The sequence below is a fragment of the Streptomyces cyslabdanicus genome (assembly GCF_052663305.1).
On the sequence record NZ_JBQRUW010000053.1, the window covers coordinates 1 to 57,671 of the forward strand.

The 57,671-nt window shown below is 73.7% G+C and carries 10 protein-coding genes and 1 pseudogene (1 of these 11 running past the window's edge); 5 read left to right on the forward strand and 6 right to left on the reverse strand.

Going from position 1 to position 57,671, the window contains the following annotated elements; translation table 11 throughout:
* The 3 genes and pseudogenes from ACTYVM_RS29280 to ACTYVM_RS29290 form a co-directional block, all read right to left on the reverse strand.
* Positions 1 to 19,818 (reverse strand): SDR family NAD(P)-dependent oxidoreductase (locus tag ACTYVM_RS29280; protein ID WP_445528846.1); only part of this gene is annotated, 19,818 nt, incomplete at its 3' end.
* Between the two features lie 17 nt (positions 19,819 to 19,835).
* Entirely contained in the window at positions 19,836 to 29,615 is a 9,780-nt protein-coding gene (locus ACTYVM_RS29285; protein WP_445528847.1) for a type I polyketide synthase, read from the reverse strand.
* Between the two features lie 46 nt (positions 29,616 to 29,661).
* Positions 29,662 to 33,885: pseudogene (locus tag ACTYVM_RS29290) on the reverse strand (type I polyketide synthase); the annotation flags it as partial.
* A 372-nt stretch (positions 33,886 to 34,257) separates the two neighbouring features.
* On the opposite strand from ACTYVM_RS29290, the gene ACTYVM_RS29295 reads away from it, so the two are divergent.
* From ACTYVM_RS29295 to ACTYVM_RS29315, 5 genes are all read left to right on the forward strand, one after another.
* Positions 34,258 to 35,649, forward strand: a complete 1,392-nt coding sequence (locus ACTYVM_RS29295; RefSeq protein ID WP_445528848.1) for a glycosyltransferase — start codon at positions 34,258 to 34,260, stop codon at positions 35,647 to 35,649.
* 24 nt (positions 35,650 to 35,673) lie between these two features.
* A complete protein-coding gene (locus ACTYVM_RS29300) occupies positions 35,674 to 36,735 on the forward strand; it encodes a DegT/DnrJ/EryC1/StrS family aminotransferase (RefSeq protein WP_445528849.1) in 1,062 nt (353 codons plus the stop codon).
* The gene (locus ACTYVM_RS29305; RefSeq protein ID WP_445528850.1) at positions 36,732 to 37,931 is read left to right on the forward strand and encodes a cytochrome P450; all 1,200 of its coding nucleotides are present in this window, start codon (positions 36,732 to 36,734) and stop codon (positions 37,929 to 37,931) included. Before ACTYVM_RS29300 ends, ACTYVM_RS29305 begins: the two co-directional genes overlap by 4 nt.
* 51 nt (positions 37,932 to 37,982) lie before the next feature.
* A complete protein-coding gene (locus ACTYVM_RS29310; RefSeq protein WP_445528851.1) occupies positions 37,983 to 38,183 on the forward strand; it encodes a ferredoxin in 201 nt (66 codons plus the stop codon).
* Between the two features lie 181 nt (positions 38,184 to 38,364).
* Positions 38,365 to 39,660: an outer membrane protein assembly factor BamB family protein gene (locus ACTYVM_RS29315; RefSeq protein WP_445528852.1), complete on the forward strand. Its 1,296-nt coding sequence runs from the start codon at positions 38,365 to 38,367 to the stop codon at positions 39,658 to 39,660.
* Between the two features lie 85 nt (positions 39,661 to 39,745).
* Here ACTYVM_RS29315 and ACTYVM_RS29320 read toward each other — a convergent pair whose 3' ends face one another.
* From ACTYVM_RS29320 to ACTYVM_RS29330, 3 genes are all read right to left on the reverse strand, one after another.
* A complete protein-coding gene (locus ACTYVM_RS29320) occupies positions 39,746 to 40,936 on the reverse strand; it encodes a cytochrome P450 (protein WP_445528853.1) in 1,191 nt (396 codons plus the stop codon).
* 161 nt (positions 40,937 to 41,097) lie between these two features.
* The gene (locus ACTYVM_RS29325) at positions 41,098 to 47,202 is read right to left on the reverse strand and encodes a type I polyketide synthase (protein ID WP_445528854.1); all 6,105 of its coding nucleotides are present in this window, start codon (positions 47,200 to 47,202) and stop codon (positions 41,098 to 41,100) included.
* 52 nt (positions 47,203 to 47,254) lie between these two features.
* Positions 47,255 to 57,671, reverse strand: partial view of an SDR family NAD(P)-dependent oxidoreductase gene (locus ACTYVM_RS29330; protein WP_445528855.1) — the 3' portion only. 6,506 nt of this gene lie beyond the right edge of the window; only the last 10,417 of its 16,923 coding nucleotides appear in the window; its start codon lies beyond the right edge, outside the window; its stop codon occupies positions 47,255 to 47,257.

Below are 57,671 nucleotides of genomic sequence, written 5' to 3' on the forward strand. Positions count from 1 at the left end.
GGTGGGAACGGCCTCGGCGGTGGAAGCGGGACGGCGGACCAGACGGGCGGCACGGAGTTCGTCGTCCTGGAGGCGGAGTTGGGGTTCGTCGCCCAGGAGAGCGGCGAGCGGGAGCGGGAGCGGACGGGTGGTCTCGGGGTCGAGGTCGATCAGGCCGAAGCAGCCCGGGTTCTCGGACTGCGCGGAGCGCACCAGGCCCCAGACCGCGGCGGCCGCCAGGTCATGGCCGGTGGTCGCGCCCCGGGTCACGAAGACGAACCTGGTGGCGGCGTGACGTTCGTCCTCCAGCCGGGTCCGCACCAGCTCCAGCACCTGCCGGGTGAGGGCATGGGTGACGGCCGGGGTGTCGGCCGCGTCCTCGTGCTCCTGGACGGAGACGGGCAGCAGCACCAGGTCGGGCAGCTCGCCGTCGTCCGTCAGGGAGGCGCGCCGGCCGATCTCGGTGCCGGCCGCCCTCAGGCTCTCGACGAGCCCGAAGGGGTCCGCACCGACGATCTCCGCCGTCGGCTCCGCGGGCTCGGCCGGGGTGACCGCCGTCCCCGTGACCGGGGTCCAGTCGAGGCGGAACAGGGAGTCGCGGACGAGTGCCGCGGCGGAGCTGAGCGCCTCCGCGGACACGGCGCGCATGGTGAGCGCCCGGACGGCGGCCACGGGGACGCCGGTGGTGTCGGCGACGGCCAGGGTCAGCGTGCCGTCGGTGTCGCGGCCGAGCCGGACACGGACGGACGAGGCGCCGGAGGCGAGCAGCGAGACGCCGTTCCAGGAGAACGGGACGCTGCCGGTGGTGCCGTCACCGGCCGGGGCGGCGAGCCAGGCGGCATGCAGACCGGCGTCGAGCAGGGCCGGGTGGAGGCCGAAGCGCTCGGCTTCCTTCTGTGTGCCGTCCGGCAGAGCGATCTCCGCGAACACCTCGTCGCCGCGGCGCCAGGCGGTCCGCAGGCCCTGGAAGGCGGGACCGTAGGCGAAGCCCTCGGCCTCGCGTGCCTCGTAGAAGCCGGTCAGGTCAACGGGCTCGGCGTCCGCCGGCGGCCACACCGTGGCGTCGAACGGCGCGGCGGCCGTCGGGAGCCCGGCGGCGAGGACGCCGGTGGCGTGCTGGGTCCAGGGGGCGTCGGTGGACTGCTCCGGGCGCGAGTGGACCGTGACGGTCCGGCGTCCGGCGGCGTCCGCGGCGCCCACCCGTACCCGGGTGCGGACCGCGCCCTGCTCGGAGAGGACCAGCGGGGCGGCCAGGGTCAGTTCCTCGACGTGGTCGCAACCGACCTCGTCGCCCGCGCGGAGGGCCAGTTCCAGCAGGGCCGTGCCCGGGAGCAGGACGGTGCCGTGGACGGCGTGGTCGGCCAGCCACGGGTGCGAGTGCATCGACAGGCGCCCGGTGAAGACCATGCCTTCGTCCTCGGCGAGTTCGACGACCGCGTGGAGCAGCGGGTGGGCTGCCTCGCTGATGCCGATGGAGTTGACGTCCGTGGCACCGCGCTTACCGGCGGGCCAGAAGGGCCGGTGCTGGAAGGCGTAGGTCGGCAGTTCGAGGGGGCGGGCGCCGATGGGGGCCAGGAGCCCGGCCCAGTCGACGCGGGTACCGGTGGTGTGCAGCCGGCCGAGGGCGGCCAGGGCCGCGCGCTCCTCGGCCATGTTCTTGCGCAGGACGGGGATGGTAATGGCCTCGTCGGTCAGCGACTCCTGGGCCATCGCGGAGAGAACTCCGTCCGGACCCAACTCCAGGAACGTGGCCACCCCCTGCTCCACGAGCGTGGCCACCCCGTCCGCGAAACGAACTGCCTCACGGACGTGACGCACCCAGTACTCGGGCGAGCACAACTCCCCAGCCGTGGCCGGGGAACCCGTCAGGTTCGACACCACCGGGATCTCCGGGGCGGCGTACGACAGCCCCTCCGCCACCGCCCGGAACTCGTCCAACATCGGGTCCATCAGCGGTGAGTGGAAGGCATGGCTCACCTTGAGTCGGGTGGTCTTGCGGCCCTCCGCCTCGCATCGCGCGGCCAGTTCCAGCACGGCGTCTTCGACGCCCGAGACGACCACGGACGTGGGCCCGTTGAGCGCGGCGATCGACACCTCATCGCTGAGATGCGGAGTTACCTCGTCCTCGGTGGCCTGGACGGCCACCATCGCACCACCGGCCGGCAGCGCCTGCATCAGACGGCCACGAGCGGCCACCAGGCGGGCGGCGTCCTCCAGCGAGAACACCCCGGCGACGTGTGCGGCCGCGATCTCACCGATGGAGTGACCGGCCACGAAGTCCGGCGTCACACCCCACGACTCCACCAACCGGTAGAGAGCGACCTCGACAGCGAACAACGCGGGCTGGGTCCACCCGGTCTCGTTCAGCAGACCGGCGTCCTCACCCCACATCACCTCCCGCAGCGAACCACCCAACTCACCGTCCAGAACGGCGAGAACGACATCCAGGGCTTCCGCGAACACCGGGAACCGGCCGTACAGCTCACGCCCCATCCCCAACCGCTGCGAACCCTGACCCGAGAACAAAGCGGCACGACGGCCCGATGTCTGGTTACCGGTGACGACGGAGGGGTGGGCCTCGCCGGACGCGAGGGCGGCCAGGGCATGCACCGTCTCCTCGTGCTCGGTGGCCAGCACCACGCCGCGGTGGGTGAACAGGGAACGCTGGGTGGCGAGGGAGAACGCCACATCGGCGGGGCGCAGTTCGGGCGTCAGCTGGATGTGCGTGAGCAGGCGGGCGGCCTGGTCGCGCAGTGCCTCCGGCGACTTGCCGGAGAGCACCCACGGGACCACCTCGGGCTCCACCGCATCAGCCCCCGGCACCGAAGCGGCGACCGCAGTGCCCTGGATCACCTTCGCGGGCTGCTCCAGGATCACGTGGGCGTTGGTGCCGCTGATGCCGAAGGAGGAGACACCGGCGCGGCGCACCCGGTCCGTCTCGGGCCACTCGGTCTGCTCGGTGAGCAGCTCGACGGCACCGGCGTTCCAGTCGACGTGCGGGGACGGCTCAGTGATGTTGAGGGTGCGGGGCAGCACGCCGTGGCGCATCGCCATGACCATCTTGATGACACCCGCGGCACCGGCCGCGGCCTGCGTGTGGCCCAGGTTGGACTTCACGGAGCCGAGCAGCAGGGGACGGTCCTCCGGGCGGTCCTGACCGTAGGTGGCGATCAGGGCCTGGGCCTCGATCGGGTCACCCAGCGTCGTACCGGTGCCATGCGCCTCGACGACGTCCACGTCGCCGGTCGAGAGTCCGCCGCCGGCGAGCGCCTGCCGGATGACGCGCTGCTGGGAGGGGCCGTTGGGGGCCGTCAGACCGTTGGAGGCGCCGTCCTGGTTGACGGCGGAACCACGGACCACGGCGAGGATCCGGTGGCCGTTGCGGATCGCGTCGGACTGCCGCTCCAGCAGGAGCATGCCGACACCCTCCGCCCAGCCGACACCGTCCGCCGAGTCCGAGAACGCCTTGCACCGGCCGTCGGGCGACAGACCCCGCTGGCGGGAGAACTCGACGAACGCGGTGGGCGTCGACATCACGGTCACGCCGCCGGCCAGGGCGAGCGAGCACTCACCCGACCGCAGTGCCTGCGCCGCGAGGTGCATCGCCACCAGGGAGGACGAGCAGGCCGTGTCGACCGTGACCGCCGGCCCCTCGAAGCCGAAGGTGTACGAGACCCGGCCGGAGGCCACGCTGCCCGCGCTGCTGCCCTGGAAGCCCTCGAATTCCTCGCCGCCCAGCAGGCCGCCGTAGTCGTGATACATGACACCGGCGAACACACCGGTCGTGCTGCCGCGCAGGCTCTGCGGGTCGATACCGGCCCGCTCGATGGCCTCCCACGAGGTCTCGAGCAACAGGCGCTGCTGGGAGTCGGTGGCCAGCGCCTCGCGCGGGCTCATGCCGAAGAAGTCGGCGTCGAAGTCCGCGGCGTCGAGCAGGAATCCGCCGGAGCGGGTGTACGACGTGCCGGTGTGGTCCGGGTCCGGGTCGTACAGGGAGTCGACATCCCAGCCGCGGTTGGCCGGGAAGTCGGAGACGGCGTCCGTGCCCTCGCTGACCAGGCGCCACAGATCCTCGGGCGAGGCCACCCCGCCCGGGAAGCGGCAGGCCATACCCACGATCACGATCGGATCGTCCTGCGTCGTCGGCAGGAGCCGGACGGGGGCGAGCGTCTCGGCTTCAGCTCCGAAGAGTTCGGTGAGCAGGTGGTCGGCGAGCGCGGACAGCGTGGGATGGTCGAAGATCGCCGTCGCCGACAGACGCAGACCGGTCGCGGTCCGCAGCCGGTTGCGGAGTTCGACCGCGGTGAGCGAGTCGAAGCCGAGGTCACGGAAGGCACGGTCGGCGTCGATGTCGGATCCGGCGGCGTGGCCGAGGATCAGGGCAGCGCTCGCGCGGACCAGGTCGAGCAGGACCTCGTGGCGCTGCTCCCGGTCGAGACGGGCGAGCCTCTGGACCAGTCCGGCGTCCGCGCCCTCGGCGGCCCCGGTCGCGGCGGTGCGGCGCACGGGGGTGCGGATCAGTCCGCGCAGCAGGGCCGGGATCTCCGGCCGGCCCCGGAAGGCGGCAAGGTCGAGGCGGCCGGTGACGAGAGCGGCCTCGCCGGAGGTGAGGGCGGCGTCGAAGAGGGCGAGACCCTGCTCGACCGTGATCAGCGGCATCCCGGACTCGGCGGCCCGGCGGATGTCGCGCTCGTCGAGCCCGGCCGTCATGCCCGCGCCCTGCTGCCAGGGGCCCCAGGCGAGGGAGGTGGCGGGAAGACCGAGGGCCTGTCGGTGGGCGGCGAGGGCGTCGAGGAAGGCGTTGCCCGCCGCGTAGTTGGCCTGACCCGCGCCGCCGAAGACACCGGCGACGGACGAGAACACCACGAACGCGTCCAGATCCAGGTGCCGCGTCGCCTCATGGAGGTTCCAGGCGCCGTCCACCTTGGGCCGCAACACGTTGACGAGCCGTTCGCCGGTGAGCGAGTTCAGAACGCCGTCGTCGAGGACACCGGCCGTGTGGACGACCGCGGTGAGCGGGTGCTCCGCCGGGATCTCCGCGACCAGCGCGGCCACCTCGTCCCGGTCGGCGACATCACACGCCACCACCGAGACCTCGGCGCCCAGGCCCTCCAGCTCCGCCACCAGCTCACGGGCGCCCGCAGCGTCCGGGCCGGAGCGGCTGGTCAGCAGCAGACGCCGCACCCCACGCTCCGCGACGAGATGACGGGCCACCAGGCCGCCGAGGCCACCGGTACCGCCCGTCACCAGCACCGTCCCCTCCGACGACCAGGCGACCTGGACGGCGGAATCGGCGGTGGCACGGGCCAGACGGGCGGCAAGAGCGCGACCAGCGCGCAGCGCGAGCTGCGGCTCGTCCAGGGCCAGGGCGTGCGCGAGGACGGAGTCGGAGGCCCCGTCAATGTCGACGAATCCGAAGGCGCCGGGGTTCTCGGTCTGCGCGGAACGGACGAGGCCCAGCAGGGCAGCGGCGGCAAGGTCGGTCGCCGGGGCGTCGTCCGTGGCGACGGCACCGCGGGTGACGAGGACGAGACGAGAACCAGTCAGTCGGTCCTCCGCCAGCCACTCCTGAAGAAGGGTGAGGGCGGCGGCGGTCCGGGTGTGCACGGCACCCGGCGTGTCATCGCCGTCGGAACGAGGCGTCAACGGAACCAACACAGCACCGGGAACCGGCGCAGCGGCCGCGAGCAGATCGGCAAGCGTCGCATACCGCACAGCACCCTCGCCCACGGCATCGGCGAGCGCCTCCGTGTCCGGGCCCAGCAGGGCAACCCCTGCGGAACCGGTGCCTTCCGGCAGCGGGACCGGGGTCCACTCCAGCCGGAAGAGCGCGTCCCGCAGCTGTCCGGCGTCACCGGCCGGCTGGTCCGCGTCGACCGGGCGGGCGAGCAGCCGGGCGATGGAGACCACGGGCCGGCCGGCCGGGTCGACAGCGGTCACGGATACCGCGTTCGCACTCGCCGGAGCGAGCCGGACGCGCAGCGCGGTGGCGCCGGAGGCGTGCAGGCTGACGCCCTCCCAGGAGAACGGCAGACCACCGTCGTCGTCGGTGAGCAGCGCCGGATGCAGGGCCGCGTCGAGCAGCGCCGGGTGCACGGCGAAACCGGCCGCGTCATCGATGCCCTCCTCGGGCAGCGCGACCTCGGCATACAGCGTCTCACCCGTGCTCCAAGCGGCGGTGAGCCCCTGGAAGAGCGGACCATAGGCGAAGCCGCGAGCAACGAAGCGCTCGTAGGAGCCGTCGGTGTCAAGGGCCTCCGCACCGACAGGCGGCCACGCACTGACGTCGAAGTCGGCCTCGACGGCACTGCCGCCGGTCACCAACGTGCCGGTGGCGTGCAACGTCCAGGCACCGTCCGTGGCGCCCTCGGGGCGCGAGTGCACGGTGACTGTGCGTCGTCCACCATCGTCGGCGCCACCCACACGGGCCTGGAGCAGCACGGCGCCGTCCTGCGGCAGGGTCAACGGGGCAGCGAGGGTGAGTTCCTCGACCCGGTCGCAGCCGACCTCGTCACCCGCACGGATCGCGAGATCCAGGAAAGCGGTGCCCGGCAGCAGGATGGTGCCCATGACGGCGTGGTCGGCGAGCCAGGGGTGCGACTGGAGGGAGAGACGACCGGTGAAGAGCACGCCTTCGCCCTCGGCCAGCTCCACCGAACCGTTGAGCAGCGGGTGTCCGGCGGCGGTGAGGCCGACGACCGTGGCGGCGGAGTGCGTGGCGCTGGGCCAGTAGGTGGCGTGCTGGAAGGCGTAGGTCGGCAGGTCGACGCGGGTGGCGCCGGTGCCGGCGAAGAAGGCGTTCCAGTCGAGCCGCAGGCCCGCCGTGTGCAGGGCGGCGAGGGCGGTCAGGGCAGCGGTCTCTTCGTCACGGTCCTTGCGCAGGACCGGGATGGTGAGGGCGTCGTCGCCGGTCAGCGACTCCTGGGCCATCGCGGAGAGAACTCCGTCAGGACCCAGCTCCAGGAACGTGGTCACACCCTGTTCCTCGAGCGTGGTGACGCCGTTGGAGAAGCGGACCGCCTCGCGGACGTGGCGTACCCAGTACTCGGGCGAGCACAACTCCTCAGCCGTGGCCAGGGAACCCGTCAGGTTCGACACCACCGGGATCTCCGGGGCGGCGTAGGACAACCCATCGACCACCGCCCGGAACTCGTCCAACATCGGATCCATCAGCGGGGAGTGGAACGCGTGCGACACCCGCAGCGCCGTCGCCTTGCGGCCCTCCGCCTCGAACCGTGCCGCAACCTCCAGCACGGCTCCTTCCTCACCCGAAACGACCACCGAGGTAGGCCCGTTGACGGCGGCGACCGACACCACGTCGGTGAGGTACGGGATGACCTCGTCCTCCGTGGCCTGCACGGCCACCATCGCGCCGCCCGCCGGCAGCGCCTGCATCAGACGGCCACGAGCCGCCACCAGACGGGCCGCGTCCTCCAACGAGAACACCCCGGCCACATGAGCGGCCGCGATCTCACCGATGGAGTGACCGGCCACGAAGTCCGGCCTCACACCCCACGACTCCACCAACCGGTAGAGAGCGACCTCAACGGCGAACAACGCAGGCTGAGTCCACCCGGTCTCGTTCAGCAGACCGGCATCGTCACCCCACATCACCTCCCGCAGCGAACCACCCAACTCGCCGTCCAGAACGGCCAGCACGGCATCCAAGGCGTCCGCGAACACCGGGAACCGGCCATACAGCTCACGACCCATCCCGAGTCGCTGCGAACCCTGACCCGAGAACAACGCGGCACGACGGCCCGTCCGGGTGCGGCCGATGAAAGCGCTGGAGTCCGCCTCGCCGTCGGCGAGGGCGGTCAGGGCGCGGAGGGCGTCCTCCCGGCCGGTGGCCAGGACGACGGCGCGGTGGTCGAACGCGGAACGGCTGGTCGCCAGCGAGTGGCCGAGGTCGAGGGGGCGCAGCGCCGTGCGCTCGCGGACGGTGTCGAGCAGGCGGGCGGCCTGGTCGCGCAGTGCCTCGGGGGACTTGCCGGAGAGGACCAGCGGGACGACGACGGCTTCGGCATCGTCCGCTCCAGCCGCCTCCAGCTCCGCGACGGCGACCGGCTGCTCCAGGATGACGTGGGCGTTGGTGCCGCTGATGCCGAAGGAGGAGACACCGGCGCGGCGCACCCGGTCCGTCTCGGGCCACTCGGTCTGCTCGGTGAGCAGTTCGACCGCGCCCTCGGTCCAGTCGACGTGGGACGACGGGGTGTCCACGTGCAGCGTGCGCGGCAGCACACCGTGGCGCATGGCCATGACCATCTTGATGACACCGGCGACACCGGCCGCGGCCTGGGTGTGACCGATGTTCGACTTCAGCGAGCCGAGCCACAGGGGCTGCTCGTCGGTGCGGTTCCGGCCGTAGGTGGCGATGAGCGCCTGGGCCTCGATCGGGTCACCCAGGGTCGTACCCGTGCCGTGCGCCTCGACCGCGTCCACGTCACCGGTCGAGAGTCCGCCGCTGGCGAGGGCCTGGCGGATGACGCGCTGCTGGGACGGGCCGTTGGGAGCGGTGAGCCCATTGGAGGCGCCATCCTGGTTGACGGCCGAACCACGCACAACCGCGAGGATCTGGTGACCGTTGCGGATCGCGTCCGACTGCCGCTCCAGCAGGAGCATGCCGACGCCCTCGGACCAGCCGACGCCGTCCGCCGACTCGGCGAACGCCTTGGAGCGGCCGTCGGGAGCGAGACCCCGCTGGCGCGAGAACTCGATGAAGGTGCTGGGCCTCGACATGACGGTCACGCCGCCGGCCAGGGCGAGCGAGCACTCGCCCGACCGCAGTGCCTGGGCGGCCCAGTGCAGGGCGACCAGGGAGGACGAGCAGGCGGTGTCGACGGTGACGGCCGGACCCTCGAAGCCGAAGGTGTACGAGACGCGGCCGGAAGCGACGCTGCCCGCGCTGCCCTGGCCCTGGAAGCCCTCGAACTCCTTGCCGCCCAGCAGGCTGCCGTAGTCGTGGTACATGACGCCGGCGAAGACGCCGGTGCGGCTGTCGCGGAGGCTGTGTGGGTCGATGCCGGCCCGCTCGATGGCCTCCCACGAGGTCTCGAGGAGCAGACGCTGTTGGGAGTCCGTCGCCAGCGCCTCGCGGGGGCTCATCCCGAAGAAGTCGGGGTCGAAGTCGCCCGCGTCGTGCAGGAATCCGCCGGAGCGGGTGTACGAGGTGCCGGAGTGCTCGGGGTCCGGGTGGTAGAGGCCGTCCACGTCCCAGCCGCGGTTGGCCGGGAAGTCGGAGACGGCGTCCGTGCCTTCGCTGACCAGGCGCCACAGGTCCTCGGGCGAGGTGACGTCGCCCGGGAAGCGGCAGGCCATGCCGACGATCACGATCGGATCGTCCTCCGTCGTCGGCAGGAGCCGGACGGGGGCGAGCGTCTCGGCTTCAGCTCCGAAGAGTTCGGTGAGCAGGTGGTCGGCGAGCGCGGACAGCGTGGGATGGTCGAAGATCGCCGTCGCCGACAGACGCAGACCGGTGGCGGTGCGCAGGCGGTTGCGGAGTTCGACGGCGGTGAGGGAGTCGAAGCCGAGGTCGCGGAAGGCGCGTTCGGCGTCGATGTCGGAGCCGGCGGCGTGGCCGAGGACCAGGGCGGCGCTCGTACGGACGAGGTCGAGCAGGACCTCGTGGCGCTGCTCGCGGTCGAGCCCGGCGAGCCGCTGGACGAGTCCGGCGTCGGCACCGTCGGCGGCCCCGGTCGCGGCGGTGCGGCGCACGGGGGTGCGGATCAGTCCGCGCAGCAGGGCCGGGATCTCCGGCCGGCCGCGGAAGGCGGCGAGGTCGAGGCGGCCGGTGACGAGAGCGGCCTCGCCGGTGGTGAGGGCGGCGTCGAAGAGGGCGAGGCCCTGCTCGACCGTGATCAGCGGCATCCCGGACTCGGCGGCCCGGCGGATGTCGCGCTCGTCGAGCCCGGCCGTCATGCCCGCGCCCTGCTGCCAGGGGCCCCAGGCGAGGGAGATGGCGGGCAGTCCGAGGGCGTGGCGGTGGGCGGTCAGGGCGTCCAGGAAGGCGTTTCCGGCCGCGTAGTTGGCCTGACCCGCGCCGCCGAAGACACCGGCGACGGACGAGAACACCACGAACGCGTCCAGGTCCAGACAGCGCGTCGCCTCATGAAGGTTCCAGGCGCCGTCCACCTTGGGCCGCAGCACCGTGGCAAGGCGCTCCTCGGTGAGCGAGCCGAGCACACCGTCGTCGAGTACACCGGCCGTGTGGACGACCGCGACCAGCGGGTGCCCCGCCGGAACCGCCGCGACCAGCGCGGTCACCGCGTCCCGGTCGGCGACATCACAGGCCGCCACCGAGACCTCGGCACCCAGGTTCTCCAGTTCCGCCACCAGCTCACGGGCGCCCGCGGCGTCCAGACCGGAGCGGCTGGTCAGCAGCAGACGCCGCACCCCACGCTCCATGACGAGATGACGGGCCACCAGACCACCCAGACCACCGGTACCACCCGTCACCAGCACCGTCCCCTCGGACGACCAGGCGACGCGGGCGGCGGAGTCGGCGGTGGCGCGGGTCAGACGGGCGGCGAGGGCACGGCCTCCGCGCAGCGCGAGCTGCGGCTCGTCAAGGCCGAGGGCACGGGCAAGGGCGGAGTCGGAGGCGCCGTCGGCGTCCAGATCCACGAACCCGAAGACACCGGGATTCTCGGTCTGCGCAGAGCGCACCAGGCCCACCAGCGCGGCAGCGGCGAGGTCGGTCACCGGCGCGTCGTCGGTGGCGACGGCACCACGGGTGACGAGGACCAGACGAGAACCGCTGACCCGGTCCTCCGCCAGCCACTCCTGAAGGAGGGTCAGGGCGGCAGCGGTGCGGGTGTGCACGGCGCCCGGCGTGTCATCGGTGTCGGAGCCGGCCGTGAGCGGAACCAGTACGGCACCGGGGACCGGCGCGTCGGCCGCGAGCAGGTCGGCAAGGGTGGCATACCGGACGGCGCCCTCGCCGAGGGCCTCGGCCAGGTCTTCCGTGTCCGGGCCGAGCAGGGCGAGGCTCTCGGCGGCCGTGCCGTCGGGCAGCGGGACCGGGGTCCACTCCAGCCGGAAGAGCGCGTCCCGCAGGTGTCCGGCGTCGCCGGTCAGCTGGTCGGCCCCGACCGGGCGGGCGAGCAGCCGGGCGATGGAGACCACGGGCCGGCCGGCCGGGTCGGCGGCGGTCACGGACAGCGCGTTCGCGCCCGCCGGAGCGAGCCGGACGCGCAGCGCGGTGGCGCCGGAGGCGTGCAGGCTGACGTTCTCCCAGGAGAACGGCAGGCCACCGTCGTCGTCGGTGAGCAGTGCGGGGTGCAGAGCGGCGTCGAGCAGTGCGGGGTGCACGGAGAAGCCGGCCGCGTCGTCGTGGCCCTCCTCGGGCAGCGCGATCTCGGCGTACAGCACCTCGCCGGCCTTCCAGGCGGCGGTGAGGCCCTGGAAGAGCGGACCGTAGGCGAAGCCGTGGGCGGCGAAGCGCTCGTAGCAGCCCTCGGTGTCGAGGGCCTCTGCGCCGGCCGGCGGCCAGACGGTGGTGTCGAGGGCCGTGCCGGTGACGGCGGTGTCGGACAGGGTGCCGGTGGCGTGCAGGGTCCAGACGCCGTCGGTGGCGTCCTCGGGGCGGGCGTGCACGGTGACGGTGCGCCGGCCGGCCTCGTCGGCGGCGCCCACCCGGACCTGGAGCAGCACGGCGCCGTCCTGCGGCAGGGTCAGCGGCGCGGCGAGGGTGAGATCCTCGAGGTGACCGCAGCCGGCCTCGTCGCCCGCGCGGATCGCGAGGTCGAGGAGGGCGGTGCCGGGCAGCAGGACGGTGCCGTGCACGGCGTGGTCGGCGAGCCAGGGGTGGGTCTGGAGGGAGAGGCGGCCGGTGAGCAGCACGCCTTCCCCGCCGGGGAGTTCCACGGCGGCGCCGAGCAGGGGGTGGGACGCGGAGCCGAGTCCGGCGGCGCGCATGTCGTGCGGATGTGCCGCTCGGGCGGCGGGCCAGAACCAGCGGTGCTGGAAGGCGTAGGTGGGCAGGTCGACGCGGGCGGCCCCGCCGACGGTGAGCGCGGAGGTCCAGTCGGCGTCGATGCCGAGGACGTACAGCCGGCACAGGGCGGTGACGAGGGCCTGCTCCTCGCTCCGGTCCTTGCGGAGCACGGGCACGGTGACGGCGCCCTCGGTGACGGACTGCTGCGCCATGGCGGACAGCACACCGTCGGGGCCGAGTTCGACGAAGGTGGTGACGCCGTGTTCGCCGAGGGTGCCGACGCAGTCGGCGAACCGGACGGCGTCACGGACATGACGCACCCAGTAGTCGGCGGAGCACAGGTCGGCGGGGTCGGCGAGGGTGCCGGTGAGGTTGGAGACGACCGGGATCGCCAGGGCTGCGTAGGTGAGCCCCTCGGCCACCGACCGGAACTCGTCCAGCATCGGGTCCATCAGCGGCGAGTGGAAGGCATGGCTGACGCGCAGCCGGCTGGTGCGCCGTCCCTGCTCGGTGAAGTGCCCGGCGACCGCGAGGGCGGCGTCCTCGGCGCCGGAGACGACCACGGACGACGGTCCGTTGACGGCGGCGATGGAGACGTCGTCGGTGAGGAGCGGGAGGACCTCGTCCTCGGTGGCCTCGACGGCGATCATGGCGCCGCCCTGGGGCAGCGCCTGCATGAGGGCGGCGCGGGCGGCGACGAGACGGCAGGCGTCCGCCAGGGTGAGCACCCCGGCGATGTGCGCGGCGGCGATCTCACCGATGGAGTGACCGGCCACGAAGTCCGGCGTCACACCCCACGACTCCACCAGCCGGTAGAGGGCGACCTCGACGGCGAACAGTGCGGGCTGGGTCCATCCGGTCTCGTTCAGCAGACCGGCGTCCTCACCCCACATCACCTCTCGCAGCGAACCGTGCAACTCGCCGTCCAGGACGGTGAGTACGGCGTCCAGGGCCTCGGCGAACACGGGGACCCTGCCGTACAGCTCCCGGCCCATGCCGAGGCGCTGGGAGCCCTGTCCGGAGAACAGGAACGCGGTGCGGCCGCCGCGGGCGGTGCCGGTCAGCAGCGCGCTGTCGTCGGTCCCGGCGGCGAGGGCCGCGAGGGCGCGGAGCGCCTCGGTGCGGTCGGCGCCGAGGACGGCGGCTCGGTGGTCGAAGACGGAGCGGCTGGTGAGCAGCGAGTACGCGATGTCGGCGGGGCGGGTCTCGGGGTGGGCCTCGACATGGGCGAGCAGTCGGGCGGCCTGGTCGCGCAGGGCCTCGGGGGTCTTCGCGGACAGCGGCCAGGGGGCGGCCGGGAGTTCCTCGGCGGGGCCGCTCGGGGCGGCCGGGGCCGGGCCGGCGGCCGGCTGCTCGATGATGACGTGGGCGTTGGTGCCGCTGATGCCGAAGGAGGAGACGGCGGCGCGGCGCACCCGGTCCGTCTCGGGCCACTCGGTCTGCTCGGTGAGCAGTTCGACGGCGCCGGCGTCCCAGTCGACGTGCGAGGACGGGGCGTCCACATGCAGGGTCTGCGGGAGCACCCCGTGCCGCATCGACATGATCATCTTGATGATGCCGGCGACGCCCGCGGCGGCCTGGGTGTGGCCGATGTTGGACTTCACGGAGCCGAGCCACAGGGGCCGCTCCGGGTCACGGTCGCGGCCGTAGGTGGCGATCAGCGCCTGGGCCTCGATGGGGTCGCCCAGGGTGGTGCCGGTGCCGTGCGCCTCGACGACGTCGACGTCCTCGGGGGACAGTCCGCCGCTGGCGAGGGCCTGGCGGATGACCCGCTGCTGGGACGGACCGTTGGGGGCGGTGAGTCCGTTGGAGGCGCCGTCCTGGTTGACGGCGGAGCCGCGCAGCACGGCGAGGATCTCATGGCCGTTGCGGATCGCGTCGGACCGGCGCTCCAGGACGAGCATGCCGACGCCCTCGGACCAGGCGACACCGTCGGCGGCCTCGGCGAACGCCTTGGAGCGGCCGTCGGCGGCCAGGCCGCGCTGGCGGGAGAAGTCGACGAAGGTGCTGGGGGTCGACATCACGGTGACACCGCCGGCCAGGGCGAGCGTGCACTCCCCCGTGCGCAGCGCCTGGGCGGCGAGGTGCATGCCGACGAGGGAGGAGGAGCAGGCGGTGTCGACGGTGACGGCCGGGCCCTCCAGGCCCAGGGTGTAGGAGACGCGGCCGGAGGCGACGCTGGGGGCGCTGCCGTTGCCGCGGAAGGCCTCGTACTCCTCGCCGGTGAGGATGGTGCCGTAGTCGTTGTACATGACGCCGGCGAAGACGCCGGTGCGGCTGCCGCGCAGGCTGTGCGGGTCGATGCCGGCCCGCTCGACGGCCTCCCAGGACAGTTCGAGCAGCAGGCGCTGCTGGGAGTCGGTGGAGAGCGCCTCGCGCGGGCTCATGCCGAAGAAGTCGGCGTCGAAGGAGCCGGCGTCGTGCAGGAACCCGCCGGCGCGCACATAGGTGTGCCCGGGGCGGTCGGGGCCCGGGTCGTAGAGGTTGTCGACGTCCCAGCCGCGGTTGACGGGGAACGGTCCGGTGGCGTCGGCGCCCTCGCTGACCAGGCGCCACAGGTCCTCGGGCGAGGTGACGCCACCCGGGTAGCGGCAGGCCATGCCGACGATGACGATCGGGTCGTCGGTGGTGGCCGGCAGGGCGCCAGCGGGGGTGGGCAGGGGTATGTCGTCGCCGGTGCCGAGGAGTTCGTCGCTCAGGTGGTCGGCGAGCGCGTTCGGGGTCGGGTAGTCGAACACCATGGTCGCGGGCAGCCGCAGACCGGTGGCGGAGTTGAGGCCGTTGCGCAGTTCGACCGCGGTGAGCGAGTCGAAGCCGAGGTCCTGGAACTGGCGGGCCGCTTCCACCTGGCCGGCGTCGGCGTGGCCGAGGACCTGGGCGATCTGGGTGCGGACCAGGCCGAGGAGGGCCTCGCGGCGGGCGGCGGCGTCCAGTCCGGCCAGTTGCTGGGCGAGGCCGTCGGCGGTCACCGACACCTGGGCGGCGGCGCGGCGCACGGTGGTCCGGATCAGCCCGCGCAGCAGCGGCGCGATCTCGCCCTGGGTGCGCAGCACGGCCAGGTCGAGGCGGACCGGCAGCAGGACGGGGCCGCCGGTGGCGAGGGCCGCGTCGAAGAGGGCGACACCCTGCTCGACGGTGAGCGGGGGCATGCCGGAGCGGGCGATGCGCTCGACGTCGATGTCGGAGAGGGTGCCGGTCATGCCGACGCTCTGGGTCCAGGGGCCCCAGGCGAGGGAGGTGGCGGGCAGACCGAGGGCGTGGCGGTGGGCGGCGAGGGCGTCCAGGAAGGCGTTGCCGGCCGCGTAGTTGCCCTGTCCGGGGCTGCCGAGGGTGGCGGCGACGGACGAGAAGAGCACGAACGCGTCCAGGTCCAGGTCCCGGGTGAGTTCGTGCAGATGCCAGGCGGCGTCGGCCTTGGGCCGCAGCACGGTGTCGAGGCGCTCGGCGGTGAGGGAACCGATGACGCCGTCGTCGACCACACCGGCGGTGTGCACGACCGCGCTCAGCGGGTGCGCGGCGGGCACCCGGGCGAGGAGGGCGGCGAGCGCCTCCCGGTCGGTGACGTCGCAGGCGGCGACGTCGACCGAGGCGCCGAGTGCGGTGAGTTCGTCGACGAGGGCGGGGGCGCCGTCGGCGGCCGGGCCGCGGCGGCTGGCGAGCAGCAGTCGGCGGACGCCGCGTTCGGTGACGAGGTGGCGGGCGAGGACGCCGCCGAGTCCGCCGGTGCCGCCGGTGATCAGGACCGTGCCGTCCGGGTTCCAGTCGGCGCCGGCCTCGGGTGCGGGCACCCGGGCGAGCCGGGCGGTCAGTACGTCGGAGCCGCGTACGGCGAGGTCGGGTTCGTCGTACGCGGCGGCCAGGGCCGCCACCAGGGCCGCGGGGGCGGCGGGGGTGCCGGTGGCGAGGTCGAGGAGGGCGAAGCGGCCGGGGTTCTCGGTGCGGGCGGTGCGGATCAGACCGCCGGCCGCGGCGGCCGCCAGGTCACCACCCGCGGTGGCGTCGCGGGTGACAAGGACGAGCCGGGCGTCGGCGAACCGGTCCTCGGTCAGCCAGTGCTGTGCCAGGGCGAGCACGGCGGCTGCGGTGGTGTGGGCGGCGTCGGCGGCCGGGGTGTCCTGGTCGCCGGGCAGGGCGGTGAGCACGGTCCCGGGCACCGGGGCGGGGTCCGCGGCCAGTGCGGCCAGGTCGGGGTGGGCGGTGACCTGGACGCCGCCGGCGCGCAGCGCCTCGGCGAGGCCTGACGGGTCGGCGCCGACGAGGGCGACGGCCTCCGGGAGCTGCCCGGACGGGCTGCGCAGCGGGGTCCAGTCGACCTGGAAGAGGGAGTCGCGGTGGACGGCCCGGGCGGTGCCGGGGATGTCCTTGGGGACGGCGCGGGAGACCAGGGAGTCCACGGAGAGGACGGTGCCGCCCGCGGTGTCGTACACGGCGATGGAGACGGTGTCCTCGCCCACGGAGGTGATCCGGGCGCGGACGGTGGTGGCGCCGGACGCGGCGAGGTGCACGCCCTCCCAGGCGAACGGCAGGCCGCCCCGGCTGATGGCGCCGAGGTCGGTGTAGGCGGCGGCGTGCTGGGCGGCGTCCAGGAGCGCGGGGTGCAGGCCGAAGTCGGCGGGGTCGGTGCCGGCGTTCTCGGAGAGCGCGACCTCGGCGAACACCTCGGTGCCGCGGCGCCAGGCGGCGCGCAGGGCGCGGAAGGCGGGCCCGTAGTCGAAGCCGAGGCCGGCCAGGCGCTCGTAGCAGCCGTCGAGGTCGACCTGTTCGGCGCCGGCGGGCGGCCACACGGTGGCGTCGAAGGCGGCGTCCGGGGCGCCCGCCCCGGCGGTGAGGACACCGGTGGCGTGCTGCGACCAGGGCAGGTCGAAGCCGTCCTCGACGCGGGAGAAGATGCCGAGCGTGCGGCGGCCCGCGAGGTCGGGGGCGCCGACCCGGACCTGGAGCTGGACGGCGCCCCGCTCGGGGAGCACCAGCGGGGCGGCGAGAGTGAGTTCCTCGACGCGGTCGCAGCCGGCCTCGTCGCCCGCGCGGATGGCGAGTTCGACGAAGGCGGTGCCGGGCAGCAGGGCACGGCCCTGGACGCCGTGGTCGGCGAGCCAGGGGTGGGAGTGGACGGAGAGCCTGCTGGTGAACAGGAACCCTTCGTCGTCGGCGAGTTCGACGGCCGCACCGAGCAGCGGGTGGTCGGCGGAGCCGAGTCCGGCGGCGGTGACGTCCTGGGTGGAGCGGCCCGCGGCCGGCCAGAACCGCTGGTTCTGGAAGGGGTAGGTGGGCAGGTCGGCGCGCCCGGCGCCGGCGCTGTCGAAGAGGCGGGCCCAGCGGACGGTGAGTCCGCGGACATGCACCCGGGCGAGTCCGGTGAGGGCGGACTCCTCCTCGGCGCGGTCCTTGCGCAGCAGCGGGACGGCGGTGGTGCCCTCGGGCAGCGACTCCTGCGCCATCGCGGACAGCACGCCGTCGGGGCCGACTTCGAGGATGGTGGTGACGCCGCGGCCGGCGAGGGTGGTGACGCCGTCGGCGAAGCGGACGGCCTCGCGGACGTGGCGGACCCAGTAGTCGGCGGTGCACAGGTCGGCGGGGTCGGCGACGGCGCCGGTCAGGTGGGAGACGACCGGGATGCGCGGCTCGTGGTAGGTGAGGCCCCGGGCGACGCTCCGGAACTCCTCCAGCATCGGGTCCATGAGCGGCGAGTGGAAGGCATGGCTCACCCGCAGCCGGGTGGTCTTGTGGTCCTGCGCCTCGAAGTGCGCGGCGATCGCGGCGACTTCGTCCTCGTCACCGGCGACGACCACGGAGGACGGGCCGTTGACCGCGGCGATGGAGACCCGCTCCGTCAGATGCGGGACGACCTCCTCCTCGGTGGCGCGCACCGCGAGCATCGCACCGCCCCGCGGCAGCTCCTGCATCAGGCGGGCGCGGGCGGCGACCAGCGTGCACGCGTCCTCCAGCGACAGCACCCCGGCGACATGCGCGGCGGCGATCTCACCGATGGAGTGGCCGCCGACGTAGTCGGGGGTGACGCCCAGGGAGGAGACGAGGCGGTAGAGGGCGACCTCGACGGCGAACAGCGCGGGCTGGGTCCAGCCGGTCTCGTTGAGGAGTGCGGCGTCGGAGCCCCAGACGACCTCGCGCAGCGGGCGGTCGGTGTGGCGGTCGAGGAGGGCGGCGATCTCGTCGAAGGCCTCGGCGAACACGGGGAAGCGGGCGTGCAGTTCGCGGCCCATGCCGAGGCGCTGGGAGCCCTGTCCGGAGAACAGGACGGCCGAGGCGCCGTCGTCGACGGAGCCGTGGGCGATCTCGGTGGCGGCCGAGGCGTCGGTGCCAGCGCACAGCAGGACGGCCCGGTGCTCGAAGGTGGCGCGGCCGTCGGCGAGCGCGAAGCCGATGTCCAGCGGGTCGGCGCCGGGGTGGCTCTCGAGGTGGGCGGCGAGGCGCTCGCGCTGGGTGTCGAGCGCGGCGGCGGTGCGGCCGGAGAGGGTCCAGGGGACGAGCGCGGGCCGGGCCGCGGGGTCCGGGGCGGGCCGCTCGGGGGCGGTGGGGGCCTGCTCGAGGATGAGGTGGGCGTTGGTGCCGCTGATGCCGAAGGAGGAGACACCGGCCCGGCGGGCGCGGCCGGTCTCGGGCCAGTCGACGGCCCGGTCGAGGAGTTCGACGGCGCCTGCGGTCCAGTCGACATTGCTGGTCGGCCGGTCGGCGTGCAGGCTGCGGGGCAGCACGCCGTGCTGGATCGCCATGATCATCTTGATCACGCCGGCGGCGCCGGAGGCGGCCTGGGCGTGGCCGATGTTCGACTTGACGGAGCCGAGCAGCAGCGGCCGCTCACGGTTCTGGCCGTAGGTGGCCAGCAGGGCCTGCGCCTCGATCGGGTCGCCGAGGGTGGTGCCGGTGCCGTGCGCCTCGACCGCGTCGACGTCCGCGCCGGCCAGGTGCGCGTTCTCCAGGGCGGCGCGGATGACGCGCTGCTGGGACGGGCCGTTGGGGGCGGTGAGGCCGTTGGAGGCGCCGTCCTGGTTGAGGGCGGAGCCGCGCAGCACCGCGAGGACCTTGCGGCCCTCGCGCTGGGCGTCGGACAGCCGCATCAGGACGAAGAGGCCGGCGCCCTCGGCCCAGCCGGTGCCGTCGGCGTCGTCGGAGAACGGCTTGCAGCGGCCGTCGGCGGCCAGTCCGCTCTGCGAGGTGAACGCGATGAACGGGTGCGGCGTCGCCATCACGGACGCGCCGCCCGCCAGGGCCAGGGAGCACTCGCCGCCGCGCAGCGCCTGCGCGGCCAGGTGCAGGGAGACCAGCGAGGAGGAGCAGCCGGTGTCGACGGTGACGGCCGGGCCCTCTGCGCCCAGGAAGTAGGAGAGCCGGCCGGAGATCACGCTGGCGGCGTGACCGGTGGTGGAGTACACCTCGGCGTCCTCGTCGGACGCCTTGATGACCTCTCCGTAGTCCTGTCCCGTGGTGCCCATGAACACGCCCGTGCGGCTGCCCCGCAGCGCGGAGGGGTCGATGCCGGCCCGCTCCAGGGCCTCCCAGGCGATCTCCAGGAGGATGCGCTGCTGCGGGTCCATGGCGACGGCCTCGCGGGGCGAGATGCCGAAGAACCCGGGGTCGAAGCCGGCGGCGTCGTCGAGGAAGCCGCCGACCTGGGCGAGGCTGCTGCCCTCGCCGCCGCCCGCCAGCCGGTCCAGGTCCCAGCCGCGGTCGGTCGGGAACGGACCGATGACGTCGCGGCCCTCGGCGACGAGCTCCCAGAGGTCCTCGGGGGAGACGACGCCGCCGGGGAAGCGGCAGCCGATGCCGACGACCGCGATCGGCTCCGCCGCCGACGCGACCAGCTGCTCGTTCTGCTTGCGCAGCCGCTCGATCTCCTTCAGGGACGACCGCAGCGCCTCGACGTACTTGTTGGTGGACGTGCTCATCGTGTTCCAGCTCTCTTTCAGTTCGCCGAGTTCTCGGCGGCCAGCCGCAGCAGGGCTTCGGCGTCCATGTCGTCGAGGTCGAGGGAGTCCGCCGCGTCGTCCGTCGCGGTGGCGCTGTCCTCGGTGTCGTCGGACTCGGCGAGTTTCAGAACCATGTCGAGGAGGCCCGCCTTGCGCAGTCGTCCGATCGGGACGGTGGCGAGGGCCTCGCGGATACGGGCATCGGGGTCGTCGGCGCGGCCGGTGTCCGCCTCATCGGGTGCCGTGCCGTAGAGCAGCGAACCGATGTGCTGGGCGAGGGCCGCGGGGGTCGGGTAGTCGAAGACCAGGGCGGCCGGCAGGGGCAGCCCGAGGGCGGCGCGGAGCCGGTTGCGCAGTTCGACGGCGGTGACGGAGTCGAAGCCGACGTCGCGGAAGGCGCGCGAGGCGGGCACCGCGTCGGGGCTGTCGTGACCTAGGGTCGCGGACGCCTCGGCGCGGACGGCCTCGACGAGGGCACGGGCGCGTTCGGCGGTGGGCAGCCCGTCCAGGCGGGCGCGCAGCGGCGGCACGGCCGTGTCGGCGCCGCCGTCGGCCGGGCCCTCGTCGCTGAGGGCCGAGACGGCCTCCGGGACGGTGCTCAGCAGGGCGCTGGGCCGGTTCGCGGTGAAGGCGGGCGCGAACATCTCCCAGTCCATCAGGGTGATGGCGGTCGCGGTGTCGTCGTTCTCGAGCATCTGGTCGAGGGCGCCCAGCGCGTGTTCCGGTTCCATGGCCAGGACGCCCTGGCGGACCAGCCGGTCGTGGACCTCCGGGTCGGTCGCCATGCCGACCTCGCCCCAGGTGCCCCAGGCCACCGACGAGGCGGTCAGGCCGAGGGACCTGCGGTGCTCGGCGAGGGCGTCGAGGTAGGCGTTGGCGGCGGCGTAGCCGGGCTGGCCGCCGCTGCCCCAGACCGCGGCGCCGGACGAGAACAGCACGAACGCGTCCAGGTCCAGGTCGGCGGTCAGCTCGTGCAGATGCCATGCGGCGGTCAGCTTGGCGCGCATCAGCGCATCCAGCTGGTCGAGCGTCAGGTCGGCGACCGGGGCGTCGTCGTGGGCCACACCGGCGGAGTGGAAGACCGCGGTGAGCGGCGCGTCCTCGGGCAGCTCGGCCAGGAGCGCGGCGAGCGCGTCCCGGTCGGCGGCGTCGCAGGCGGCGATGGTCACCCGGACGCCAAGCTGCTCCAGTTCGGCGCGGAGTTCGGCGGCGCCCGGGGCGTCGGCGCCGCGCCGGCTGGTCAGCACCAGGTGTGCGGCGCCCTGTTCGGCGAGGCGGAGGGCGACCCGGCCGCCGATGCCGCCGGTGCCGCCGGTGACGAGGACGGAGCCGTGGACCGGCGGGCGCTTCCCGGAGCCGGGTACGGCCGGGGCGGCGTGGGCGAGGCGGCGGGCGAGCACGCCCGAGCCGCGGATCGCGAGCTGGTCCTCGCCGCCCGCGTCGGCGAGCAGTCCGGTGAGCCTGGCGGCGGCCCGGGCGTCGACCGTCTCCGGCAGGTCGATCAGACCGCCCCACCGGTCGGGGTGTTCGAGGCCGATGACCCGGCCGAGGCCCCACAGCGCACCCTGCACGGGGCTGCTGAGGACATCGCCGCGGCCGGCGGCGACCCCGCCCCGGGTCAGGCACCACAGGGGCGCGGTGAGTCCCGCGTCGCCGAGGGCCTGGGCGAGGAGGAGGGTCTGGGCGAGGCCGAGAGGCACCGAACCGTGGTCGGTGTGGAGCGTCTCGGCGGCGGCGAGCAGCGAGACCACGGCGTGGAACTCCCCCTCGTCCTCGCGGAGCTGGGCGAGCTGGGCGGCCCAGGCGGCCCGGTCGGTGCCCTTGGCCTCGAAGCGGACGGTGTCCGGGCCGAGCGCGTCGAGGACGGCGCCGACCCAGGGGGCGCCCGCGTGGTCCGGAGAGATCACCGCGAGCAGCCGGCCGGCGGGCCGGGCGGTGCCGGGTTCGGCGACCCGGTTCCACTCGATGTGGTAGCGCAGGGCGTCCGCGCGGGAGCGGGTGAGGGAGCGGGTGCGCCAGGCGGACAGCGCGGGCAGTACGTCGCCGAGCCGGGCGGCGCCGTCGTCGGCGGGCATGCCGAGTTCACCGGCGAGCGCGTCGAGGTCCTGGTTCTCGACCAGTTCCCAGAAGGCGGCGTCGGAGGCGTCGGCGGTGCCCGCGGGGGCGGCGGCCTTCGGCTCGGGCCAGAAGTCCTGCCGCTGGAAGGGGTAGGTCGGCAGGTCGACGGCCGCGTACGCGGGGCGGTCGAAGACGGTGGTCCACTCGACGGCGATGCCGTGGGTGTGCGCCTCGGCTAGCGAGGTGAGGAACCGGCGGCGGTCGCCGTCGTCGCGGCGCAGCGTGCCGAGGACGGCGCCGGTCTCGGCCGGCTCGACCGCGTTCTCGGCGAGGCTCTCCTGGGTCTCCTGGATCGGGGCGGCCAGCACCGGGTGCGGGCTGATCTCCACGAACACCCGGTGTCCGGCGGCGATGAGGGCGCGGGTGGCGTCCTCCATCAGCACCGTCTGCCGCAGGTTGGTGTACCAGTAGGTGCCGTCGAAGGCCGCCTCGTCGAGTCGGGCGCCGGTGACGGTCGAGTAGAACGGCACCTCGGGGGTGCGGGGGTTGACGGGGGCGAGGACGCGGGCGAGTTCGTCGCGCACGGCCTCGACGTGCCGGCCGTGCGAGGCGTAGTCCACGGACACCTTGCGGGCCCGTACGTTCTGCTCGCGGCAGGTCTCCAGGAGCTCGTCGAGGGCGTCGGCGTCGCCGGAGACGATCACCGAGGAGGGGCCGTTGACGGCGGCGATGGACAGCGCCTCGCCCCAGTGCTGAAGGAGTTCGGTGACGCGTGCGGCGGGCGCGGCGACGGACATCATGCCGCCGAGCCCGGACAGCTGGGGCAGGGCCTGGCTGCGCAGCGCCACGACGAGGGCGGCGTCCTCCAGGCTGAGCGCCCCGGCGACATGGGCGGCGGCGATCTCGCCCTGCGAGTGGCCGACGACGGCGGCCGGTTCGACGCCGTGTGCCCGCCACAGCGCGGTGAGCGCGACCATCATCGAGAACAGGGCGGGCTGTACGACGTCCACGCGCTCCAGGAGCTCCGGGTCGCCCTCGCCGGCCAGCACCTCGTGCAGGGACCAGTCGGTGTACGGGGCGAGCGCCGCGGCGCAGTCGTCGACGGCGGTGCGGAACACCTCGGAGCCGGCGAGGAGTTCGCGGCCCATCCCCCACCACTGGGAGCCCTGGCCCGGGTAGACGAAGACGGGTCCCGTGGCGTCCGGTCCCGCGGTGCCGGTGACGACGCCGGGGGCGGACGTGGAGGACACCACGGCTTCCAGGCCGCGGGTGAAGTCCTCGGGCCGGCTGCCGAGGACGACGGCGCGGTGGTCGAAGGCGGTCCTGGTGGTGGCCAGCGCGTGTCCGACGCGGGCGGGCTCGACGGTGACGTCGGTGCCGGTGGTCGCGGTCAGCAGCCGGGACGCCTGCTCGCGCAGCGCCTGCGCGGACTTGGCGGACAGCAGCCAGGGGACGAGCGGGGCGTCCTCGATGTCCCCGGCGGGTTCTTCGGAGGGCTCCTCGACGGGCTTCTCGGCGGGCGGGGCCTGCTCCAGGAGGAGGTGGGCGTTGGTGCCGCTGATGCCGAAGGAGGAGACGCCGGCCCGGCGGGGGCGGTCCCCCACGGCGGGCCACTCGGTGCGCTCGCGCAGCAGGGTGACGGCGCCGGAGGTCCAGTCGACATGGCTGGAGGGCTCGTCGATGTGCAGGGTGCCGGGCAGTTCGCCGGCCTGCATGGCCATCACCATCTTGATGACGCCCGCGACGCCCGCGGCGGCCTGGGTGTGGCCGATGTTGGACTTCACCGAGCCCAGCAGCAGCGGCTGTCCGCCGTCGCGGCCCTGGCCGTAGGTGGCGAGCAGGGCGCCGGCCTCGATCGGGTCACCGAGCTTGGTGCCGGTGCCGTGCGCCTCGACCACGTCGACGTCGGCGGTGCCGAGTCCGGCGTTGGCGAGGGCCTGGCGGATGACACGCTGCTGGGAGAGGCCATTGGGGGCGGTCAGTCCGTTGGAGGCACCGTCCTGGTTGAGGGCGGAGCCGCGGACGACGGCGAGGACGCGGTGGCCGTTGCGGCGGGCGTCGGAGAGCTTCTCCAGCAGGACGACGCCGACGCCCTCGGCGAGGGTCATGCCGTCGGCGCCCTCGGCGAACGGCTTGCAGCGGCCGTTCTCGGCCAGTGCGCGCTGCCGGCTGAAGCCGATGTACGCGTGCGGGGTGGCCATGACGGCGGCGCCGCCGGCCAGCGCGAGGCTGCTCTCGCCGCTGCGCAGCGACTGGCAGGCCAGGTGCATCGCGACCAGGGAGGAGGAGCAGGCGGTGTCGACGGTGACCGCGGGGCCCTCGAGGCCCAGCAGATAGGAGATCCGGCCGGACAGCACGCTGGCCGCGGTGCCGGTCATCATGTGCACCTCGGCGCCCTCGGTGCCGTTCTGCACGCTGCTGGAGTAGTCCTGGTAGCTGGCGCCGAAGAAGGCGCCGGTGGCGGTGGAGTGCAGCGACTCGGGGTCGATGCCGGCCCGCTCCAGGACCTCCCAGGAGGTCTCCAGGAGCAGCCGCTGCTGCGGGTCCATGGCGAGCGCCTCGCGGGGCGAGATGCCGAAGAACCCGGCGTCGAAGCCGGCCGCCTCGTGCAGGAAGCCGCCGTGCACGGAGTAGGTGCGGCCCTGTCGGTCGGGGTCCGGGTCGTAGAGGCCGTGGGCGTCCCAGCCGCGGTCGGCGGGGAACTCGGAGATGACGTCGGCGCCGTCGAGGGCGAGCCGCAGCATCTCCTCCGGGGTGTTCGCGCCGCCGGGGAAGCGGCAGCTCATGCCGACGATGACGATCGGGTCGTCGTCGGCGCCCGCGGCGTGCGCGGCGGTGGGCCGGTCGCCGGCCGTGCCGGTGGTGCCGAGCGCGGTGGTCTTCAGGAACGTGGCGAGCGCGACCGCGTTGGGGTGGTCGAAGACCATGGTGGACGGCAGGGTGAGCCCGGTCGCGGCGACCAGGCGGTTGCGCAGGTCGACGGCGGTCACCGAGTCGAAGCCGATGTCGCGGAAGGCGCGGCGCTCCGGGACGGTATCGGCGGAGGCGTGGCCGAGGACGGCGGCGGTCTCCTCGCGGACCACGGAGAGCACGATCCGGTCCTGCTCGGCGGCAGACACGCCCTGGAGGCGGGCGGCCAGACCGCTGGTGGCGGCGGCCGTCGCGGCGGGCGCGGCCCGGTCGGCCAGCAGCCGCGCCACCTCGGGGATCCGGTCGAACAGGTGCGAGGGCCGTCCGGCCGTGAAGACGTCGTGGTACGTGCCCCAGTCGATGTCCATCAGCCCGATGACGGTCTCGTCGTCCTCCATGACCCGGGTCAGGGCGGTCATCGCCAGCTCCGGGTCGAGGTACTCAAGGCCGCTGCGGCGGATCTGGTGCGGGTCGGCCAGCTCGCGCTCGAGGTCGTCGGGCCACTTGCCCCAGTGGATGGAGGTGGCGCGGGCCCCGCGGGCGCGGCGCTGTTCGGCGAGCGCGGACAGATAGGCGTTCCCCGCGACATACGCGGCGTGCACACCGCTGCCCCACATGCCGGCGGTGGAGGAGTACAGGACGAAGTCGTCCAGCTCCTCGTCGTCGAGGAGTTCGTCGAGGATCCGGGCGCCGGTGACCTTGGCGTGCACCACATCGGCGAACGCGTCGACGGTGGTGTCGGCGAGCGCGGCCAGTTTGATGACGGCGGCGGTGTGCACGACCGTGCGGACGGTGCGGCCCTCGGCCTTCAGGTCGGCGAGCAGGGCGGCGACCGCGTCGGGGTCGGTGATGTCGCAGGCCGCGAACCGCACCTCGGTGCCCGCCGCCTGGAGTTCGGCGGCGAGTTCGGCCGCGCCGGGGGCGTCGGCGCCGCGGCGGCTGAGCAGCACCAGGTGCTCGGCGCCCTGGGCGGCCAGATGGCGGGCGAGTCCGGGGGCGAGGGTGCCGGAGCCGCCGGTGACCAGGGTGGTGCCGCGCGGCTTCCAGGAGCGGGCCCTGCGGCGGGTGTCGCCGCTCGCGCGGACGATGCGGCGGGCGAGGACACCGGCGGGCCGCACGGCGAGCTGGTCCTCGTCGCCGAGCGCGCCGGCGAGGGCGGCGACGAGTCGCTGGGCGGCGCGGGTGTCCAGTGCCGCGGCAGGTGACGTTTGCCCGTGAAGGAGCGGCGTCCGGTGCGTGCTCTCGGTGTGCCGGCCGGAAGTCCTCGTACTGGACGTACTCGGGCTTTCGGCCGGTGCGGCGAGTGGGGGTCCCCCCTGCTCGAAGAGCTCGGGGGAGCGTGCCGGGCGTCGCGACGGGGCAGACGTCGCCAGTTGCGGCGCTGGCGCCTCGGGCAGGTCGACGACGCCGCCCCAGCGGTGGGGGTGTTCGACGGCGACGGTCCAGCCGAGTCCGGCGACCTGGCTCTGCAGCGGCCGAGTGACGGTGTCGGACGGGCCGGTGGAGAAGGCGCCGCGGGTCAGGAACCACAGCGGGGCGGTGACGCCGGCCTCGCCGAGTGCCTGTGCCAGCGACACCGACAGGGCGAGTCCGAGGGTGAGTCCGGGGTGGCGGACGCAGTCCTCCTCGGCGTCGGCGAGGACGGAGACGATGCCGGTGAGGCCGTCCGTGTCCGTGAGGTGCTCGCGCAGGACGGCGGGGTCGGTGCAAGTCTCGTCGAGGACGAGGTGCCGCACCTCGGCACCGCCCGCCTCCAGCGCCTCGGCGACGTCGTCGCCGCCGGCGCCGGCGGACACCAGCAGCCAGGTGCCGTCCAGGGTGGCGCGCGGGATCTGGGCCAGCGGCTCCCAGATGACCCGGTAGCGCCAGGAGTCGACGGTGGAGCGCTCGCCGCGGGTGCGGCGCCAGGAGGCGAGGCCGGGCAGGATCGCGGCGACGGACTCCTCGTCGGTGCCGAGCGCCTCGGTGAGGGCGGAGACGTCCGCCTGCTCGACGGCCGCCCAGAACTCGGCGTCCATCGGCGCGGAGGCCGAACGGTCCACGACGGCACGGTCGTTCCAGTACCGCTCGTGCTGGAAGGCGTAGGTGGGCAGGTCGACACGGGACGCACCGGTCCCCTCGAACACGGCGGCCCAGTCGACCTGGACACCGCGCACGAACACCTCGGCGGCGGACAGCAGGAAGCGGTCCAAGCCACCGTTGTCGCGGCGCAGGGTGCCGGAGGCCACGCCCACCACTCCGGCGTCGTCGATCATGTCCTGGACGGACATGGCGAGCACCGGGTGGGAGCTGACCTCGATGAAGGCACGGTGCTCGGTGTCGAGCAGACCACGGATGGCGTCCGCGAACAGCACCCGGCCGCGCAGGCTGCGGAACCAGTAGCCGGCGTCCATGACGGTGGTGTCCAGCCAGTCACCGGTGACCGTGGAGAACAGCGGAACCTCGGACGCCCTGGGCGCGACCTCGGCCAGCAGCTGGAGGATCTCGTCGTGCAGGTCCTCGACATGGTGGGAGTGCGAGGCGTAGTCCACGGGGACGCGGCGCACCCGCACGCCCCCGGCGGCGAGCAGTTCGGACAGCTCGTCCAGGGCGCCGGGTTCGCCGGAGACCACACAGGAGCGGGGGCCGTTCTCGGCGGCGACGGACACCCGTCCGCCGAACGCCGCCAGACGGGCCTCCACCTCGGCGACGGGCAGCGCCACCGACATCATCCCGCCCCGCCCGGCCAGCGTCCGGCCGATGGCCTGGCTGCGCAGCGTCACGACCCGGGCGCCGTCGCGCAGCGACAGGGCGCCGGAGACCACCGCGGCGGCGATCTCACCCTGCGAGTGACCCACCACAGCGTCCGGCTCCACACCCTGCGCCCGCCACACGGCGGCCAGGGACACCATCACCGCGAACGACGCCGGCTGGACGACGTCCACGCGCTCCAGCGTCGGAGCACCCTCGACGCCCCGCAGGACGTCGACCAGGTCCCAGTCGGTGAACTCGGCCAGCGCGGCGGCGCATTCGGCGATCCGCTCCGCGAACACCGGCGACTCGTCGAGGAGTCGGGCACCCATGCCCACCCACTGGGAGCCCTGGCCCGGGAAGACGAAGACGGTGCGGCCGTCGACGTCGGCGACGCCCTCGGCGAGTCCGTTCCAGGACCGGCCCTCGGCCAGCGCGAGGCTACCGGCGAGCAGTTCGTCGCGGCCGGCCGCGACGACGACAGCCCGGCGCTCCAGCAGGGCCCGGGAGGTCAGCAGGCTGTGGCCGACGTCCTGGGGGCGTGGCTCGGTGTCGGCGTCGAAGCGGGTGACGAGGGCGGCGGCCTGGTCGCGGAGCGCCTGCTCGGAGCGGGCGGAGAGCAGCCACGGCAGGGCGCCCGGCACGGCGGCCGGCTGCTGCGGGGCGTCCTCGGTCTCGGCGTCCTCGGCGGGCACGGGGGCCTGCTCGAGCACGGCGTGGGCGTTGGTGCCGCTGATGCCGAAGGAGGACACGGCGGCGCGGCGCGGGCGGCCGGTCTCCGGCCAGACGACGGGCTCGTTCAGCAGGCGGACATGGCCCGACTCCCAGTCGACGTGGGCGGAGGGCGAGTCGGCGTGCAGGGTCGGGGGCAGCACGCCCTGACGGAGCGCCATGACCATCTTGATGACGCCCGCGACACCGGCGGCGGCCTGGGTGTGGCCGATGTTGGACTTCAGGGAGCCCAGCCACAGGGGCTGTTCGGGGCCGTGCTCCTGGCCGTAGGTGGCGAGCAGGGCCTGTGCCTCGATGGGGTCACCGAGCCGGGTGCCGGTGCCGTGTGCCTCGACGGCGTCGACATCGGCCGCGGTGAGGCCGCAGTTGTCCAGGGCCTGGCGGATGACCTGTTCCTGGGCGCGGCCGTTGGGGGCGCTCAGGCCGTTGGAGGCGCCGTCCTGGTTGACGGCGGAGCCGCGCAGCACGGCGAGCACGGGGTGGCCGTTGCGGACGGCGTCGGAGAGTCGCTCGACGACGAGGACGCCGACGCCCTCGCCCCAGCCGGTGCCGTCGGCGTCGTCGGAGAACGCCTTGCAGCGGCCGTCGTTGGCCAGGCCGCCCTGGGCGCTGAACTCCACGAAGACGGAGGGCTCGGCGAGGAGGGTGACACCGCCGACGAGGGCGAGCGAGGACTCCCCGCGGCGCAGCGACTGGGCCGCCAGGTGCAGGGCGACGAGGGAGGAGGAGCACGCGGTGTCGACGGTGACCGCCGGCCCCTCGAGACCGTAGACGTAGGAGAGCCGGCCGGACAGCACGCTGGCGGCGGTGCCGGTCAGGGCGTGGCCGTGGAGTTCGGTGGCGGTGTCCGCGGAGGGGGCGCCCCAGTGGTAGGAGCCCACGAAGACGCCGGTCGAACTGGAGCGCAGGGAGGTGGGGGCGATGCCGGCCCGTTCCAGGGCCTCCCAGGAGACTTCGAGCAGCAGGCGCTGCTGCGGGTCCATGGCGGTCGCCTCGCGCGGCGAGATACCGAAGAATCCGGCGTCGAAGTCGGGGGCCTCGTAGAGGAATCCGCCCTCGTGCGTGGAACTGCTTCCCTCGCCGTTTCCGGTGAGTGCCTCGATGTCCCAGCCGCGGTCGACGGGAAATCCGGAAATGGCGTCCCCGCCGGATTCCACGAGTTCCCACAGGGATTCCGGCGATCTCACTCCGCCCGGCAGCCGGCAGCTCATTCCGACGATCGCGACGGGCTCGTTGTCACGGGATTCCAACTCGCCTATGCGGCGGCGGGCGCGGCGCAGATCGTTGGTGACCCGGCGAAGGTAGTCGACAACTTTTTCCTGCTGGTTCTGCTGGGGTTCCGGCATCGGGTCCGTCCTCGTCATCGGGGCGCGAAGGAAAGCTGAGAATCCGCTATGTGGTTTCGAACTCCTCGTCGATGAGGTCGAGCAGCCTCTCGACCGACACCGAGCCGATGTCCTCGTCGGAGAGGCTCTCCCGCGGGGCCGGGTCACGGCGGAGCGAGGCGGCGAGTGCGTCCAGGCGGTCCGCGACGGCCTGGCGTTCGGGGCCGCCGTCCGGCAGGGTCCGCACAGTGGCCTCGAACCTGGTGAGTTCGTCGTCGCACGATCCGCGCGGTGGGGGGCCGGATGCGACGAGGAGGTCCCCGATGCGCCGGGCCGCGAGTTCGGGGGTGGGGAAGTTGAAGACGAGGGTGGCCGGCAGTCGCAGTCCGGTGAGTGCGGTGAGGCGGTCGCTGAGTTCCACCCCGGCCAGCGAGTCGAAGCCCAGTTCCTTGAAGACCGCGCGGGGTCCGACGGCGTCCGGTCCCTGGTGGCCGAGGACGGCCGCCGCCTGGGTCCGCACCAGGCCGGTGAGCCGGCGTTCGCGCTCGGCCGGGGCCAGGGCCGCCGTCTCGGCCGCGAAGCCGTCCGGCGCCGGGGCGGCGGACGGGCCGGCGGGTGCGGCGCCGGGTGCCGCGGCGACGGGACGGGCGGGGCGTGGCGCGGCGGTGTGCTGGGTGCGGGCGCGCGTGAGCGGCCGGGGGGCGGTGCGCTCCTGTTCGGTGAGCCGCCGTACGACGACGGCGTCGGCGGTGAGCACCGGGGCGCCGGTGACGTCGGCGGCGGTCAGGGCCAGGGCGCCGTCGTCGGCGGAGCCGATCCGCACCCGCAGGGCGGTGGCGCCGACGGCGTGCAGCCGGACTCCGTGCCAGGCGACGGGGAGTGTGCCGGTCGTGGTGAGGGCGGCGTGCCGGGCGGCGTCGAGGAGCGCGGGGTGCACTCCGTAGGCGCCGGGGTCGTCGGTGGTGCCGGCGGGGATTTCGACCTCGGCGAGGATCGCCCCGTCGTGGTGCCAGGCGGCGCGCAGGCCCTGGAAGGCGGGGCCGAGGTCGAGGCCGTCGTCGGCCAGCCGCTCGTAGGGGTCGTCGAGGTCGAGGGGTTCGGCGCCCGGCGGGGGCCAGGTGGTCGCGAAGGAGGTGTCGGGTGCCGCGGTGTCGGGCGCGGTGCCGAGCAGGCCGCCGGCCCGCTGGGTCCAGGGCTTGGCGGTGGTGTTGCCGGGACGGGAGTGGACGGTGAGGGTGCGTCGGCCGGCCTCGTCGGCGGAGCCGACTCGGACCTGGAGGTCCAGGGTGTCATCGCCCTGCAGGACCGGCGCCTCGACCAGGGCGAGTTCGTGCAGGACGTCGCATCCGGTGTCGTCACCCGCGCGGGCGGCGAGTTCCACCAGTACGGCGGCGGGCAGCAGGACGCGTCCGGCGACGGCGTGGTCGGCGAGCCAGGGGTGGGTGGCGAGGGAGAGCGTCGCGCCCGACACCGTGCCGCCGTCGGCGAGTTCGACGGCCGGGCCGAGCAGCGGATGCCCGCCGCCCGCGGCATGGGGGGTGCCGGGCCGGGCCGGGGCGGGCCAGTGCCGGGCGCGCTGGAAGGCGTACGTCGGCAGGTCGGTGCGGCGGGCTCCGGTGCCGGTGTAGAGGGCGGACCAGTCGACGGGTACGCCGAGGACGTAGAGCCGGGCGAGCGCGGCGGTGAGGGCGGTCTCCTCGGGCTGGTCCTTGCGGAGGGTGGGGACGACATCGACCGGGGTGCCCGGGCCGTCCGGGCCGAGGACGGTGCGGGCGAGGGCGGTCAGGACGCTGCCGGGACCCAGTTCGACCAGCAGGTCGGCGCCGTGCTGGCGCATGGCCGTCACGCCGTCGGCGAAGCGTACGGTGCCGCGCACGTGCCGCACCCAGTACTCGGGGGTGGCGAGCCCGGCACCGGCGAGTTCACCGGTGAGATTGGAGATGACCGGCAGCGTCGGCTCGTGGAAGGTGAGCTGGGCGACGACGTCCCGGAAGGCGTCGAGCATCGGCTCCATCAGCGGCGAGTGGAAGGCGTGCGAGACCGCGAGACGGCTGGTGCGGCGGCCCTGCGCCGCGAAGTGGGCGGCGACCCGCTCCACGGCGTCCTCGGCGCCGGACACGACGACCGCGGTGGGGCCGTTGACCGCGGCGAGCGAGACGTCGCCGCCGAGCAGCGGGAGCACCTCGCCCTCGGAGGCCTCGACGGCGGACATGGCGCCGCCGGCGGGCAGTGCCTGCATCAGGGTGGCGCGGGCGGCGACCAGACGCGCGGCGTCCTCCAGCGAGAACACCCCGGCGACGTGCGCGGCGGCTATCTCGCCGACGGAGTGGCCGCCGACGGCGCCCGGGCGCAGCCCGAAGGACTCGGCGAGCCGGTGGAGGGCGACCTCGAAGGCGAACAGCGCGGGCTGGGTCCATCCGGTGCGGTCGAGTGCGGCGGGATCCTCTCCCCACATCACGGACCGCACCGGACGCTCCAGTTCGGCGTCGAGGGCGGCCAGGACAGCATCCAGAGCCTCGGCGAACACCGGGAAACGGGCGGCGAGTTCACGGCCCATGCCGAGCCGCTGGGAACCCTGTCCGGAGAAGAGGACGGCGGTGGTGCGGGGGGCGGCCTCGCCGCGGACACGCTCCACGGCGCCGGCGCCGGTCGGCGTCAGCACGGCGCGGTGGCGCAGCGCGGCCCGGCCGCCGGCCAGGGAGTGGCCGACGTCCAGCGGGTCGAGGCCGGGGTGGGCGCGGACGAAGGAGGTGAGCCGGTCGATCTGGGCGTCGAGGGCCTCCGGGGAGGCCGCGGACACCGGCCAGGCGACGGCGTCGGACGCGGGCACGAGGGCGGCGAGTTGAGCGGCGGGGGTGACCGGGCGGTCGGCCGGGCCGGCGTCAACAGCGACGGCGGCAGAGGTGTCGGCGGGCTCCCCAGCAGGGGCAGCGGGCCGCTCGACGGAGTCGGCTACGCCCCGGTGGGCGGGCCCGGCGGGGACCGCGGCGGCGGGGTCGCTCGTCGGGGCTTCCTCCACGATGACATGCGCGTTGGTGCCGCTGATGCCGAAGGAGGACACGGCGGCGCGGCGCGGGCGGCCGGTGGCGGGCCAGGGCAGGGGCTCGGTGAGGAGTTCGACGGCCCCGGCCGACCAGTCGACCTGCCGGGTGGGGGCGGACACGTTCAGGGTTTCCGGCAGCAGGCCGTGGCGCATCGCCTGGACGGCCTTGACGAGTCCGCCGATGCCGGCGGCGGCCTGCGCGTGCCCGATGTTCGACTTCAGGGAGCCGAGGCGCAGCGGCTGTCCGCCGTCGCGGTCCTGGCCGTAGGTGGCGAGCAGGGCGCGGGCCTCGACGGGGTCGCCGAGCCGGGTGCCGGTGCCGTGGGCCTCGACGAGGTCGATGTCGGCGGGACCGAGTCCGGCGTCGGTGAGGGCCTCGCGGATGACGCGCTCCTGGGCCGGTCCGCTGGGGGCGGTGAGGCCGTCGGAGGCGCCGTCCTGGTTGACGGCGGAGCCGCGCAGCACGGCGAGCACCCGGTGCCCGGCGGCGCGGGCGGTGGACAGGCGCTCCAGCACGACCAGGCCGGCGCCCTCCGCCCAGGTGGTGCCGTCGGCGTCGTCGGAGAAGACCTTGCAGCGGCCGTCGGCGGCGAGTCCGCCCTGCCGGGTGTAGGCGACGAACCCGACCGGTGTGGACATCACGGCGACGCCGCCGGCCAGCGCGGTGGTGCACTCCCCCGACCGCAGCGAGCGCAGCGCGTAGTGGAGGGCGACCAAGGACGAGGAGGACGCCGTGTCGAGGGTGACGGCGGGTCCTTCGAGGCCGAGGAAGTGGGCCAGCCGCCCGGAGGCGAGGCTCGGCGACAGGCCGGTGAGGGCGTGTCCGGTGAGGTCCTCGCGGGAGGCGTTGGTGACGGTCGCGTAGTCCTGGCCGCCCGTGCCGACGAAGACGCCGGTGCGGGTGCCGCGCAGGGTGTGCGGGTCGATGCCGGCGTGTTCCAGGGCCTGCCAGGAGGTCTCCAGGACGAGCCGCTGCTGCGGGTCGGTGGAGACGGCCTCGCGGGGCGACATCCCGAAGAAGCCGGCGTCGAAGTCGGCGGCCGCGGCGAGGAATCCGCCGCGGTGGGTCACGCTGCGGCCGGGCCCGTCGCCGGTCAGGGCGGCCAGGTCCCAGCCGCGGTCGCCGGGGAACGGCCCGGTCGCGTCGCGGCCGGAGCGGACCAGTTCCCACAGGTCCTCGGGCCCCTCGACGCCTCCCGGATAGCGGCAGGCCATTCCGACGACCACCACCGGGTCCTCGTCGGCTCCGATCGTCATGCCTCGCTCACCCCTGCGGAAAAGTCGGTCCTGTGGCCACCTCTGGCTGCGGGATCGTAAGCGCGCGAAGCCTGTACTTTTCCCTAAGAAATCACGGGGTTGGGCGCCCGGCCGCGCCCGGACGGCGCGAAAACCCCCGCTTGCGCGCGAAGACTAGGGATTCCCCGGACCCTGGCGTGAGACGAAGTGGGCGGCACGCTTCTCCCGCGCGGCACGGTGTACCGCGCGGCGGGGTCGGCGGTGTCCTGTGACGGCGTGCGCGACAGGCGGCGGCGTCGGCGAAAGCGGTCATCCGGCGACATTCGGTGGGTGGGCGCGAGGCGTGCGGGCCGCGCGGTCCGCCACTTTCCGGAGGGTGTTGTCATGGGCGCGCACAGGCGGCCGATCCTGTTCGTGAGTTATGCGGAAAGCGGTCTTCTCAATCCGCTGCTCGTACTGGCCGAGGAATTGTCCCGGCGGGGTGTGGAGGATCTGTGGTTCGCCACGGACGAGAAGGCGCGGAACCAGATCGAGTCGGCGTCGGCGGGCAGTGAGCTGCGGTTCGCCTCGCTCGGTGACACCGTGTCGCAGATGTCGGCGGTCACCTGGGACGACGAGACGTATGCCGAGGTGACGCAGCGGTCCCGGTTCAAGGCGCACCGCGCGGTCATCCGGCACTCCTTCGCGCCCGAGACCCGGGTGGAGAAGTACCGGGCGTTGGAGAAGGTCGTCGAGGAGGTCCAGCCCGCCCTGATGGTGATCGAGAGCATGTGCCAGTTCGGGTACGAGCTGGCGATCACCAAGAAGATCCCGTTCGTGCTCGGGGTGCCGTTCCTGCCGAGCAACGTACTGACCTCGCACGTGCCGTTCGCCAAGTCGTACACGCCGTCCGGGTTCCCGGTGCCGCACTCGGGTCTGCCGGGGAAGATGTCGATCGCCCAGCGGGTGGAGAACGAGCTGTTCCGGGTGCGCACGCTCGGGATGTTCATGTCGAAGGAGATGCGCGAGGTCGTCGAGGAGGACAACCGTGTCCGCGGCGAGCTGGGCATCTCCCCCGAGGCGCGGCAGATGATGGCGCGCGTCGACCACGCCGAGCAGGTGCTGTGCTACTCGGTGGCCGAGCTGGACTACCCGTTCCCGATGCACGAGAAGGTGCGGCTGGTGGGCACGCTGGTGCCGCCGCTGCCGCAGGCGCCGGACGACGACGGTCTGTCGGACTGGCTGGCGGAGCAGAAGTCCGTGGTCTTCATGGGCTTCGGCACCATCACCCGACTCACCCGGGAGCAGGTCGCCTCACTGGTGGAGGTGGCCCGCCGGCTTGAGGGCGAGGGCCACCAGGTGCTGTGGAAGCTGCCGAGCGAGCAGCAGCATCTGCTGCCCCCGGCCGAGGAACTGCCCGCGAACCTGCGGATCGAGAGCTGGGTGCCCTCGCAGCTGGACGTGCTGGCGCACCCGAACGTCAAGGTGTTCTTCACGCACGCCGGCGGCAACGGCTACCACGAGGGCCTGTACTTCGGAAAGCCGCTCGTGGTGCGGCCGTTGTGGGTGGACTGCGACGACCAGGCCGTGCGCGGCCAGGACTTCGGCGTGAGCCTGACCGTCGACCGTCCCGAGACCGTGGACACGGACGACGTCCTCGACAAGGTCACCCGCGTGCTGAACGAGTCCTCGTTCACCGAACGCGCCGAGTACTACGCCGGGTTGCTGAAGGCCGCGGGCGGTCGTACTGCCGCCGCCGACCTGCTGCTCGGCCTGCCCGTGCTGGCCAACGACTGACCGAGGAATTCGAGGAGGTCAAGGATGTCCTATACGTATCCGGTCTCCATGCCGTGGCTGAAGGGCCGCGAGCTGGAGTACGTGACGGAGGCCGTCGGCGGCGGCTGGATCTCGTCGCAGGGCCCCTACGTCCGGCGGTTCGAGGAGGCGTTCGCCGCCTGGAACGACATGCCGCACGGTGTCGCCTGTTCGTCGGGCACCACCGCGCTGACGCTGGCGCTGCGGGCGCTGGGCGTCGGCCGCGGCGACGAGGTGATCGTCCCGGAGTTCACGATGATCGCGACCGCGTGGGCGGTCACCTACACGGGCGCGACCCCGGTGTTCGTGGACTGCGGCGACGACCTGAACATCGACGTCTCGCGCGTCGAGGAGAAGATCACCCCGCGCACCAAGGTGATCATGCCGGTGCACGTCTACGGCCGGCAGTGCGACATGGACGCCATCATGAACCTGGCGTACGAGTACAACCTGCGGGTCGTCGAGGACTCGGCGGAGGCGCACGGGGTGCGCCCGGTGGGCGACATCGCCTGCTTCTCCCTGTTCGCCAACAAGATCATCACGGCGGGTGAGGGCGGGGTGTGTCTGACCCGGGACGCCCGTCTGGCCGAGCAGATGGCGCATCTGCGGGCGATGGCGTTCACCAAGGACCACAGCTTCCTGCACAAGAAGCTGGCCTACAACTACCGCATGACGAACATGCAGGCCGCGGTGGCGCTCGCGCAGACCGAGCAGCTGGACACCATCCTCGCGACCCGCCGCGACATCGAGAAGCGCTACGACGAGGCGCTGCGGGACGTGCCCGGCATCACGCTGATGCCGGCCCGCGACGTGCTGTGGATGTACGACCTGCGGGCCGAGCGGAGCGAGGAGCTGCGCGCGTACCTGGCCGACCAGGGCGTCGAGACCCGGGTGTTCTTCAAGCCGATGAGCCGTCAGCCGGGCTACTACGACGCCGACTGGCCGTCGCTGAACGCCTCCCGGTTCAGCGAGGACGGCTTCTACCTGCCGACGCACACCGGACTGACCGCGCAGGACCAGGAGTTCGTCACCGACCGGATCCGCGACTTCTACGGAGCCGGGCGATGACCGCCGACACCGGGGCGACGACGTACGCGCCGGGCTGCCCGGTCGCCTTCCCGCTGCGCCGGCCGGGCCGTCCGTTCCCGCCGCCGGAGTACGCCGACTACCGGGCGGGCGAGGGCCTGGTCCGCTCCGAACTGCCCGCCAGCGGCCCGGTGTGGCTGGTGACGCGGCACGAGGACGTGCGGACCGTGCTGACCGACCCCCGGATCAGCGCGGACCCGTCCCGCCCCGGCTTCCCGCGGGCCAGGCGCACCGGTGGCGCCCCCTCGCAGTCGGAGATCCCGGGCTGGTTCGTGGCGCTGGATCCGCCGGAGCACGACCGGTTCCGCAAGACGCTGATCCCGGAGTTCACCGTGCGCAAGGTGCGGGAGCTGCGTCCGGCGATCCAGCAGATCGTGGACGAGCGGATCGACGCGATGCTCGCCGCGGGCAACTCGGCCGACCTGATCGCGGACTTCGCGCTGTCCGTGCCGTCGCTGGTCATCTCCGATCTGCTCGGGGTGCCCAAGGCGGACCGGGACTTCTTCGAGGCGAAGACAAGGGTCCTGGTGACCCTGTCCTCCACCGACGAGGAACGCGACGCGGCGTCCAAGGTGCTGCTGCGCTATCTGAACCGGCTCATCCAGATCAAGGAGCGCCGCCCCGGCGACGACCTGATCAGCCGGCTGCAGCGGGCCGGCACCCTGTCCCGGCAGGAGCTGTCCGGGGTGTCGATGCTGCTGCTCATCGCGGGGCACGAGACCACGGCGAACAACATCGGCCTCGGCGTCGTCCAGCTGCTGACCAACCCGCAGTGGATCGGCGACGACCGCATCGTCGAGGAGATGCTGCGCTACTACTCGGTCGCCGACCTGGTGTCCTTCCGGGTGGCCGTGGAGGACGTGGAGATCGGCGGCCAGCTGATCAAGGCCGGTGAGGGCATCGTGCCGTTGATCGCCGCCGCCAATCACGACGGTTCGGTCTTCGACAAGCCCGAGGAGTTCAACCCGGAGCGCTCCGCGCGCTCGCACGTGGCGTTCGGGTACGGCGTCCACCAGTGCCTCGGGCAGAACCTGGTGCGGGTGGAGATGGAGCTCGCCTATCGCACCCTGTTCGAGCGCATCCCGACCCTCGAACTGGCTGTGCCGGTCGAGGAGTTGCCCTTGAAGTACGACGGCGTGCTGTTCGGTCTGCACGAGCTGCCCGTCACCTGGAACTGAGCGACGGGGCCGCCGCCGCGGCGGCGGGCCCGCTGGAACGACCCTGGAGGAATGATGGTGCACGTCAACGTGGACGTCGATCGCTGCGTCGGCGCCGGACAGTGCGTCCTGACCGCGTCGGACGTGTTCGACCAGGACGACGACGGCCTGGTGACCGTCGTCGCACAGCCGTCGGACCCGGCCACGGTGGAGGTGGTCCGCGAGGCCGCGGTGGTCTGCCCGTCGATGGCGATCACCGTGGTGGAGGGCTAGCCAAGGCGGAGCGGGAGTTCAACGGGCCGTATCTGCCGATCGGCGGGTACGGCCCGTACCACGTTCGGCTGCGGCTGCGGTTCGGAGGCCGACTGGCCGATCAGCCGGTGCTGATGCCGTTCGTCTGGACGGCTCTCGTCGCCAGAGGTAGAAACTGACCGACCGCGTACAGCCATGACGAATGGAGAGCGGAATGCGCTGCGAGGCGGCTCGGCACGGTGACCACTCGGTCAGACTGGGCATGGCGCTCGGCGGTGCCCTCCTCGCAGGCGCTTTGCTCGGCGCCTGCGACAGCGGCAGCGGCAGCGGCAGCGGCAGCGGCGATCGGCCGCCCAGCACCACCTCGACAGGCGGCGCCTCGAGCACCGCCGTAGCGGTACCCACCGTACGCAGCGGGCCACCGGTCGGCCTGAAGGAGGTCGCCCAGGGATCAGGCAGCGCCATGCTCACCGACGATCTCCTGGTGGAACTGAGCGGAAGCGGCCAGTGCGTCCTGACGGCCAGACCTCTCGCCACGCCGGACATGCAGAAGTGGCGCATCGTCGGGAAGATCGACGGCGTTGATCTGCGGTGCACGCCCGGCTCGCCCGCGCTGGCCGACTCGACACTCGTGCTGCCGTACGACACCACCACGACCGGTGCGGGGATCGAGGCCGACAGCTCCGAACAAGGTGTCGTCGGGCTCGACTTCGACGGCACCCAGCGCTGGCGCACGCCGATCACCGGCATCGACACCGTCGTCGGCACATCCGGCCGGTTCGTCCTGGTCACCGACAAGCGGGCCTTGCCGACGGTGCCGGACGAGAAGCGGCTGACCGCGGTGGTCGACGCCACAACCGGCAAGGTGCTGTGGCGGCAGTCGGGGCGTACGGCACGGGGCATCGAGGGAGACACGGTACTCGTCAGCGATCACGAGGACGCCTACGACAAGGTGACGGGCCTCGACGCGGCGACCGGGCAGCCACGCTGGACGCACGCGACGGCCTCGGCCGCCGACCTCGCTGTCACCGGCGCCAACGTGGTTGCCCTGCCCAAGGCAGCCGATCCCAACGACATCGGCGACCTTCTGGGATTCACCGTTGACCTCGAACTGATCGACGCGAAGTCCGGGACCGTCCTGTACACCGAGTCCGGTGCCACGAGCTTTCCCACCTGTGTGTCTGATGGCCGGACAGCCGTCGTGTGCCAGACCTACGGCGGTGCCGAGAAGAGTCGGCACGTATTCGCGTACGACCTGACATCACGGAAACGCTCATGGACCATCGCGGCCAAAGCGGTGTCCGACGCCGGCGTCGAACTCAGGTCGATGGTCGACGGACGCGTCTTCTTCGACACGAAGACAGGCGGTGCGCTGGTCGACGCCGGCACCGGCAAGCAACTGGCCCACAACCTGCCCGGCGCGCCCGACCTGTTGCGCGGCGCCTACGGTGTCGACAACTCACGACTCGGCTACGAGGTCTTCCTCATCACCTCCTGAACGAAGGACTCCCCCAGTGCGCTCGGAGGGGGCGGCCCCCACTCGTCGGGGAGTGAGGGCCGCGGGTGCCGGGTGGCGGGGGATGTCACCAGGTGACGGGGAGTTCGGTGAGGCCGCCGTTGAGCTGGCCGGACGTGACCTGGAGTTCCTCGACCGGGCGGGCCAGCTTCAGGCCGGGGAGTCGGGTGAACAGCTGGGTGTAGGCGGTCTTCAGCATCATCCGGGCCAGCGGGGCTCCGATGCAGTGCCACATGCCGTGCCCGAACGTCAGGTGCTCGTTGGGCGAGCGGCGGATGTCGAAGACCTCCGGTTCGTCGAAGACCGCCTCGTCGAAGTTGACCAGGGTGAAGTCGAGCAGCACCAGGTCGCCGGTGCGCATGGTGACGCCGGCGATCTCGATGTCGTCGGTGGCGTAGCGCGGCAGCGCGGCACCCGAGCCGCCGGCCTTCGCGGCCCGCAGGATCTCCTCGACGCCGCTCCTCATCAGCTTCTCGTCGGCGAGTGCCTCCCGCAGCTGGTCCGGGTACTGCGTGAACAGCACGACGCCCAGGTCGACATGGGTGGCGACGCTGTCGAGGCCGGCGAAGAGCAGGCTGGCGGCGATGGGGCCGATGCGCTCGTCCTGCGGGACCGTCTCGCACAGCCGGGAGATCACGTCGTCCCCGGGTTCGGCCCGCTTGCGGCCGGCCAGATCGGTCAGCAGCCCGAACAGCTTCGCCTGGCTCCTGGCGACGCTCTCCGCGTCGTTCAGCGTGGCCATCTCGCCCAGCACCGCGAGGAGTTGGCCCTGCTCCTGCATCGGAATGCCGATCAGGGCGCACAGCACGGTCAGCGAGTACGGCAGCGAGAAGGTGCCCCGCAGGTCGGCGGGGCGCTCCTGGGCGGCGAAGCCGTTCAGGAGCTGCTCCGCGATCCCCTCCACCATGGGCATCATGTTGAGCACCCGGCGGGCGGAGAACTGCGGGGTGAGCAGAGTGCGCAGCTCGGCGTGCGCGGCGCGGGCCGCCTCGACGTCGTCCATGATGAGCAGGTCCATCAAGGGGTTCTTGACGTAGCGGGGCGCGTTGGCCGGGTCGGCGTGCGCGCGGGCCAGGCGCTCGTCGTGCAGCAGCTGCTTCAGCTCGGCGTGCCGGGTCACCAGCCAACCCTCGTCTCCGGCCGGAGTGGTGATCCTGGTGACGGGGGCACGCATCTGGAGCTCGCGCAGCAGCGGGCTGAGGCGGAGCACCGAGGGTGCGGCGTCCTCGAGGGAGGGCGGCGGGGTGGGGTTGGGCATGGGACTGCTACTCCTTGGAACAGTGGTGGTGTGCGCGGGTCACCGGCTGTGGGACCGCTGTCGCATCCGGGGTGCGCCGTACGAGTGGACGGGTCCCCGGATGCGGTGGGGGGACAGGGAGGATCCGGCCGGGGTGGCGTGCACCGGCCGGATCCGGCTCCTCAGGCCTCGTCGGCCGGAAGCTCGGCGAACCAGTTCTCCATGGCCTCGGCGGTCAGGGTCGAGTGCTCCATGGCCAGGGACAGGTGGTCGGCCTCGATGTCGATCACCTCGTCGGCGGGCACCGCGGAGGTGTCCAGCATGAAGCCGTTGTTGGCCTGTGTGGCGCGCAGGAGCAGGGTGGGGACGGTCGTGGCGGGCGCGTCGATGTCCGTCATCAGCATGAACCAGTGCGCCATCGCGGACATCCGGGCGCTGCCCAGCGTCACGGACGGCGAGTCGATGTCGGCGAGGTAGAAGCGGGTGGTCTGGTCGAGGTTGTTGCCCTCCGAGGGGTCGTACCGGATGGACGCCGTGTCGAGCAGGACGACCGCCTCCGGCTTCACGCCCCAGGTGTCCTCCAGGACGCCGGCCGCGAGGTAGGCGAGGGAGCCGCCGGTGGAGTGGCCGACCATCACGAACGGTTCGCCGTCGCTGGCCATCAGGACGCTCTCGGCGACGATCCGGGCCGCCGCGTCGCTGCTGGCGGGCAGCAGCTCGCCGGGGGCGAAGCCCATCAGTGGCAGTGCCGAGACGTGGCGCTTGCCGCGGAAGTGGGCGGCGATGCGCGCGTACTGGTGGACACCGCCGGTGGCGCCGGGCGCGCTGACGAAGATCAGTCGCGGCGAGCCTGGTCCCGTGGCCAAGGTGACGGCCTCGGACAGTTCCTCCAGGTCCGCGGGCGTCTCGAAGGTGGGCCGGGTGTTGGCGACCGCCTTCAGCATCCGCATCGCCTCGACGAGCTTGCCGCCGCGCACCGCGTTGTGGAACAGGCCGACCAGGGTGTCGTCGGGGTGCACCGTGGTGCCTGCGGTGGCGGTGCCGGACGTCTTGCCGGGAGCGGACAGGTCGCCCAGTTCGTCGTTGAGGTGGCGGGCCAGCTTCACCGGCGTCTTGCTGTCGAAGACCACCGAGGTCGGCAGGCGCAGCCCGAGGAGTTCGCCGAGCTGGTTGCGCAGGCTGACCGAGACCAGCGAGTCGAAGCCCAGCTCCAGGAAGCCGCGCTCGGGGTCGACGGCGGCGGGGTCGGCGTGGCCGAGCAGGCCCGCGGTGAAGCCGACGACCAGCTCGGTGAGCAGCTTCTCCCGGCCGGCGGTGTCGAGCGTACGCAGCCCGTCGAGCACGGTCTTGGGCGAGCGGTCCGCGGCGGCGGTGCGCCGGGGGCGCGGCACCAGGTCGCGCCAGAGCGCGGGCAGCGTCTGCTGGACCTGGAGTCCGGTGACATTGATCCGGGTGGGCACGACCATCGGCTCGGTGCGGGCCAGGGCGGCGTCGAACAGGGCGAGGCCGTCCTCGAGGCTCAGCGGCGGGGTGCCGCCGCGGTCCATCCGCCCCAGGTCGGTGTCGCTGACCTGGCTGGTCATGCCGCTGCCGCGGCCCCAGGGGCCCCAGGCGAGGGACAGACCGGGCAGACCGGCCGCCCTGCGCCGGTGGGCGAGCGCGTCCAGGGAGGCGTTGGCGGCGGCGTAGTTGGCCTGTCCGGGGCCGCCGATGACGCCGGAGATCGAGGAGTACAGCACGAACGCGGCGAGGTCCTGGCCGAGGGTCGCCTCGTGCAGGTGCAGGGCCGCGTCGGCCTTGGGTCGCAGCACACCGGCCAGTTGTTCCGGGGTGAGCGAGCCGGTCAGGGCGTCGTCCAGGACACCCGCGGTGTGCACGACGGCGGTCAGCGGGTGCTCGGCGGGCACCGACGCGACGAGCGTGTCGACCGCGTCGCGGTCGCCGACGTCGCAGGCGGAGACGGTCACCTGGGCTCCCAGGCCGGTCAGCTCGGCGACCAGTTCGGCCGTGCCGGGCGCCTGCGGGCCGCGGCGGCTCGCCAGCAGCAGGTGCCGGGCGCCCCGGCTGGTGACCAGGTGCCGGGCGAGCGCGGCGCCGAGGCCGCCGGTGCCGCCGGTGATCAGGACGGTGCCGTCGGGGTTCCAGTCGGCGGCGGGGGCGTCGTCGGCCGGGCGCGGCAGCCGGGCGAGCCGGGCGGCACGGACCTCGTAGTTGCGGACCGCGAGCTGCTGCTCGTCGAGCGTCAGCACGTCGGGCAGCACTCCGGCGGACAGGAAGGTGTCGTCGAGGTCGACGAGCAGCAGGCTGCCGGGGTTCTCGGTCTGCGCGGAGCGCACCAGGCCCCAGACGGCCGCGCCGGCCGGGTCCAGGACGTCCTCGTCGTCGAGGGCGACGGCGCGGCGGGTGACGAAGACCAGGCGGGTGCCGGAGAGCCGGGGCTCGGACAGCCACTCCTGGAGGTGGCCGAGGACCCGGGTGGTGAGGGCGTGCACGCCCTCCGCTCCGGCGTCCTTCTCCCCCGCGAGCGGGATCAGGAACACATCGGGCGCGACCCCGCTGTCGCCGATGGCGCCGCCGAGGGACTCCGCGTAGGCGGTGACGGTCTCGTCGGCGCGGTGCATGGCGTAGCCGAGGTCGAGTTCGTCGGAGCCGACGACGGCCCAGCGGGTGCCGGTGGCGCGCTCCGAGGCCTTGACGGGCGCCCACTTCAGCCCGAACAGGTCGCCCCGGCCGGTGGCGGCCGGGGTGTCGGCGCTGCCGTCCGGGGTGCCCAGGCGCACGGTCTCGGCGGTCAGGACGAGGTTGCCCGCGGGGTCGACGGCGGTGAGGTCGACGGTGTCGGGCCCGGTGGTGCTCAGCCGTACGCGCAGCGCGGTGGCGCCGGTGGCGTGCAGGGTGAGGCCCTCGAAGGCGGCCGGCTCACCGGCCGTGGTGCCGTCGAGGACGGCGGCGGCGCGCAGGGCGGTGGACAGCAGCGCGGGGTGCAGCCCGAAGCCGCTGTCGGGTCCTGCGGGCAGTTCGGCCTCGGCGAACACCTCGCCCTCGTGCCGCCACACCCCGGTGAGGCCGCTGAAGAGCGGGCCGAGGGCGCGTCCTTCGGACTCCAGGTCCGTGAGCGGGACCTGACGGGCGTCGGCGGGCGGCCACTCCACGAGGTCCGCGGCGGTGTCCTCGGCGCCCTCGTCGGGGGCGAGGACACCCCGGGCGTACGTGGTCCAGGGGGCGTCGTCCGCGGTCGCCGGGCGGGCGTGCACGGAGAGCGTCCGCCGGCCGGAGGCGTCCTCGGGGCCGACGCGCACCTGGAGCAGCACCGCGTCGCGGTCGCCGAGGGTCAGCGGGGCGAGCAGGTCGAGCCGGTCCAGGCGGGGGGTGCCGTGCTCGTCGCCCGCACGGACCGCGATCTCCACGAGGGCCGTGCCGGGGACGGTGATCCGGCCGTCGACGCGGTGCTCGGTGAGCCAGGGGTGGGTCAGCGGCGAGAGGCGTCCGGTGAGGACGGACTCGTCGGCCTCGGCGAGGGTGACGGTGGCGCCGAGCAGCGGGTGCCCGGCGGCGCCGAGGCCCAGTCCGGCGGGGTCGCCGGAGCGGGCGCGCACGGTGGGCCAGTACCGGCCGCGCTGGAAGGCGTACGTCGGCAGGTCCACGGGCTCCGGGCGGCCGGGCAGGGTGCCCTCGAACACGGCGTCCCAGTCGGCCGCGGTGCCCCGGGTCCACAGGGTGCCGAGCGCGGCGAGCACGGAGGCCTCCTCCGGCTGGTCCTTGCGCAGCGCGGGCACGGCAAAGACCCCGGCCTCCTGGGTGTTCTCACCGACGAGCGCGGACAGCACGCCGCCCGGGCCGACCTCCAGGAAGGTCCGGGCGCCCTCGTCGACGAGGGTGCGCACGGCGTCGGCGAAGCGGACGGCCTGCCGGGCGTGGCACACCCAGTAGTGCGGCGTGGCGAGTTCCTCGGCGGCGACGATGTCTCCGGTGAGGGTGGAGACGACGGGCACCGACGGCTCGCCGAAGGTGAGCTTCGCGACGACGTCCCGGAAGGCGTCGAGCATCGGGTCGACGAGCGGCGAGTGGAAGGCGTGGCTCACGGAGAGCCGCGTGGTGCGCCGGTCCTGCTTCCGGAAGTGCTCGGCGACGGCGAGGACGGCGTCCTCGGCGCCGGAGACCACCACGGAATCGGGGCCGTTGACCGCGGCGAGCGAGACCTGCTCGTCGAGCAGCGGCCGCACCTCGGCCTCGGTGGCGCGCAGCGCGACCATGGCGCCGCCGGCCGGCAGGTCCCGCATCAGGCCGGCGCGGGCGGCGACCAGCGTACAGGCGTCCTCCAGGCACAGTGCGCCGGCCACATGCACGGCGGCGATCTCTCCGACGGAGTGTCCGGCGAGGTGGTCGGGGCGCAGGCCCCAGGAGGCGAACAGGCGGTAGAGGGCGACCTCCACGGCGAACAGCGCGGGCTGGGTGTGGCCGGTGTCGTCGAGGGCCGCGGGGTCCTCGCCCCAGATGACGTCGCGCAGCGAGTGGCCGAGGCGCTCGTCGAGGAGGGCGAGGGTCTCGTCCAGGGCGGCGGCGAACACCGGGAAACGGGCGTGGAGTTCACGGCCCATGCCGAGGCGCTGGGCGCCCTGTCCGGAGAACAGCACGGCCAGTCCGGGGCGGTCGCCGGAGGGGACGGTGCCGCGTGCGGCCTCGGTGAGCTTGCCGTCCGCGGCGACCAGCAGCGCCCGGTGTTCGAAGGGGGTGCGGGTGACGGCCAGGGCGTGGCCGACGGCGACGGGGTCGGCGCCGGACGCGGCGAGCGGCCGGACCTTCTCCAGCTGGGCGTCGAGGGCGTCGGCGGTACGGGCCGACACGGGCCACGGCACGGCGCCCGGGACGACCGGCTCGGGCCGCTGCTCGGCGTCGGTGTCCTCCTCGGCCGCGGGGGCCTCTTCGAGGATGACATGGGCGTTGGTGCCGCTGATGCCGAAGGACGACACACCGGCCCGGCGCGTCTGCTCGCCCTCGGGCCAGGGGGTGGCCTCGGTGAGCAGGCTGACGTGTCCTGCGTCCCAGTCGACGTGCGTGGACGGCGCGTCGATGTGCAGGGTGCGGGGCAGCAGCCCGTGGCGCAGGGCCAGGACCATCTTGATGACGCCCGCGGCGCCGGCGGCGGCCTGGGTGTGGCCGATGTTGGACTTGACCGTGCCGAGGCGCAGTGGACGGCTCGCGTCGCGGTCCTGGCCGTAGGTGGCGAGCAGGGCCTGTGCCTCGATGGGGTCGCCGAGGGTGGTGCCGGTGCCGTGCGCCTCGACGGCGTCGACGTCGACGGGCGAGAGCCCGGCGGAGGCCAGCGCGTCGCGGATGACGCGCTGCTGGGCGGGCCCGTTGGGGGCGCTGAGGCCGTTGGAGGCGCCGTCCTGGTTCACGGCGGAGCCGCGCAGCACGGCGAGCACCGGGTGGCCCTTGCGCCGGGCCTCGGAGAGCCGCTCGACGAGGATCATGCCGACGCCCTCGGACCAGCCGGTGCCGTCGGCGGAGTCGGCGAACGCCTTGCAGCGGCCGTCCGTGGCGAGGCCGCCCTGGAGGCTGAAGCCCACGAAGCTGGACGAGGTGGTCATGACGGTGACACCGCCGGCCAGCGCGAGGTCGGCCTCGCCGGAGCGCACCGACTGGGCGGCCAGGTGCAGGGCGACCAGGGCCGAGGAGCACGCGGTGTCGAGGGTGACGGCGGGTCCTTCGAAGCCGAGCGCGAAGGACAGCCTGCCGGACATCACGCTGGCGGCCAGGCCGTTGCCCGCGTAGCCGCCCATGTCGTCCTCGGAGGCGAGGACGAGGTGGGCGTAGTCCTGCGAGTTGGTGCCGACGAACACGCCGGTGCGGCTGCCGCGCAGGCTGCCGGGGGCGATCCCGGCACGCTCCACGGCCTCCCAGGCGGTCTCCAGGAGCAGCCGCTGCTGCGGGTCCATGGCCAGCGCCTCGCGGGGCGAGATGTCGAAGAACCCCGGGTCGAAGTCGGCCACATCGTGCAGGAAACCTCCCTCCTGCGTGCTGCTGCCGCCCTCTCCGTCACCGGCCAGCGTCTGAAGGTCCCAGCCGCGGTCGGCCGGGAACCCCGAGATGGCGTCGCGGCCGTCGGCGAGCATCTCCCAGAGGTCCTCCGGGGAACGCACACCGCCGGGGAAGCGGCACGCCATGCCGACGATCGCCACGGGCTCGTGGCGGCCCGCCTCGGCTTCCTGGAGGCGCCTGCGGGTCTGGTGGAGATCCGCCGTGACCCACTTCAGGTAATCGACGAGCTTACTTTCGTCCGGCATCGTCCGTTGAACCTTCCTCAGATGTTTCGCACGTAGTTGGGGTGGGCCCGGGTCAGGAATCCGACGACCGGCCGAGTTCGTTGTCGATGAAGGCGAAGATCTCCTCGGCGCTCGCCGCCTCGATCCGCTCCTCGACGGCCGGTCCGTTCCCGTCCGGGCCGGTGCCGTCCCAGGCGGCCAGCAGCCGCCGCAGCCGGCCCTCGACCCCGCGGCGTACGGCCTCGTCCACGCCGTCGGCGGACAGTTCCGCCTCCAGCCGGTCGAGCGCCGCCAGCGGGGACGCGGCCGTGCCGCTCCGGTCCCCGCCCGTCAGGGAGTCGGCCAGGTGCCGGGCGACCGCGGCGGGCGTCGGGTGGTCGAAGACCAGCGTGGACGGCAGCCGCACACCGGTGGCCGCGGAGAGCCGGGTGCGCAGTTCGACCGCCATCAGCGAGTCGAAGCCCAGCCGGCTGAAGTCCCGGTCGGCGGGCACCGCGTCGGCCCCGGAGTGACCGAGCACCCCGGCCGTCTCCTGGCGGACCAGGCCGACGAGGGTTTCGTGCCGCTGCTCGGCGCCGAGGCCGGCCAGTCGGCGGGCGAGCCCGTCGGCGCCGGCCGTGGCCGCGGCGCGGCGCCGGGCGCGGACCAGGGAACGCAGCACCGCGGGTACCTCGCCGGCGTCGGGGGCCGCGGCGGACCGGGAGACCCGGATCGCCACGGCCAGCGCCTCGTCATGGCCGTTCGCCGCGTCGAACAGGGCGAGGCCCTGTCGTTCGGTGAGCGGCGGCATCCCGGAGCGTTCCATGCGCTCGAGGTCGGCGTCGCTGAGCGTGCCGGTCATGCCGGCGCCCTGGCCCCACGGTCCCCAGGCGAGCGACAGGGCGGGCAGGCCCTGGGCCGCACGGTGCGCGGCGAGCGCGTCGAGGAACGTGTTGGCGGCGGCGTAGTTGCCCTGTCCGGGGCCGCCGGTGACGCCGGCCACGGAGGAGTACAGGACGAATCCGGCGAGCGGCAGGTCCCGGGTCGCCTCGTGCAGATGCCAGGCGGCGTCCACCTTGGGCCGCAGCACGGTGTCGAGTTGCTCGGCGGTGAGGGTGCCGATCGTGGCGTCGTCGAGGACGCCCGCCGTGTGCACGACCGCGGTCAGCTGGTGCTCGGTCGGCAGCCCGGCGAGCAGCGCGTCGACGGCGGACCGGTCGGAGACGTCGCAGGCCCGTACGGTGACCTCGGCGCCGAGCGCGGAGAGTTCCTTGCTCAGGGCGGTGGCCCCGGGTGCGTCGGGTCCGCGGCGGCCGGCCAGCAGCAGGTGCTTGATGCCGTGGCCGGTGACCAGGTGGCGGGCGAGTACGGCGCCGAGGCCGCCGGTGCCGCCGGTGATCAGTACGGTGCCGTCGCGGTCCCAGGCACGGACCTGGTCGGCGGCCGGGGCGGGCGTGGCCTCGGTGCGGGTGAGGCGGGCGACGGTGAGTGCGCCGCCGCGGACGGCGGCCTGGGTCTCGCCCGCGTCGAACAGGGCGGGCAGCGAGGCCAGGACGGCGGTGTCGGTCGCCTCGGCCGCGTCGGCCGGGTCGAGGTCGAGGAGCAGGAAGCCCCCCGGGTTCTCGGACTGGGCGGAGCGGACCAGGCCCCAGACGGCTGCCGCCGCCAGATCGGTCACGTCCTCCCGGCCGGCCGCGACGGCGCCACGGGTGACGATCGCGAGGCGGGAGTCCGCGGTGCGGGGGTCGGAGGTCCAGCGGCGCAGCAGGTCCAGCACCCTCGTGGTGGTGGCGCGGACCGCGGCGGGCAGGTCGTCCCCGGCGGTGGGGCCGCCCTCGACCGGCAGCAGCATCAGCGACGGCAGGGGTGCCCCGCTGTCCAGCAGTTCGGCGAGCGATTCCGCGTGGGTGACGAGGACGTTGTCCACCGTGGCGAGCGCGGTGTCCAGGCCGGGCAGCGCGTCGCCGAGCACCGTCCAGGGGCCGCTGTCGCCGGAGCGCGGGGCCGGGGCGGGAGCGACCCAGTCCAGGGCGAGCAGCGCGGCGTCGTCCGTGGCGGGGGCACCGGTGACGGGTGCGGCGACGGTGGCGCCCAGGGTGAGCGAGGCCACCGAGAGCACCGGGCCGCCCTGTGGGTCGGTCGCCTCCAGCGCCCAGGTGTCGTCGCCGTTGGCGGTGAGCCGTACCCGCAGGAGGACGGGGTGCGCGGCGTGCAGGACGAGCCCGTCCCAGGCGACGGCGTCGAGGGTGTCGTCTCCGGATCCGCCCCCGTCTCCTTCGAGGAGGACGGCGGCGCGGACCGCGGTGTCCAGGAGCGCCGGGTGCAGGGCGAACGCCTGCTCGGCCGGGCTCTGTTCGGTGATCTCGACCTCGGCGAAGACGTCCCCGCCGCGCCGCCAGGCGGCGCGCAGCACGGACGGGCCGGTGGGTTCGGGCAGCTCGTCGACCGGGGTGGCGTCGGCGGGCGGCCATACGGTGTCGGGCGTGGCGGGGGCGGCGGGCGCGTCGGTGAGCGTGGCGGTGGCCCGCTCGACCCAGGGGGCGTCGTCACCGTCGGCGCGGGTGTGCACGGTGAGGGTGCGCCGGCCGGTCTCGTCGGGGACGCCCACCAGTACCTGGAGGCGCTGGGGGCGGTTCCCGGTGAGCGCCAGGGGTGCGCCGACGGTGAGGTTCTCGACGGTGGTGCGGTCGCAGGCCTCGGCGGCGTGCAGCGCGAGTTCGGCGAGGACCGCGGTGGGCAGGGTGGTGGTGCCGTTCTCCGTGCGGCCGGTGAGCCAGGGCTGTGCGGCGGCGGACAGGCGCCCGCTGAGCAGCGTCTCGTCCGAGCCGGCGACCGATGTGGCGGCGGTGAGCAGCGGGTGCCCTCCGGCGTCCAGGCCCAGTCCGCCCGCGTCGCCGGGAGCGGCGGTGGTGTCGGGCCAGAAGCGGGTGCCCTGGAAGGCGTAGGTGGGCAGTTCGACGGTGCGGGCGCCGGTGCCGGCGAAGTGGGCGCTCCAGTCGGTGTCCAGGCCCGCGGTGTGCAGCCGGGCCAGGGCGGTGAGGACGGACACGGTCTCGTCGCGGTCCTTGCGCAGCGCCGGCACGACGACGGTGCCGGTGTCGGGCAGGGAGGCGGCGGCGAGCGCGGAGAGCACTCCGTCGGGGCCGATCTCCAGGAAGGCGGTCACGCCCCGGTCGGCGAGCGCACGGACACCGTCGGCGAAGCGCACCGCCTCACGGACGTGGCGCACCCAGTAGTCGGGGTGGGTGTGGGTGCCCGCGGAGGCGACCTCACCGGTCAGGTTGGACACGACCGGGATCCGCGGCTCCTGGTACGAGAGCGTCTCCGCGACCGCCCGGAAGTCCTCCAGCATCGGGTCCATCAGCGACGAGTGGAACGCGTGGCTGACGCGCAGCCGGGTGGTGCGGCGGCCGTCCGACTCCAGGAGGGCGACGAGCTGGTCGACGCCGTCCTCGGGGCCGGAGACGACGACGGAGGTGGGGCCGTTGACGGCGGCGACGGCGACCCCGTCGTCGAGCAGCGGCAGCACCTCGTCCTCGGTGGCCTCGACGGCGGCCATGGCGCCGCCCTCGGGCAGCGCGGCCATGAGCCGGGCGCGTGCGGCGACCAGCCGGCAGGCGTCCTCCAGCGAGAACACCCCGGCCACCTGTGCGGCCGCGATCTCACCGACCGAGTGACCGGCGACGAAGTCGGGGGTGACACCCCAGGACTCCACCAGACGGTAGAGGGCAACCTCGACCGCGAAGAGCGCGGGCTGGGTGAACGCGGTGGAGTTCAGGGCGGCTTCGTCGGTGCCCCACATCACCTCACGGACGGAGGTGTCGAGTTCGGTCTCCAGCAGGGCGGTGGCGGAGTCGAAGGCCTCGGCGAACACCGGGAAGCGGGCGTGCAGTTCACGGCCCATGCCGAGGCGCTGGGCGCCCTGCCCGGAGAACAGGAACGCCGGTGTGCGAGCGGTGCCGGCCTCGGCGCGCGCGGCCTCGGTGATGCCGTCGGGGCCCGCCAGCAGGACGGCCCGGTGTTCGAAGGAGGGCCGGCTCGTCACCAGGGACAGACCGATGTCGGCGCCGGACAGCTCCGGGTGCGTGGCGGCATGGGCGCGCAGCCGCTCCAGCTGGGCGTCGAGCGCCTGCTCGGAGCGGGCCGAGACGACCCACGGGGTGACGGCGGGCGTCACGATGTCCTCGGCGGGGCGGTCGTCGGCGGTGGGCTCGGGGGCGCCCTCGAGGATGACATGGGCGTTGGTGCCGCTGATGCCGAAGGAGGACACACCGGCCCTGCGGACCCGGCCGGTCTCCGGCCAGGAGGTCTCCTCGGTGAGCAGCCGGACGGCGCCCAGGGACCAGTCGACATGGGTGGACGGCTCGGTGACGTGCAGGGTGCGCGGGAGCGTGCCTTGGTGCATCGCCATGACCATCTTGACGAGTCCGGCGGCGCCGGCCGCGGACTGGGTGTGGCCGATGTTGGACTTCACCGAGCCGAGCAGCAGCGGCTGCTGCGGGTCGCGGTCGGAGCCGTAGGTGGCGATCAGGGCCTGGGCCTCGATCGGGTCACCGAGCGGGGTGCCGGTGCCGTGCGCCTCGACGGCGTCGACATCGCCGGGCCGCAGACCGGCGTTGGCCAGCGCCTGGCGGATGACCCGCTGCTGGGAGGGGCCGTTGGGGGCGGTCAGTCCGTTGGAGGCACCGTCCTGGTTGACGGCGGAGCCGCGCACCACTGCGAGCACTCGGTGTCCGGCGCGGCGGGCGTCGGAGAGGCGTTCCAGGACGAGTACCGCCGCGCCCTCGGACCAGCCGGTGCCGTCGGCGGAGTCGGAGAACGCCTTGCAGCGTCCGTCGTGGGCGAGACCGCCCATCTTGGAGAACCCGGTGAAGTTGGCCGGGGTGGTCATCACGGTGACGCCACCGGCGAGTGCCATGGTGCACTCCCCCGATCGCAGTGCCTGCGCGGCGAGGTGCAGCGAGACCAGGGAGGAGGAGCAGGCGGTGTCGACCGAGAGGGCGGGGCCCTCCAGGCCGAGCGTGTAGGAGAGGCGGCCGGAGACCACGCTCACGGCGAGGCCGGTGGTGGCGTGGCTGGCGATGTCGTCGCGGGAGCGCATGACCAGACCGGAGTAGTCCTGGCCGCTGACGCCCATGAAGACACCGGTACGGCTGCCGCGCAGGGCGGTCGGGTCCAGCCCGGCGCGCTCCACGGCCTCCCAGGTGACTTCGAGCAGGATGCGCTGCTGCGGGTCCATGGCCAGAGCCTCGCGCGGTGCGATGCCGAAGAAGTCGGCGTCGAAGTCGGCGATGTCGCTGAGGAATCCGCCCTGCCCGGACAGGTCGCCCGGCTCGCCGCCGATCGTCGACGACTCCCACTCGCGGTCGGCGGGGAAGCCGGTGATGGCGTCGGTGCCGGAGACCACCAGGTCCCACAGTTCCTCGGGCGATCCCACGCCGCCCGGGAAGCGGCAGCCCATCCCGAAGATGACCACAGGGTCGTCGTCGGACGCGGCGGCAGCCGTCTGCGGGGCGGCGAAGGCCTCCGCGGCGTCGGCGCCGAGCAGTTCGTCCAAGAGGTGCTCGGCGAGCTGCTGGGGCGTCGGGTAGTCGAAGACCAGGGTGGCGGTCAGGGTGAGTCCTGAGGCCTTGCCGAGCCGGTTGCGCAGCTCGATCGCGGTGAGCGAGTCGAAGCCCAGACCACGGAACTCACGACGGGCGTCCACGGCGTCGGCGGAACCGTGCCCGAGCACCGTGGCGGCCTCGGCCCGTACCAGGTCGACCACGAACGGCAGGCGCTGCTCCTCCGGCAGGACGGCCAGCCGCTCGGCGAGTCCGGCGCGGGCGACCGCGGCGGCGCCGGCCTTGGCCCGGCGTCCGCCGGTGCGGACCAGTCCGCGCAGGATCGCGGGGACGCTCATGCCGGGCGGCAGCGAGCCGCCACCGCCGAGACCCAGCGGCACCACCAGCGGTTCGTCGGCGAGGGTGGCCGCGTCGTACAGGGCCAGGCCCCGCTCGACGGACAGCAGCGGCATACCGCTGTTGTCGTTGATACGGCGCATCTCCTCGTCGCTCAGTCCGCTCGTCATGCCGCTGCCCTGCTCCCAGGCGTTCCAGGCGAGGGAGGTGGCGGGCAGGCCGAGGGACTGACGGTGCGCGGCGAGGGCGTCCAGGAAGGTGTTGCCCGCCGCGTAGTTGGCCTGGCCCGGGCTGCCGAAGACGCCGGAGGTCGAGGAGTAGAGGACGAAGGCGGCCAGGTCGAGGTCGCGGGTGAGGTCGTGCAGATGCCAGGCGGCATCGACCTTCGGCCGCATGACCGTGTCGAGGCGCTCGGGGGTGAGGGAGGCGAGGATGCCGTCGTCGAGGACGCCCGCCGTGTGCACCACCGCGGTCAGCGGGTGCTCCGCCGGAACGGAGGCGAGCAGCCCGGCCAGAGCCTCACGGTCGGCGACATCACACGCGGCGACCCTGGCCTCGGCACCGAGATCGGTCAGCGCCTGGACGAGGTCGGCGGCACCCGGGGCGTCGGGACCGCGGCGGCTGGTCAGCAGCAGGTGCCTGATGCCGTGCTCGGCGACCAGATGACGAGCCAGCGCGGAAGCGAGGCCGCCGGTGCCGCCGGTGACCAGGACGGTGCCCTTGGGGTCCATGGCCCGGGGCATGGTCAGCACGATCTTGCCGATGTGCTTGGCCATGCTCATGAAGCGGAACGCCTCACGGGAGCGGCGGACGTCCCAGGCGCGGACCGGCAGCGGCGACAGTACGTCCCGCTCGAAGAGGTCGACCAGGTCGAGCAGCATCTGCTGGATGTGGTCGGAGTCGACCATGCCCAGGTCGAAGAACCGGTAGGTGATGCCGTCCGAGGCGGCGTCGGCGTCCCGGATGTCGGTCTTGCCCATCTCCAGGAACCGGCCGCCCGTGCCGAGCAGCCGCATCGACGCGTCGACGAACTCCCCGGCCAGCGCGTTCAGGACGACATCGAGGCCCTTGTCCCCCGCGACCGCGGCGAACGCCGTCTCGAATTCGAGGGTGCGGGAGGAGGCGATGTGGTCGTCGGCGACCCCGAGGGAGCGCAGTACGTCCCACTTGCCCTCGCTGGCCGTCGCGAAGACCTCCGCACCGAGGTGACGGGCGATCTGGATGGCCGCCATACCGACACCACCGGCGCCGGCATGGATCAGCACCTTCTCCCCCGGCCGCAGCCCGGCGAGGTCCTTCAGCGCGTGGTAAGCGGTGAGGAACACCAGCGGCACGGACGACGCGGTCTCCCAGGACCAGTCGTCGGGGACCCGGGTCAGCAGACGCTCGTCGGCGACACCCAGCGGGCCGAAACCGCCGAACACCATGCCCATGACGCGGTCGCCGGGGGCGAGCCCGGTGACATCCGGGCCGACCTCGGTGACAACGCCCGCGCCCTCGGAGCCGAACAGGCCCGCCTCACCGGGATACATGCCGAGAGCGTTGAGGACATCGCGGAAGTTGAGGCCCGCGGCACGGATACCGATGCGCACCTCGCGGCCGGTGAGCGGTTCCACCGCCTCCGGGTACGGCAGCAGGGCGAGACCGTCGAGGCTGCCCTTGGCGCGGCAGCCCAACCGCCACGGCGTCCCGGCCGGCGGAACGAGGGAGGTGCCGGACTCCAGCCGGGCGAGCCGGCCGACCCGGACCGCGCCCTCACGGACGACGGCCTGCGGCTCCTCCGCGTCGAACAGCCCCGCAAGCAGCGGCAGTCGGGCGAGCGAGTCGGCCGTGTCATCGACATCCGCCAGCAGCAGACGGCCCGGGTTCTCGGACTGGGCGGAACGCACCAGACCCCACACAGGAGCGGCGGCCAGATCGACCGCACCACGCTCACCGTCGGCAACCGCATTCCGGGTGACCACCACAAGCCTGGACGAAGCGAAGGCGGACTCGGCCAGCCACCCCTGCACCAGGGCGAGCACCTCGTGGGCCAGCTCATGAGCGGCTTCGGGTCCCGCATCTGCGTCGCCCCGCACCGTCACGGCGACCATGTCGGGCACGGCCCCGGTCCGTGCGGCCAACTCCTCGAGCGTCGCGGCCGGAGCATGCACCCCCGCCACCGCCTCGGAGTCCGCGCCGAGCGCGGCGGTCAGGCCGAACGGGTCCTCACCCAGCACCGCCCAGGTGGCAGGGGCGGCGGGGGCCCCGAGCGTACGGGCCGTCCAGTCCACGCGGAGCAGGGAGTTGGAGTCGTCACGGCGCGGCTCGGCAGCGTCTCCCGGGCCCGCGGCACGCAGCGTCAGCGACTCCACCGAGACAACGGGCTGACCGCCCGGGTCGACCGCCGCGATCTGGACCGCGTCCTCGCCGCAGGAGGCGATCCGCACCCGCAGGGTGCTCGCCCCGTCCGCGTGCAGGGACACGCCCTCCCAGGCGAACGGCAGCAGGCTGCGGTTGTCGCCCTCGGCGGACAGGAAGACGGTGCTGTGCAGGGCGGCGTCGAAGAGCGCCGGGTGCAGACCGAAGGCGTCGGCGTCCTCGACCGACTCGGGCAGCGCGACCTCGGCGTAGACCGTGTCGTCCTGCCGCCAGACGGCCCTCAGTCCACGGAAGACCGGGCCGTATTCCAGACCGTCCGCGGCATAGCGGTCGAACATGCCGTCGATGTCGATCGCCTCGGCGTCGCGCGGCGGCCACACGGTGGCGTCGAAATCGATGACCTGCTCACCCGAGCCGATACGGCCGGTTGCGTGCTGGGTCCACTCGGCGTCGAAGTCCTCACCGGGCCGGGTGAAGAAACGCAGCTCGCGAGAGCCCTCCTCGTCGGCGGCGCCCACGGAGATCTGCACCTGGACCGCGCCCGTGGCGGGCAGCACCAGCGGCGCGGCGATCATCAGTTCCTCGACCCGGTCGCAGCCGGCCTGATCGGCGGCGCGAACCGCCAGCTCCAGGAAACCGGTACCGGGGAAGAAGATCATGCCGCTGACCACATGGTCGGCCAGCCAGGGATGGGTGGCGGCCGACAGGGAGCCGGTCAGCAGCAGTTCGTCGGAGCCCGCCACCGACATGGCGGCACCGAGCAGCGGATGGTCGGCCGAGGCCAGACCGAGACCGGTGGCGTCCAGGGCGGCGGGGGCCGCCTTGGGCCAGTAACGCTCGTGCTGGAAGGCGTAGGTGGGCGCGTCGGCGATGCGGGCGCCGGTGCCGGACAGCGGGGCCGACCAATCGACGTCGACACCGGCGACGTACAGCCGGGCGACACCGCTGAGGACGGACACGGTCTCGTCGCGGTCCTTGCGCAGCGCCGGCACGACGACGGTGCCGGTGTCGGGCAGGGAGGCGGCGGCGAGCGCGGAGAGCACTCCGTCGGGGCCGATTTCCAAGAAGGCGGTCACGCCCCGGTCGGCGAGCGCACGGACACCGTCGGCGAAGCGCACCGCCTCACGGACGTGGCGCACCCAGTAGTCGGGGTGGGTGTGGGTGCCCGCGGAGGCGACCTCACCGGTCAGGTTGGACACGACCGGGATCCGCGGCTCCTGGTACGAGAGCGTCTCCGCGACCGCCCGGAAGTCCTCCAGCATCGGGTCCATCAAGGGCGAGTGGAAGGCATGGCTCACCCGCAGACGACTGGTACGACGCCCCTGCGCGGCAAGCTGCTCGGCGACCGCGAGGGTGGCCTGCACCTCACCCGAAACGACCACAGAGGTCGGGCCGTTGACCGCGGCCACGGCCACGCCCTCGGTCAGCAGCGGCAGCACCTCGTCCTCGGTCGCCTCCACCGCGACCATCGCACCGCCGCTCGGCAGCGCCTGCATCAGCCCGGCACGCGCGGCCACCAGCCGGCAGGCGTCCTCCAGCGAGAACACCCCCGCCACATGCGCCGCCGCGATCTCACCGACCGAGTGACCGGCGACGAAGTCCGGCGTCACGCCCCAGGACTCCACCAGACGGTAGAGGGCTACCTCGACCGCGAACAGGGCGGGCTGGGTGAACGCGGTGGCGTTCAGGGCGCCTTCGTCGGAGCCCCACATCACCTCACGGACGGATGCGTCGAGCTCGCTCTCCAGCAGGGCGGTGACGGAGTCGAAGGCCTCGGCGAACACCGGGAAGCGGGCGTGCAGTTCACGGCCCATGCCGAGGCGCTGAGCGCCCTGACCGGAGAACAGGAAGGCACTGCGGTGCGGTTCGGCGACGCCCCGGGCGACCTCGGTGAGGGTGCCGTCGGCGGCGAGCAGGACCGCCCGGTGCTCGAACCGGGAACGGCCGGTGGCCAGGGTGTAGGCGGTGTCGAGGGCGGGCAGCGCGCCGGCCGACTCCCGCAGCCGCTCCACCTGGTCGTCGAGCGCGCCCTCGGACTTCGCCGAGACGGGCCAGGCGACGGCGCCGGGCACGGGCCGGTCGGCGACAGGCGCGGGCACCGGCTCGTCGGGGGCGCCCTCGAGGATCACATGGGCGTTGGTGCCGCTGATACCGAACGAGGACACACCGGCCCTGCGGACCCGGCCCGTCTCAGGCCAGGCGGTCTCCTCGGTGAGCACCTCTACGGCGCCCAGGGACCAGTCGACATGG

Coding starts and splice junctions, on each gene's coding strand:
- ACTYVM_RS29285 (WP_445528847.1), bottom strand. CDS start 29,615: ATGCCGGAACCCCAGCAGAACCAGCAGGAAAAAGTTGTCGACTACCTT.
- ACTYVM_RS29310 (WP_445528851.1), top strand. CDS start 37,983: ATGATGGTGCACGTCAACGTGGACGTCGATCGCTGCGTCGGCGCCGGA.
- ACTYVM_RS29325 (WP_445528854.1), bottom strand. CDS start 47,202: ATGCCGGACGAAAGTAAGCTCGTCGATTACCTGAAGTGGGTCACGGCG.
- ACTYVM_RS29305 (WP_445528850.1), top strand. CDS start 36,732: ATGACCGCCGACACCGGGGCGACGACGTACGCGCCGGGCTGCCCGGTC.
- ACTYVM_RS29315 (WP_445528852.1), top strand. CDS start 38,365: ATGGAGAGCGGAATGCGCTGCGAGGCGGCTCGGCACGGTGACCACTCG.
- ACTYVM_RS29300 (WP_445528849.1), top strand. CDS start 35,674: ATGTCCTATACGTATCCGGTCTCCATGCCGTGGCTGAAGGGCCGCGAG.
- ACTYVM_RS29295 (WP_445528848.1), top strand. CDS start 34,258: ATGGGCGCGCACAGGCGGCCGATCCTGTTCGTGAGTTATGCGGAAAGC.
- ACTYVM_RS29320 (WP_445528853.1), bottom strand. CDS start 40,936: ATGCCCAACCCCACCCCGCCGCCCTCCCTCGAGGACGCCGCACCCTCG.